This window comes from Arthrobacter sp. 05T410 (genome assembly GCF_056396505.1).
Genome location: NZ_JBFTLP010000004.1, coordinates 56,159 through 113,398 on the forward strand (window position 1 = coordinate 56,159; position 57,240 = coordinate 113,398).

Annotated in this window: 50 protein-coding genes (2 of these 50 only partly in view); 33 read left to right on the forward strand and 17 right to left on the reverse strand. The window is 67.5% G+C overall.

Annotation, left to right across the window (positions count from 1 at the left end; all coding sequences use genetic code 11):
* On the forward strand, window positions 1-2,464 hold the 3' portion of the coding sequence (locus AC1DFR_RS07155) for a pyruvate carboxylase (protein WP_476870563.1). Its footprint begins 932 nt before the window's first position; 2,464 of the gene's 3,396 nt are visible here — the last part of the coding sequence; its start codon lies beyond the left edge, outside the window; it ends in the stop codon at window positions 2,462-2,464.
* Between the two features lie 208 nt (window positions 2,465-2,672).
* Here the strand turns inward: AC1DFR_RS07155 and AC1DFR_RS07160 are convergent, their stop codons facing one another.
* Window positions 2,673-4,493 carry an AMP-dependent synthetase/ligase gene (locus AC1DFR_RS07160; RefSeq protein WP_476873054.1) on the reverse strand — a complete coding sequence of 607 codons (1,821 nt, stop codon included), beginning with the start codon at window positions 4,491-4,493 and terminating at the stop codon, window positions 2,673-2,675.
* Window positions 4,494-4,716: 223 nt separating this feature from the next.
* Here AC1DFR_RS07160 and AC1DFR_RS07165 point away from each other — a divergent pair, with 223 nt between their 5' ends.
* Window positions 4,717-5,811 carry an ROK family glucokinase gene (locus tag AC1DFR_RS07165; RefSeq protein ID WP_476873055.1) on the forward strand — a complete coding sequence of 365 codons (1,095 nt, stop codon included), beginning with the start codon at window positions 4,717-4,719 and terminating at the stop codon, window positions 5,809-5,811.
* 58 nt (window positions 5,812-5,869) lie between these two features.
* On the opposite strand, the gene AC1DFR_RS07170 is transcribed toward AC1DFR_RS07165, so the two are convergent.
* Genes AC1DFR_RS07170 through AC1DFR_RS07180 form a run of 3 tightly spaced genes read right to left on the reverse strand, consistent with a single transcriptional unit; the run spans window position 5,870 to window position 8,170 of the window.
* A complete protein-coding gene (locus tag AC1DFR_RS07170) occupies window positions 5,870-6,577 on the reverse strand; it encodes a hypothetical protein (protein WP_476873056.1) in 708 nt (235 codons plus the stop codon).
* The gene (locus AC1DFR_RS07175; protein WP_476873057.1) at window positions 6,570-7,373 is read right to left on the reverse strand and encodes an alpha/beta hydrolase; all 804 of its coding nucleotides are present in this window, start codon (window positions 7,371-7,373) and stop codon (window positions 6,570-6,572) included. Before AC1DFR_RS07175 ends, AC1DFR_RS07170 begins: the two co-directional genes overlap by 8 nt.
* Window positions 7,370-8,170 carry an alpha/beta hydrolase gene (locus tag AC1DFR_RS07180; protein ID WP_476870566.1) on the reverse strand — a complete coding sequence of 267 codons (801 nt, stop codon included), beginning with the start codon at window positions 8,168-8,170 and terminating at the stop codon, window positions 7,370-7,372. Before AC1DFR_RS07180 ends, AC1DFR_RS07175 begins: the two co-directional genes overlap by 4 nt.
* A 112-nt stretch (window positions 8,171-8,282) precedes the next feature.
* On the opposite strand from AC1DFR_RS07180, the gene AC1DFR_RS07185 reads away from it, so the two are divergent.
* On the forward strand, window positions 8,283-9,125 hold the full coding sequence (locus tag AC1DFR_RS07185; protein ID WP_476850409.1) for a lysophospholipid acyltransferase family protein: 843 nt from the start codon (window positions 8,283-8,285) through the stop codon (window positions 9,123-9,125).
* A gap of 84 nt (window positions 9,126-9,209) precedes the next feature.
* Window positions 9,210-10,604 (forward strand): class II 3-deoxy-7-phosphoheptulonate synthase, encoded by a 1,395-nt coding sequence (locus AC1DFR_RS07190; RefSeq protein WP_243179595.1) that lies wholly within the window; start codon window positions 9,210-9,212, stop codon window positions 10,602-10,604.
* Between the two features lie 145 nt (window positions 10,605-10,749).
* Here AC1DFR_RS07190 and AC1DFR_RS07195 read toward each other — a convergent pair whose 3' ends face one another.
* Both AC1DFR_RS07195 and AC1DFR_RS07200 read right to left on the reverse strand, forming a co-directional pair.
* Window positions 10,750-12,906: a Stk1 family PASTA domain-containing Ser/Thr kinase gene (locus tag AC1DFR_RS07195; protein WP_476873058.1), complete on the reverse strand. Its 2,157-nt coding sequence runs from the start codon at window positions 12,904-12,906 to the stop codon at window positions 10,750-10,752.
* 121 nt (window positions 12,907-13,027) lie between these two features.
* Entirely contained in the window at window positions 13,028-14,422 is a 1,395-nt protein-coding gene (locus tag AC1DFR_RS07200) for a LysM peptidoglycan-binding domain-containing protein (protein ID WP_476873059.1), read from the reverse strand.
* Between the two features lie 308 nt (window positions 14,423-14,730).
* Between AC1DFR_RS07200 and AC1DFR_RS07205 the strand changes: the two genes are divergently transcribed.
* Complete coding sequence (locus AC1DFR_RS07205; RefSeq protein WP_026266238.1) at window positions 14,731-15,084, forward strand: Rv2175c family DNA-binding protein; 354 nt, start codon at window positions 14,731-14,733, stop codon at window positions 15,082-15,084.
* A gap of 135 nt (window positions 15,085-15,219) precedes the next feature.
* On the opposite strand, the gene AC1DFR_RS07210 is transcribed toward AC1DFR_RS07205, so the two are convergent.
* The gene (locus AC1DFR_RS07210) at window positions 15,220-16,314 is read right to left on the reverse strand and encodes a polyprenyl synthetase family protein (protein ID WP_028275891.1); all 1,095 of its coding nucleotides are present in this window, start codon (window positions 16,312-16,314) and stop codon (window positions 15,220-15,222) included.
* A complete protein-coding gene (locus tag AC1DFR_RS07215; RefSeq protein WP_028275890.1) occupies window positions 16,311-16,838 on the reverse strand; it encodes a RodZ family helix-turn-helix domain-containing protein in 528 nt (175 codons plus the stop codon). The genes AC1DFR_RS07210 and AC1DFR_RS07215 overlap by 4 nt, the downstream gene beginning before the upstream one ends.
* 115 nt (window positions 16,839-16,953) lie before the next feature.
* Here AC1DFR_RS07215 and dinB point away from each other — a divergent pair, with 115 nt between their 5' ends.
* The 23 genes from dinB to dnaE all read left to right on the forward strand — a co-directional run bounded on the left by dinB (window position 16,954) and on the right by dnaE (window position 45,139).
* Window positions 16,954-18,210 (forward strand): DNA polymerase IV, encoded by a 1,257-nt coding sequence (gene dinB, locus AC1DFR_RS07220; RefSeq protein WP_476870569.1) that lies wholly within the window; start codon window positions 16,954-16,956, stop codon window positions 18,208-18,210.
* 294 nt (window positions 18,211-18,504) lie between these two features.
* Window positions 18,505-18,876 carry a DUF3040 domain-containing protein gene (locus AC1DFR_RS07225; RefSeq protein WP_028275888.1) on the forward strand — a complete coding sequence of 124 codons (372 nt, stop codon included), beginning with the start codon at window positions 18,505-18,507 and terminating at the stop codon, window positions 18,874-18,876.
* A 435-nt stretch (window positions 18,877-19,311) separates the two neighbouring features.
* Window positions 19,312-19,740 carry a division/cell wall cluster transcriptional repressor MraZ gene (gene mraZ, locus AC1DFR_RS07230; protein ID WP_028275887.1) on the forward strand — a complete coding sequence of 143 codons (429 nt, stop codon included), beginning with the start codon at window positions 19,312-19,314 and terminating at the stop codon, window positions 19,738-19,740.
* A gap of 218 nt (window positions 19,741-19,958) precedes the next feature.
* Window positions 19,959-20,957 carry a 16S rRNA (cytosine(1402)-N(4))-methyltransferase RsmH gene (gene rsmH / locus AC1DFR_RS07235; RefSeq protein ID WP_476857725.1) on the forward strand — a complete coding sequence of 333 codons (999 nt, stop codon included), beginning with the start codon at window positions 19,959-19,961 and terminating at the stop codon, window positions 20,955-20,957.
* The gene (ftsL, locus tag AC1DFR_RS07240) at window positions 20,954-21,640 is read left to right on the forward strand and encodes a cell division protein FtsL (RefSeq protein ID WP_476850414.1); all 687 of its coding nucleotides are present in this window, start codon (window positions 20,954-20,956) and stop codon (window positions 21,638-21,640) included. Before rsmH ends, ftsL begins: the two co-directional genes overlap by 4 nt.
* A 41-nt stretch (window positions 21,641-21,681) precedes the next feature.
* Window positions 21,682-23,484 carry a peptidoglycan D,D-transpeptidase FtsI family protein gene (locus AC1DFR_RS07245; RefSeq protein ID WP_476850415.1) on the forward strand — a complete coding sequence of 601 codons (1,803 nt, stop codon included), beginning with the start codon at window positions 21,682-21,684 and terminating at the stop codon, window positions 23,482-23,484.
* A gap of 164 nt (window positions 23,485-23,648) precedes the next feature.
* Window positions 23,649-25,322 (forward strand): UDP-N-acetylmuramoyl-L-alanyl-D-glutamate--2,6-diaminopimelate ligase, encoded by a 1,674-nt coding sequence (locus AC1DFR_RS07250; protein WP_476873060.1) that lies wholly within the window; start codon window positions 23,649-23,651, stop codon window positions 25,320-25,322.
* Between the two features lie 6 nt (window positions 25,323-25,328).
* A complete protein-coding gene (locus tag AC1DFR_RS07255; protein WP_476873061.1) occupies window positions 25,329-26,906 on the forward strand; it encodes a UDP-N-acetylmuramoyl-tripeptide--D-alanyl-D-alanine ligase in 1,578 nt (525 codons plus the stop codon).
* Window positions 26,903-28,012, forward strand: a complete 1,110-nt coding sequence (gene mraY, locus AC1DFR_RS07260; protein ID WP_028275881.1) for a phospho-N-acetylmuramoyl-pentapeptide-transferase — start codon at window positions 26,903-26,905, stop codon at window positions 28,010-28,012. The genes AC1DFR_RS07255 and mraY overlap by 4 nt, the downstream gene beginning before the upstream one ends.
* Window positions 27,994-29,595, forward strand: coding sequence for a UDP-N-acetylmuramoyl-L-alanine--D-glutamate ligase (murD, locus tag AC1DFR_RS07265; RefSeq protein ID WP_476873062.1), 1,602 nt, complete (start codon window positions 27,994-27,996; stop codon window positions 29,593-29,595). Before mraY ends, murD begins: the two co-directional genes overlap by 19 nt.
* A gap of 2 nt (window positions 29,596-29,597) precedes the next feature.
* Window positions 29,598-31,142 (forward strand): putative lipid II flippase FtsW, encoded by a 1,545-nt coding sequence (ftsW, locus tag AC1DFR_RS07270; protein WP_476873063.1) that lies wholly within the window; start codon window positions 29,598-29,600, stop codon window positions 31,140-31,142.
* 10 nt (window positions 31,143-31,152) lie between these two features.
* Window positions 31,153-32,340 carry a UDP-N-acetylglucosamine--N-acetylmuramyl-(pentapeptide) pyrophosphoryl-undecaprenol N-acetylglucosamine transferase gene (locus tag AC1DFR_RS07275; protein ID WP_476857731.1) on the forward strand — a complete coding sequence of 396 codons (1,188 nt, stop codon included), beginning with the start codon at window positions 31,153-31,155 and terminating at the stop codon, window positions 32,338-32,340.
* A 4-nt stretch (window positions 32,341-32,344) separates the two neighbouring features.
* Window positions 32,345-33,745, forward strand: a complete 1,401-nt coding sequence (gene murC, locus AC1DFR_RS07280; protein WP_476873064.1) for a UDP-N-acetylmuramate--L-alanine ligase — start codon at window positions 32,345-32,347, stop codon at window positions 33,743-33,745.
* Entirely contained in the window at window positions 33,738-34,640 is a 903-nt protein-coding gene (locus tag AC1DFR_RS07285; RefSeq protein WP_476873065.1) for a cell division protein FtsQ/DivIB, read from the forward strand. Before murC ends, AC1DFR_RS07285 begins: the two co-directional genes overlap by 8 nt.
* A 254-nt stretch (window positions 34,641-34,894) precedes the next feature.
* Window positions 34,895-36,112, forward strand: coding sequence for a cell division protein FtsZ (ftsZ, locus tag AC1DFR_RS07290; protein ID WP_476857734.1), 1,218 nt, complete (start codon window positions 34,895-34,897; stop codon window positions 36,110-36,112).
* Between the two features lie 114 nt (window positions 36,113-36,226).
* Complete coding sequence (locus AC1DFR_RS07295; protein ID WP_230008812.1) at window positions 36,227-37,003, forward strand: purine nucleoside phosphorylase YfiH/LACC1 family protein; 777 nt, start codon at window positions 36,227-36,229, stop codon at window positions 37,001-37,003.
* Window positions 36,996-37,814: a YggS family pyridoxal phosphate-dependent enzyme gene (locus tag AC1DFR_RS07300; protein ID WP_476873066.1), complete on the forward strand. Its 819-nt coding sequence runs from the start codon at window positions 36,996-36,998 to the stop codon at window positions 37,812-37,814. Before AC1DFR_RS07295 ends, AC1DFR_RS07300 begins: the two co-directional genes overlap by 8 nt.
* A gap of 87 nt (window positions 37,815-37,901) precedes the next feature.
* Window positions 37,902-38,432, forward strand: coding sequence for a cell division protein SepF (locus tag AC1DFR_RS07305; RefSeq protein WP_230008814.1), 531 nt, complete (start codon window positions 37,902-37,904; stop codon window positions 38,430-38,432).
* 137 nt (window positions 38,433-38,569) lie between these two features.
* Window positions 38,570-38,878 (forward strand): YggT family protein, encoded by a 309-nt coding sequence (locus AC1DFR_RS07310; protein WP_230008815.1) that lies wholly within the window; start codon window positions 38,570-38,572, stop codon window positions 38,876-38,878.
* Between the two features lie 164 nt (window positions 38,879-39,042).
* Entirely contained in the window at window positions 39,043-39,738 is a 696-nt protein-coding gene (locus tag AC1DFR_RS07315; protein ID WP_028275874.1) for a DivIVA domain-containing protein, read from the forward strand.
* Window positions 39,739-39,890: 152 nt separating this feature from the next.
* Window positions 39,891-40,469: a signal peptidase II gene (lspA, locus tag AC1DFR_RS07320; protein ID WP_223916639.1), complete on the forward strand. Its 579-nt coding sequence runs from the start codon at window positions 39,891-39,893 to the stop codon at window positions 40,467-40,469.
* 25 nt (window positions 40,470-40,494) lie between these two features.
* Window positions 40,495-41,463, forward strand: a complete 969-nt coding sequence (locus tag AC1DFR_RS07325; protein WP_476873130.1) for an RluA family pseudouridine synthase — start codon at window positions 40,495-40,497, stop codon at window positions 41,461-41,463.
* A gap of 118 nt (window positions 41,464-41,581) precedes the next feature.
* Window positions 41,582-45,139 carry a DNA polymerase III subunit alpha gene (gene dnaE / locus AC1DFR_RS07330; RefSeq protein ID WP_476850425.1) on the forward strand — a complete coding sequence of 1,186 codons (3,558 nt, stop codon included), beginning with the start codon at window positions 41,582-41,584 and terminating at the stop codon, window positions 45,137-45,139.
* 95 nt (window positions 45,140-45,234) lie between these two features.
* On the opposite strand, the gene AC1DFR_RS07335 is transcribed toward dnaE, so the two are convergent.
* From AC1DFR_RS07335 to AC1DFR_RS07350, 4 genes are all read right to left on the reverse strand, one after another.
* Window positions 45,235-46,092 carry an anti-sigma factor gene (locus AC1DFR_RS07335; protein WP_476873067.1) on the reverse strand — a complete coding sequence of 286 codons (858 nt, stop codon included), beginning with the start codon at window positions 46,090-46,092 and terminating at the stop codon, window positions 45,235-45,237.
* Entirely contained in the window at window positions 46,079-46,651 is a 573-nt protein-coding gene (locus AC1DFR_RS07340; RefSeq protein ID WP_476873068.1) for an RNA polymerase sigma factor, read from the reverse strand. Before AC1DFR_RS07340 ends, AC1DFR_RS07335 begins: the two co-directional genes overlap by 14 nt.
* Before the next feature lie 182 nt (window positions 46,652-46,833).
* Window positions 46,834-47,550 (reverse strand): DUF4397 domain-containing protein, encoded by a 717-nt coding sequence (locus AC1DFR_RS07345; protein WP_230008335.1) that lies wholly within the window; start codon window positions 47,548-47,550, stop codon window positions 46,834-46,836.
* A 140-nt stretch (window positions 47,551-47,690) separates the two neighbouring features.
* Entirely contained in the window at window positions 47,691-48,149 is a 459-nt protein-coding gene (locus AC1DFR_RS07350) for a flavin reductase family protein (protein WP_018772361.1), read from the reverse strand.
* Window positions 48,150-48,344: 195 nt separating this feature from the next.
* On the opposite strand from AC1DFR_RS07350, the gene AC1DFR_RS07355 reads away from it, so the two are divergent.
* The 3 genes from AC1DFR_RS07355 (at window position 48,345) to nrdR (ending at window position 50,912) form a co-directional block, all read left to right on the forward strand.
* A complete protein-coding gene (locus tag AC1DFR_RS07355; RefSeq protein ID WP_230008336.1) occupies window positions 48,345-48,923 on the forward strand; it encodes a hypothetical protein in 579 nt (192 codons plus the stop codon).
* Between the two features lie 29 nt (window positions 48,924-48,952).
* Complete coding sequence (gene hisD, locus AC1DFR_RS07360; RefSeq protein ID WP_374208246.1) at window positions 48,953-50,305, forward strand: histidinol dehydrogenase; 1,353 nt, start codon at window positions 48,953-48,955, stop codon at window positions 50,303-50,305.
* A gap of 103 nt (window positions 50,306-50,408) precedes the next feature.
* Entirely contained in the window at window positions 50,409-50,912 is a 504-nt protein-coding gene (gene nrdR, locus AC1DFR_RS07365) for a transcriptional regulator NrdR (protein ID WP_028275865.1), read from the forward strand.
* Window positions 50,913-51,108: 196 nt separating this feature from the next.
* Here nrdR and ppgK read toward each other — a convergent pair whose 3' ends face one another.
* The gene (gene ppgK, locus AC1DFR_RS07370) at window positions 51,109-51,912 is read right to left on the reverse strand and encodes a polyphosphate--glucose phosphotransferase (protein ID WP_223916650.1); all 804 of its coding nucleotides are present in this window, start codon (window positions 51,910-51,912) and stop codon (window positions 51,109-51,111) included.
* 98 nt (window positions 51,913-52,010) lie between these two features.
* Window positions 52,011-52,889: a type I methionyl aminopeptidase gene (gene map, locus AC1DFR_RS07375; RefSeq protein ID WP_476873069.1), complete on the reverse strand. Its 879-nt coding sequence runs from the start codon at window positions 52,887-52,889 to the stop codon at window positions 52,011-52,013.
* Window positions 52,890-53,005: 116 nt separating this feature from the next.
* On the opposite strand from map, the gene AC1DFR_RS07380 reads away from it, so the two are divergent.
* A complete protein-coding gene (locus AC1DFR_RS07380) occupies window positions 53,006-53,170 on the forward strand; it encodes an SPOR domain-containing protein (RefSeq protein WP_116767494.1) in 165 nt (54 codons plus the stop codon).
* 144 nt (window positions 53,171-53,314) lie between these two features.
* Window positions 53,315-55,360 carry a phage holin family protein gene (locus tag AC1DFR_RS07385; RefSeq protein WP_476873070.1) on the forward strand — a complete coding sequence of 682 codons (2,046 nt, stop codon included), beginning with the start codon at window positions 53,315-53,317 and terminating at the stop codon, window positions 55,358-55,360.
* 51 nt (window positions 55,361-55,411) lie between these two features.
* On the opposite strand, the gene AC1DFR_RS07390 is transcribed toward AC1DFR_RS07385, so the two are convergent.
* From AC1DFR_RS07390 to panB, 3 genes are all read right to left on the reverse strand, one after another.
* A complete protein-coding gene (locus tag AC1DFR_RS07390; protein WP_476873071.1) occupies window positions 55,412-56,170 on the reverse strand; it encodes an MBL fold metallo-hydrolase in 759 nt (252 codons plus the stop codon).
* A 23-nt stretch (window positions 56,171-56,193) separates the two neighbouring features.
* Window positions 56,194-56,583 carry an SHOCT domain-containing protein gene (locus AC1DFR_RS07395; protein WP_028275861.1) on the reverse strand — a complete coding sequence of 130 codons (390 nt, stop codon included), beginning with the start codon at window positions 56,581-56,583 and terminating at the stop codon, window positions 56,194-56,196.
* A 205-nt stretch (window positions 56,584-56,788) separates the two neighbouring features.
* A protein-coding gene (panB, locus tag AC1DFR_RS07400) for a 3-methyl-2-oxobutanoate hydroxymethyltransferase (protein WP_476873072.1) crosses the window boundary here: on the reverse strand, window positions 56,789-57,240 show its end. 514 nt of this gene lie beyond the right edge of the window; the window shows 452 of its 966 coding nt (coding positions 515-966); the start codon falls outside the window, past its right edge — the gene reads right to left on this strand; it ends in the stop codon at window positions 56,789-56,791.

Sequence of the window (57,240 nt, forward strand, 5' to 3'; positions counted from 1 at the left end):
TCTCGTCCAGGCGCAGCTGCGCATCGCCGCCGGTGAGAGCCTCGCGGACCTGGGCCTGTCCCAGGAGAGCGTCCAGCTCAAGGGTGCCGCCCTGCAGTGCCGCATCACCACGGAGGACCCGGCCAACGGCTTCCGGCCCGACGTCGGCAAGATCACCGGCTACCGCTCGGCCGGCGGCGCAGGCGTCCGGCTTGACGGCGGCACCGTCTACTCGGGCGCGGAGATCAGCCCGCACTTCGACTCCATGCTGGTCAAGCTGACCTGCCGCGGCCGCAACTACCCGGCCGCCGTCGCCCGGGCCCGCCGCGCCCTCGCCGAGTTCCGCATCCGCGGCGTGTCCACCAACATCTCCTTCCTGCAGGCGGTCCTGGACGATCCCGACTTCGTCGCCGGGGATGTGGCCACCTCGTTCATTGACGAACGGCCCCAGCTGCTGAAGGCACGGGTCTCGGCCGACCGCGGCACCAAGCTGCTGACCTGGCTTGCCGACGTCACTGTCAACAAGCCCAACGGCGAACTCAAGGTCCACACGGACCCGGCGGACAAGCTTCCGGCCCTGGATGACGCAGCGGCCCGGCCAGGGTCCCGCCAGCGTCTCCAGGAACTCGGCCCGGAAGGGTTTGCCCGTGCCCTGCGCGCGCAGGACGCCGTGGCCGTCACGGACACCACGTTCCGCGACGCGCACCAGTCCCTGCTCGCCACCCGGGTGCGCACCCGGGACCTCGTGGCGGCTGGTCCCGCAGAATCCAAGCTGCTCCCCGAGCTGCTCTCGGTCGAGGCCTGGGGCGGGGCCACCTACGACGTCGCCCTGCGCTTCCTCGGCGAAGACCCCTGGGACCGGCTTGCCGCCCTGCGCAAGGCCATGCCGAACCTGTGCCTGCAGATGCTGCTCCGCGGCCGCAACACCGTCGGCTACACGCCCTACCCGGAAGAGGTCACGGTGGCGTTCGTCAACGAGGCCGCCGCCACGGGCATCGACATTTTCCGGATCTTCGACGCCCTCAACGACGTCAACCAGATGGCCCCGGCCATCCGGGCCGTCCGTGAGACCGGTACCGCCGTCGCCGAGGTTGCCCTCTGCTACACCGCGGACATGCTGGACCCGGAGGAAACGCTCTACACCCTGGATTACTACCTGGAGCTGGCGCAGAAAATCGTCGACGCCGGGGCGCACATCCTGGCGATCAAGGACATGGCTGGACTGCTGCGTCCGGCTGCCGCGGCACGCCTGGTCTCGGCGCTCCGGGAGCGGTTCGACCTCCCCGTCCACCTGCACACCCACGACACCGCCGGCGGCCAGCTGGCCACGCTCCTCGCGGCCGTGGATGCCGGCGTGGACGCTGTGGACGTGGCCTCGGCCTCTCTGGCCGGAACCACCAGCCAGCCCTCGGCATCGGCCCTCGTCGCCGCGCTGGCCCACACGCCGCGCGACACCGGCCTCAGCCTGGCGAACGTCTGCGCCCTCGAGCCTTACTGGGAGGCCGTCCGCCGGGTCTACGCGCCGTTCGAGTCCGGACTGCCGGGGCCCACGGGCCGGGTCTACCAGCACGAAATTCCGGGCGGCCAGCTCTCCAACCTGCGCCAGCAGGCGATGGCGCTTGGCCTGGGCGAGCGTTTCGAGGCGATCGAGGACATGTACACCGCGGCGGACCGGATCCTCGGCCGGCTGGTCAAGGTGACCCCGTCGTCCAAGGTGGTGGGCGACCTCGCCCTGCACCTGGTGGGCCTCAACGCCGACCCGGAAGACTTCAACGAGAACCCGCAAAAGTACGACGTCCCGGATTCTGTGATCGGCTTCCTTTCCGGCGAGCTCGGTGACCCGCCCGGCGGCTGGCCCGAGCCCTTCCGGACGAAGGCGCTGCAGGGCCGCACCGTCAAGGTCCGCGACGTCGAGATCAGCGCCGAGGACAGCGCCGCGCTCAACGGCGATTCCAAGACCCGGCGGGGCACGCTCAACCGCCTGCTCTTCGCCGGTCCCACGAAGGATTACCAGAAGAGCGTGGAGGCCTACGGCAACCTTTCGGTGCTGGACACGCGGGACTACCTCTTCGGGCTGCAGCGCGGCGCGGAGCACGAGATCGAGCTCGAGAAGGGCGTCCGGCTGATCGCCTCGCTCGAGGCCGTCTCCGAGCCGGACGAGAAGGGCATGCGCACGGTCATGTGCACGCTCAACGGCCAGTCCCGGCCCGTGGTGGTCCGCGACCGTTCAGTGGTGAGCAACGTCAAGGCCGCCGAACGCGCCGACACCTCCCAGCCGGGCCAGGTCGCCTCGCCGTTCGCCGGTGCCGTCACGCTGACCGTCAAGGCCGGGGACACCGTCAAGGCCGGCGACACCGTGGCCACGATCGAGGCCATGAAGATGGAGGCGTCCATCACGACGCCGGTGGCCGGCACCGTCGCGCGGCTCGCCGTCGCCGGGATCGAACAGGTCCAGGGCGGGGATCTGCTGCTCGTCGTCGAATAGCGGCAGCGCGGCAACACCGTAGCCCATCAACACAGAAGGGTCCTTCCGGCTTCCGCCGKAAGGACCCTTCTGTTTCTGCCGAACCTTGCCTCCCGAACAAAAGCAACGCGGGGTCAGATACGGCCCATCAGGGGGCGCCGGATGGGCCGTATCTGACCCCGCGTTGCTCTGGTGCGGGGTTTCGGTGCGGGGCGGTCGCGGTTGCAGCCTAGGCGAGGGTGGGACGCTTGGCGCTGTACATTTCCTCGATCACGTTCTCGAAGTCCTTGAGCACCTGGGCCCGCTTGACCTTCATGGAGGGGGTCAGATGTCCGGAGGCCTCGGTGAAGTCGGCCGGCACGATCCGGAAGGACTTGATCGCCTCGGCCTGGGACACGGACTGGTTGGCGTGGTTGATGAGCTCCTGGACCGCGGCCATGACGGCGGGGTTGACGGCAGCCTCGGCGAGCGAGGTCGAGGCCGGGAGCCCGTGGCGGCCCAGCCAGCCGGGCAGCGCTTCTTCGTCCAGGGTCACCAGGGCACCAATGAACGGGCGGTTGTCACCGACCACGAGCACCTGCGAGACGAGCGCGTCCGCGCGGATCTGGTCCTCCAGCAGGGCCGGGACGACGTTCTTGCCGCCGGCCGTGACGATGATTTCCTTCTTGCGCCCGGTGATGGTCAGGAACCCCGCCTCGTCCAGCTGGCCGATGTCGCCGGTACGGAACCAGCCGTCGTCGAAGGTTGCGGCGGACAGGTCATCGCGCTTGTAGTAGCCGCGCATGACGCACACGCCCTTGGCGAGGATCTCGCCGTCGTCCGCGATCCTGACGGAGTTGCCCGGAATCGGGGCGCCGACCGTGCCGATCTTGATCAGATCGGGGGTGTTGACGGTGATCGGCGCCGTGGTTTCAGTCAGCCCGTACCCTTCCAGGATCTGCATGCCGATGCCCTGGAAGAAGTGGCCCAGCCGTTCACCGAGCGGCCCGCCGCCGGAAACGGCATGGGAGACGTTCCCGCCCATGGCGGCCCGTAGCTTGCTGTACACGAGCTTGTCGAACACGGCGTGCTTGAGCTTCAGCACGAGCCCGACCTTGCCGGCCTGCCGGGCCCGGGAGAATTCGATGGCGGTGTCCGCGGCGCGGTGGAAGATGGCGCCCTTGCCGCCGTCCTCGGCCTTGGTCAGGGCCGAGTTGTAGACCTTCTCGAAAACGCGCGGGACGGCGAGGATAAAGGTCGGTTTGTAGCTCTGCAGATCCGGCAGCAGGTTCTTGATATCCGGGGTGTGCGCCACTGTGACGCCGGCCGCGACTGCCAGCACAGAGATGAAGCGTGCGAAGACGTGGGCCATGGGCAGGAACATGATGGTCCGCGCCTGCTCGTGGACGATCGTGCCCAGCGACGTGACCAGCGCGTTCTCGGACAGTTCCACGAAGTTGCCGTGCGTCAGCTCGCAGCCCTTGGGCCGGCCGGTGGTGCCCGAGGTGTAGATGATCGTGGCGACATCGTTCAGGGACGCCTGGCTGCGGCGTGCTTCGAGCTCGGCATCGCTGACGCCGGCTCCGGCCGCACGGACCTCGTCCAGGCTGTCGCCCTCGAGCTGCCAGACATGCCCCAGGGCGGTGAGGCCCTCGGAGGTGGCCGCCTGCCGGATGATGTCCTCGTGGTGCGCCGATTCGCCGAACGCGGCCACGGCGCCGGAGTCGCCAAGGTTCCAGGCCACCTGGGAGGGGGAGGAGGTTTCATAGATCGGGACCGAGACGGCGCCGGCGAACCAGATGGCGAAGTCGATCAGGGCCCATTCATACCGGGTGCGGGACATGATGCCCACCCGGTCGCCGGCGGCCACACCGCTGGCCATGAGGCCCTTGGCGAGGGCCGAGACGTCGGCCAGGAATTCCGTGGCGCGGACGTCCTGCCACTGGCCGGCTGCGTCGAGCCGCGAGAACAGCGCAGGGTTGGAGGCCTTGGCCGCCTGGCGCACCACGAGATCGGTGACATTGGTGTCCGGATCGACATTCACCAGGGGCGGGACAATGATTTCTCGCACGACAGCTCCTTTGGTATCCATAGGCCCGCAAGGGGTACCGCTAAGCCTAGTATGCGGCCCCCCGAAGGTGTGTTCTGCGACACCTACTGGCGAGTAACTTTACGGTCGGGGCCGCCGTTCCGCCAGTCGGGGATGCTGCGGGCACGTGCGCGGCGCTCTGCTGCCGCGTCATTCGGCCGGGCTTTCGCTGCCGTTGCGGCCCCGGCGAATAGAATGGGGCACCATGCAGACACCAACACCCGGCCGGCAGCCCGGCCTGCGCCGCCGGACCGCCGCCTGGCGAAGCAGGACCCTGGCCGGAGCCGCGGTCGCCACGGCCGGGCACGACATCCGCTCACACCTGCGGCTGGGCCGCAAGGGCCTGGCGATCGGCGTCGACATCGGGGGAACCAAGGTTGCTGCCGGCGTGGTGGACGCCGAGGGCAGGATCCTCAGCCAGGCCAAACGCTCCACCCCGGGCAACGACCCGCGCGCCGTGGAACAGGTCATTGTCGAACTCGTCGGAGAGCTGGGCGCCGGACACCGGATCTGGTCGGTCGGAATCGGCGCTGCCGGCTGGATGGACCTCGACGGCGGCACTGTCCTCTTCAGCCCACACCTGGCCTGGCGCAATGAACCGCTGCGCGAGAACCTGCAGCGGCTGCTGCGCCGCCCCGTCCTGCTGACCAACGACGCCGACGCCGCCGCCTGGGCGGAATGGCGCTTCGGCGCCGGACAGGGACAGGACCGTCTGGTCTGCATCACCCTGGGCACCGGAATCGGCGGGGCCATGGTCATGGACGGACGGCTCGAACGCGGCCGCTTCGGTGTGGCGGGGGAGTTCGGCCACCAGATCATCATGCCGGGCGGGCACCGCTGCGAGTGCGGCAACCGCGGCTGCTGGGAACAATACGCCTCGGGCAATGCGCTCGGCCGCGAGGCCAGGGAACTGGCCGCCGCGAATTCCCCGGTTGCCCAGGAACTGCTCAAGGCCGTGGACGGCGACGTGGCACGCATTACGGGCGTGATCGTGACGGAGCTGGCCAAGGCCGGGGACCAGACCTCCCGCGAACTCCTCGAGGACGTCGGGGAGTGGCTGGGCCTTGGCCTGGCGAACCTCGCAGCGGCACTGGACCCAGGCAAGTTCGTGATCGGCGGCGGACTGTGCGACGCCGGCGAGCTGCTCGTCGCGCCGGCCCGAAAGGCCTTCGCGCGGAACCTCACCGGCCGCGGCTTCCGCCCCGCGGCGGAGATCGAACTTGCGGCCCTGGGACCCAACGCCGGGCTGATCGGCGCCGCCGACCTCTCCCGGGTCAGCAGCCGCATGCACACCCAGTAGCGTGCCTTCCTGGGCCCTGAACCAGCCAGCGCGGTGCCTGGCGCCCTGACCGGGTGGACTAGATGCGCGCCCCGTCGTCGTGCTCGTCCTTCTCGCCCGGCAGCTTCATGATCAGGAACACCACGGAGGCCGCGAACGCGGCCACCATGCCCACGATCGCCAGCGTCGGGGCCGACCGCCAGAACATCGCCGAGAACACGAGCGCAATCGGGCCGCCCACCGCTCCAATCCAGGCAAGGACGGTCATCGGATCTGCACCGGCCAGGCTGGGCGGCTCCTCCGGGACGAACACGCCATCGTCGTCGTCGGCCTCGTAGTCCCGGGGGCCGGATGCGGTGTCCGGTGCCTCACTGCTGCCCGCGGCCGGGTTCCCCGGGGAGGAGGCGAGCCGCTCCCTGGCGGAAAGTTCGATCGGCGCGACGCCGGCAAGGCCCAGCGGGTCGAAATCGCTGAACGACCTGTTCGCGCCGGTGCCAGCACCGGAGCCAGCGCCGGTGCCGGCGGCGCTGTCCGCTCCGCCGGCCGGGCCGTCAGTTCCCCCAACTGCCTCGTCCCCGCCTGTCCCGACCCCTTCCAGCCTGGCGACGAGATCCAGCCACACGGCGTCGTCATCGGCAAGCGGTTCGTCCGCGGCGGCCGGGTCCTGCGCCTCAGGGGGCGGGGTGGTGCCCGGACGCTGGAGGCCGGATGCGTCAGCGCCAGGCGACCGGGCGTCGTCGGGGTCAGGGGTCTCGGGGTCAGGGACGTCGGGGTCCGGTTTAGTCATTGGCCGTGTCCTTCCGGCTGGCGCGGGCGGCGCCCGGACCGGCCGTGGCTGCAACGGACCGGACAAATTCGGCCGTGCCACGGAAGATCTCGGGCGCGTCGTTGTCCATGGTAGCGACGTGGTAGCTGTTTTCCAGCCGGACCACCTCGAGCGGGGCGTTGGTCAACCCGCGGCGCAGGGCCTCCATGCTGGATTCGGACACCACGTGGTCCACTGTGGAACGGTAGACCCGGACCGGAGCCGTGACGCGGGGCAGCAGCCGCACGGTGTCCTTGAACATCTTGTTGAGCTCGTGCGCGGCGGCCACCGGGGTGCGCGGGTAGGCGCACTCATCCATGCCCGGTTTGAGGATGTCATTGGCGATCGCCGGGGTGCTCTTGAGGACAAACTTCAAGACGCCCGCCAGCGGGGCGCGGGGATCATCGATGACCAGGCCGGGGTTGACCACCACCACACCCGCTACGGGGCGGGTGGCGGCGATCCGCAACGCGAGGGCGCCGCCCATGGACAGCCCCGCCACGACCACGACGTCGCATTCTTCCGCAAGCTCCAGGTAGGCCGCGTCCAAGGCAGCATGCCAGTCCTGCCACCGGGTCTTGGCCAGCTCCTGCCAGCTCGTTCCGTGCCCCGGCAGCAGGGGCAGCCGGACGGCGAACCCGGCACCGGCCAGGGACAACGCCCAGTCCCGCACACCGTGCGGGCTGCCGGTGAAGCCGTGCGAGACCACGACCCCGGTCCGGGGGATGGTTCCGGTGAACGGGCTGCTGAACGGCGAATGGTCCGGGAGGATGCTCATGGGGACTCCGAGGGGGCGCGGGGCGGCGAAATGGCGTGGGCGTGCTGCAGGAAGAAACGCACTGATTCTTCAAAGAGTAGCGGCGCATCGGCGTCCAGGGTGGCAACGTGCCCGCTCTTCGGGAGGGGAACCACCGTGAGTTCCCGGGACCCGAGCCGCCTGCGCAGCAGCGCCAGGGACGACGGCGGGACCACCGCGTCGGTGTCCGACTTGAACACCAGGGCCGGGGCGGAGACGGACGGCAGGTCCCGGAGGGTCGCGGCGAACAGCCGGCGCAACTGGTGGACGGCGGCCAGCGGCGTCAGGGAGTAGTCACCGTCGTCGGTGGTGGCCGCCGTGGAATTGTCCTCCTGGATGGGCGTGGTGGTGCGCTGGAAGTACTTGAGCAGTCCCACGATCCGGACCCTGCGGTCATAGAAGCTCAGGCCGGGGTTGACGGCGGCCACGCCGGCCACGCTGTGGCGGGCCGCGGTACGCAGGGCGATCGTGCCGCCCATGGACAGTCCCGCGACATAGCAGTCATCAGTCCGGGCGGCCAGGTCCAGGTACGCCGTTTCAAAGCTCCTGTACCAGTCCTGCCAGCCCTGCCGGGCGAGATCCCGCCAGTGGGTGCCGTGCCCGGGCAGTAGCGGTACCGAGACGGCGAAGCCCTGGGCGGCGAGGTGGCGGGCCCACGGCAGGACGCTGAGCGGGCTGCCTGTGAAGCCGTGGCAGATGGCCACACCGGTCCGGGCGTTGGGGCCGTGGCCCGGGTAGCTGAAAGCGGCGGGCGCAGGGGGAGTGCTGCTTTCAGTCATGAGCCCATCGTGTCACCCTTAGCGCCAAAACTCACTAGAGTAAGGTGTCCATTGAAGCCTGGCCGGACCCGGTTCGGGCCGCAGGCCAGACGCCTTCCGGAGAGGTCACCGAGTGTTTTATTGGTTCATGAAGACGTTTGTCCTGGGGCCGGTGCTCAGGCTGCTGTTCCGGCCCTGGGTCAAGGGCCTCGACAACGTCCCTGCCGAGGGCGCCGCGATCCTTGCCTCGAACCACCTCTCCTTCTCGGATTCCATCTTCATGCCGGTCATGGTGCCGCGGCCGGTCGCGTTCCTGGCGAAATCCGAATACTTCACCGGCACCGGGATCAAGGGCAGGCTGACCGCAGCCTTCTTCCGGCTCACCAACCAGCTCCCCATGGACCGGTCCGGAGGCGCCGCGTCCGCGCAGTCGCTGAACGCCGGCATGGACGTGCTCAAGAAGGGTTCCCTCCTGGGCATCTACCCCGAGGGGACCCGTAGCCCCGACGGGCGCCTCTACCGCGGCAAGGTGGGGGTTGCGCGCCTTGCGCTGCAGGCCCGCGTCCCGGTCATCCCGGTGGCAATGATCGGAACGGACAAAGTCCAGCCGATCGGCAAGCGCGTGCCCAACATCCGCCGCATCGGCATGATCTTTGGCGAACCGCTCGACTTCAGCCGCTATTACGGCATGGAGGATGACCGGCTGATCCAGCGTTCAGTGACCGACGAGATCATGTACGAACTCATGCGCCTCTCCGGCCAGGAATACGTGGATGAGTACGCCGCCGTCGTGAAGCTCCGCCTGGCGGGCAAAGCGCAGGACGCGGCCCCGGACAAAACCCCTGCGGGCCCTGACGCGGTGCAGGATGCGGCCGCCGGCAATACCCCAAACGAAGCCCCAAACACGGCCCCAACGGAAACCCCGAATGAAGCCGCTGCCGGGGATGCGGGGCCGGAGGTTCCCGGCCCCGCATGAGCGGGCCACGGGTGCCATATGACGGCAGCCGGGCTGTCAATGACAGGCAGGGCCCCCGAACCTTGATGGGGCAACTATCCTTAGATAGTGACCGAGCTATCTGAGAAACCAGTTTCCCCGCTGACCAGCACCGCCCAGAGCGGAGCCGCCAACTATCCCGGACTGGACAACTGGCGGGAGCTCCCGGCCTCGCAGCAGCCCACCTGGTCGGACCCGGCTGTGTTCGAGGCGTCTGTCAAGGAACTTTCCGTCCTCCCGCCCCTCGTGTTCGCCGGCGAAGTGGACATTCTTCGCGAACGGCTCGCCGCCGCCGCGCAGGGCAAGGCGTTCCTGCTCCAGGGCGGCGACTGCGCCGAGACCTTCGAAGCCGCGACGGCGGACAAGATCAGCGCCCGCGTCCGGACCATCCTGCAGATGGCCGTTGTCCTGACCTACGGCGCGGCCATGCCCGTCATCAAGATGGGCCGCATGGCTGGCCAGTTCGCCAAGCCCCGCTCCTCCAACGATGAAACGCGCGAGGGCGTCACCCTGCCGGCCTACCGGGGCGACATCGTCAACGGCTACGATTTCACGCCCGAGTCCCGCGCCCACGACGCCGGCCGGATGCTCAAGGCCTACCACACCTCCGCTTCGACGCTGAACCTGATCCGCGCCTTCACCCAGGGCGGTTTCGCGGACCTGCGCCTGGTGCACCAGTGGAACAAGGGCTTCACCGAGAACCCGGCCCACGCCCGCTACGAGTCCCTGGCCCGGGACATCGACCGCGCCATCAAGTTCATGGCCTCCTGCGGTGCCGACTTCGAGGCCCTGAAGCGGGTGGAATTCTACGCGAGCCACGAGGCCCTGCTGCTGGACTACGAGCGCGCCCTGACCCGCATCGACTCGCGCACGGGGCTGCCCTACGACACCTCCGCGCACTTCCTTTGGATCGGGGAGCGGACCCGCGAGCTGGACCACGCACACGTTGACTTCCTCTCCCGCGTCCGCAACCCGATCGGCGTCAAGCTCGGCCCGTCGACCAGCGGCGACGACGCCCTGCGCCTGATCGACAAGCTGGATCCGAACCGGGAGCCCGGCCGGCTCACCTTCATCACCCGCATGGGTGCGGGCAACATCCGCGAGAAGCTGCCGGCGATCGTCGAGCGCGTCACCGCCTCCGGAGCCCAGGTCCTTTGGGTCACCGACCCCATGCACGGGAACACGGTCACCTCGCCCAACGGCTACAAGACCCGCAATTTCGACGACGTCATTGACGAAGTGCGCGGATTCTTCGAAGTCCACCACGCGCTCGGCACCGTTCCCGGCGGCCTGCACGTGGAGATGACGGGGGACGACGTCGCCGAGTGCCTCGGCGGAGCTGACCCGATCGACCAGGAAGCCTTCCTGGACCGCTACGAGTCGGTCTGCGATCCGCGCCTGAACCACATGCAGTCGCTCGAGATGGCGTTCCTGGTGGCCGGAGCGCTCTCCAAGCGCTGACGCACTGATGGACAGAATGCATCTGGCAGAAGGCATTCCGACAGAACGTTTCCCACAGAACGCATTCTGAGAAAAAGCTCCGCCCGGCTACAGCAGCCGGGCGGAGCTTTCTTGTGCGATGGCAGGGGCCGGAGCGGGGTGCCTGTCAGACGACGGTAAGCGTAACGGTCGAGCCTTCCGGGGCCTTCGTGTCCACCGGATTCTGGTCCCGGACCGTGCCGAAGAAACCGCCGAGGATGTTATCGACCTGGACTTTGAAGCCTAGTTTCTCAAGGGCTTCCTGGGCCTCCGAGGCCTGCTTGCCGATGAAGCTGGGGACCTCGACGAGCTTCGGGCCCTTCGAGATGGTCAAGGTGACGGTGCCGCCCTTGGTCAGGTTGCCGGAGGCCGGGTCCTGCGACAGCACCGCGCCCTCGGGGACATTCCTGTCGTTGATTGACTCCGGGGCCACCACGGCCTTCAGGCCGGCGGCTTCCAGGGCCTTAACAGCGGCGTCCTGCGCCTGCCCGCGGACATCCGGGACCGGGATGGGTTGCGGGCCCTTCGAAACGGTCAGGCCCACGGGCGTCCCGTGCCTGACCGGGTTGCCGCTGCGCGGAGCCTGGGCAAGGACGGTTCCGGCAGGCGCCTTCTCGTCGAAGGTCTCGGTAATCGGGCCCAAAGCCATCTGGGCGCCGTTGAGCGTGGTCTTGGCCTCGTCCAGGCTCTTGCCGGCCAGTTCCGGCAGCGGGAACAGCTCCGGGCCCTTGGACACGGCCAGCGACACGGGCTGGAACTTGCGGATGACCTCCCCGGCGGTCGGCTCCGAGCCGACCACAAGCCCGGGCGAGACGTCGTCGTCGAAGACATCCTTCACCGTGGATTGGAAGCCGGCGGTGCGGAGCAGGTCCTGGGCCTCGGCAACGGTCTTGTTCGCCACCGGGGGAATCGTTCCCGGCGACCCCGGACCCATGCCGAAAAACCAGCCGGCGACGGCGGCGAGCAGCGCCGCGACGACGAGCAGGACGATCCACAGCAAGCCGCGGCGCCGGGGGTTGCCCTCGTGCAGGGTCCTGGTGGGCGTGGCGGCGGCTCGCTGGCGCGCCTTCTCCTCGTCCCGGTCCAGTTTGCGCTGGGCGCGTTTGCTGGGGGCAACCGCGCCCTCCGCCGGGCCGTCATACCCGGCGCCGTCGTAGGCCGCCTCGTCCGGGGTGGACAACGGTCCGTAGGCCGGACGCCGCGGGGCACCGGACATCACGGTGGTCGGGTTGCCGCTGGTGCGGGAAATCATCTCGGTGGGCCGGGCGAGGCTGCCGTATACCTCAGTCTGCAATTCCGTGGGCATTCCGGTGGGCGGAAGCACGTGGGCCGTTTCCTGCGCGTCCGACGCCGGACCGGTACCGCCTGGCGGCCGGGTTGGCGGTGCTGCCACGGCCGGCAGGGTGCTGCGAGCCGCCGGCGGCTGGAGGTCGAGTTCGGCGTCGCTGAGGTTGGTCCTGATGTGCCGGAGCTCGGACAACAGGGCGCTGCCGTCGACGGGGCGCTTGTCCGGGTCCCGGTCCGTGCACCACTGGACGAGTTCGTCGATCTCCGCGGCCAGCCCGGGCACCTCCAGCGAGGGCGCTCCGACGGTGGAATTGACGTGCTGGTAGGCGACCTGGATGGGCACGTCGCCTTCGAACGGCTGCCGGCCCGTGATCATTTCGTAGAGCATGATCCCGACGGAATAGATGTCGCTGCGGGCATCTGCCTGTTTGCCCAGGACAAGTTCGGGGGAGATGTAGGCGACGGTCCCGATCAGGGCGCCCGTGCTGGTGGACGTCGAGATAGCGCGTGCCAGGCCGAAGTCGCCGAGCTTAATCCGCCCGTCGTCGGCGATCAGGACGTTTTCGGGCTTGATGTCCCGGTGGATCATTCCGGCGGCGTGCGCGGCGCCGAGGCCTTCGACGACCGGATCGATCAGCGCCAGGGCCAGCCGCGGCGACAGGGCGCCCTTGTCATTGAGGACATCCCGCAGCGTGTGGCCCTTGATGAATTCCATGACCAGATAGGCGAGCCGGCCGTCCTCGCCCTGGTCCAGGACGCCCACGACGTGTGGGTGGGAGAGCCGGGCGGCAGCCTTGGCTTCGCGGCCCAGCCGATCGAGGAACTGCGGGTCGTCAGCCAGATGGGGATGGAGCACCTTCAGCGCGACATCACGCTCAAGGCGCTGGTCCGTGGCGAGGTACACGGTGGACATCCCGCCGCGGGCAAGCCTGGATTGAACCTGGTAGCGGTTGTCCACCAGGTTCCCTACGAGAGCATCCGACACGTATTCCTGCACCTTACAATCGTAGTCGCTGGACAGAAACGGGCCCGAATCAACATGCGATCCGGGCCCGTAGCGTCACGCTCCGCCGAAAGGGAGCCTGTGCTGGAGTCTGTAGTTGGCCGAGGGGCCGGGTTTAGCCGAACAGCTGCCGGTTGGCCTTGATGGCGGCGACGTAGCCCTTGGTGTCCTCGAACATGCCGTTCTGGCTCACCGAGTACTGGCCCTGGTAGTAGCCGGCGATTGCGGTGTCCACATCCGGGCTCGTGCGGACCAACTGCCGGATGATCGCGATGCCTGCCGTGGCGTTGTCGTAGGGATCGAGCAGGTTCAGCTGGCGGCCCACCAGATCGGAGGCCCATTCGCCGGAGGACGGGATGACCTGCATGGTGCCGATCGCATTGGCCGGTGACACCGCACGCTGGTCGAAGCCGGATTCCTGGAAGGCAAAAGCCAGTGCAAGGCTGGCGTCCACGCCCATGCGCCGGGCCGTGTCCGCGACGATCGACTTCATCTGCTGGCGGGTGGGCACCGGAGAGGCATTGAGCAGCGCCTTGTTCTGGTTGGCCGAGCTGACCACCGCGGCCGGGTAGCTGAACCCGAGGAACGTGCTGGGCACGAGGGGCGTGGTGGTGGCAGGCGTGCTCGATGCCGGTGCGATGGTCGACGCGCCGGGGATGACGAGCTTCTGGCCGGGGTAGATGATGCTCGACATTGTCAGCCGGTTGGCCGACAGGACGTCCGAGAGCCTGACACCGTTGCGGGCCGCGATGCCGGAGAGGGTGTCGCCGGCCTTGATGGTGTAGGAGCCGGAACTGGCGGGCGCGGGCGCCGACGGCTTGGGTGCGGCGGCCGTCACGGGTGCGGAGGGGGCCGGCGTGCTGGAACCGCCGCCGACCTTGACCTTCTGGCCGGGATAGATCACGGAGCTCATGCCGAGCCCGTTCCACTTGAAGATCTCGGAAAGGCCAACGCCGTGGCGGGTGGCGATGGCGCTCAGGGTGTCGCCGGACTTGACGACGTACACGCTGCCGCCGCCCGAGGCGGGCGTTGTCGGCGTCGATTTCGCCGGTGCGGACGGTTTGGGCGCTGCCGGCGCCGGCGTCGAGCCCGTGAGCTTGATCTTCTGCCCCGGGTAGATGATGGTGTTCGCCTGCAGGTTGTTCAGCTTGAGCACGGCAAACGTGTCCAGGCCGTAGCGGCCGGCAATGGCACTGATGGTGTCGCCGCGGGCGATCGTGTAGACGGCCGGAGCGGCCGTCTGCGCGGGCCGCAAGGCGCTCGGCAGCGTCACCGGGACGGAGGCGGCCGGGATCACTGCCGCCTTCAGGGATGTCGCCGCGTCAGCCTTCGCCTGGGCACGCATGGCGGCCGCGAGCGTTGCCGGGACCGAGCGCACCCGCGATTCGGCTGCGGCAGGCTGGGCGATCGCCAGGGAGGAAAGCACGACGGCGGGAAGCGCCGCCGTCGTCGCCGCGATGAGCGGCAGGCTGCGCCCCGGACGGAGCTGTGGCGAACGTGAGGTTGTCATTGGAAAGATCCTCTTCTCAGCGGCAACGCTGCGGTCAGGCCGGTAGAACTGGTGTTACCAGTGTGACAAAAGTTATTTCTGTTACAAATGTGATCTATGTGAATCTCTCATGAATTGGCAATTAGCACAAGAACCGTTTGACATTCCGCAAACCCGTTTCCGGTGGAGTGTCGCCCGAAAGTCGTTCCAGGGGAGTCCCCCGGTGAAGCCGGGCGGCATTCCGGCGCGGCGGGACCGGCCATGACCGCAGCGTGAATTCTGCGGATGCCGACTAGGCGGCGGGGCACCGGCCGTGGCAATCTTTATGCGTGAGTAATGTAGAAAGCCTCGTGGGCGAATGGCTGCCCCTGCCCGATGTCGCACAGCTTCTGAACGTATCTATCACCAAGGTCCATGCATTGCTGGACGAGCGTGCGCTGGCGGCCGTGAGAATCGGCGACCGGCGCATCCGGTCCGTGCCTGCGGCTTTCATCCAGGACGGGCATGCGGTGGAGAGCCTGAAAGGCACCATTGTTGTTCTCTCAGACGCCGGATACTCGGATGAGGAACTGATCAACTGGCTCTTTACGCCGGACGATTCCCTCCGCGGCCGGCCCATTGACGCCCTGCGGGAAGGGCGCAAGACCGAAATTCGCCGCAGGGCGCAATCACTGGCCTGGTAAAAGCAGACCGGCAGCAACTGCGCCGGCAGCATCCCCCGGACGTGCCATGACGGGCCGTGCACAGCGCAAGCGCCGTGCACGGCCCGCCGCGTTTCCAGGCACCGTTTAAAAGGCGTTACTGCCGTGAGGGCCGGGTTAAGCGGCGCGGCTGACCGTGGCTTCTGCCAGCCTGCGGAGCGCGGTTTTGGGCAGCTCCTGAAGCGGCAGCAGGTCCAGGGCGGCGAAGGCGGCCTTGCCGAACTCCTCGATGAGCACTTCCGTGGCCTGGAGTGCGCCGCAGTCCACGATGATCCGCCGGATCTCCTCGATGTCCGCGTCGCCGAGATCGGGGCTGCCCAGCTTGGCGTCGATGAACTCTGATTCGGCCGCCGAGGCCTGGTCCAGGGCGAAGGCCACCAGGACCGTGCGCTTGCCCTCACGGAGATCGTCCCCGGCAGGTTTGCCGGTGGTGACGGGGTCACCGAAGACGCCAAGGACATCGTCCCGCAGTTGGAACGCCTCGCCGAGCGGCAGCGCGAAGGCGGAATAGCCGCGCAGCAGCTCGTCGCCGGCGCCGGCCAGGGCGCCGCCGAGGGCGAGCGGGTGTTCGGTGGAGTATTTGGCCGACTTGAACCGGATGATGGACTGGGCCCGGCTTACGGCCCCGGCGCGGTCCCGCCGGGGCCCGGCGACCTCTTCCAGGATGTCGAGGTACTGCCCGGCCATGACTTCTGCACGCATGAGGTTGAAGATCAGCCGTGCCGGGCTGCCGGAGGCGGCACGGTGTCCGATCTCCGTGAACGATTCCTCGCTGAAGGACAGGCAGAGATCCCCGGTCAGGATCGCTGCCGCGTGGCCGAACCGCTCGCTGTCCAGCGCCCAGCCCTGGGCCTCGTGCAGTTCGATGAACCTGCGGTGGACGCTGGGTCCGCCCCGGCGGGTGTCCGAGCGGTCAATGATGTCATCGTGGATCAGGGCCGCGGCCTGGAACAGCTCCAGGGCCGAGCCGGCCGTGACCACCTCGGCCGCGCCGGCTTCTCCGCCGGCGCCGCGCCACCCCCAGTAGCACATGAGCGCCCGCAGGCGCTTTCCGCCCGTGACCAGGTTTGAGATCGAGCCCATGAGCGGATCGATGTCCTGGGAGATCGAGGCCATGATGGCCTGGCGGCTGGTCAGGAACTCGGTGAGCTTGCCGGCGACGGCGGCCACGTAATCCGCCTGCTCGAGCCGCAGCTGTTCGGCGAGACTCACTTGACGGACTCGGCAGCGACGTTCGCACCGATCGTGAACGTGGACACCCCTGTTGTCTGCATGACGGAGATGTTCACGGTTTCGTTGTCCCCGCGCAGGAAGTCCTTGGAAGGCAGGGCACCGACGGTTTCCCCGGGTACGGGCTTGAAGCCCTGCGCCTGCAGCCCCTTGGCGTAGAAAGCCAGGACATCGGCGGCCGGGGCGGTGATGCTGCCGACCAGTGCCGCGGTTGCCGGCACCGTGGTTTTGTCGAAGCTGCTGGAGACCACCTGGGCTCCGGGCATCAGCGGCAGGAGTTTCTGCGGGAAGCCGGGTACGAGGGCGCCGACCGTGGCTGACGTGCCGGGCTCCGCGGAAGGGCTGGGGGGAGCCGTGGTGGAGGACTGCGCAGAGGCGTCCGGGGTCGACGCCGGCGACGCCGCCGGACTCCCAGTGCCGGCAGGCGTGCATGCGGCCAAGGCCAATAGCGCGCCAGCCGCCGCGATGGCGGCTGCGGCACGTTTGCGCTGTCCAAATACCTTCACAGGGACTTTCCTCCTGGGGTTGAAGCGGAATCAGCCTCCAGTTTAGTCAGTCCCCGGGCATAGGATTGAAGACGTGGGGCCGGACGCAGAGAATCAGCAGGGAGCGCAGAGGAATATGCACCCCAACGGGCCCTCGAATGCGCAGCCCCAGATCCAGCCTGCCGGCAGCCTGGGCGGGGACTCACTGCTGGAACTGCGGCGCAGCAGCATCATGCACGTGGACATGGACGCCTTCTTTGTCTCCGTGGAGTTGCGCAGCCGGCCCGAGCTGAAGGGAAAGCCCGTGATTGTGGGCTACCCGGCGGACCGCTCCGTGGTGCTCTCCGCGTCCTATGAGGCCCGCGCCTTCGGCGTCAGATCGGCGATGCCCATGGTGGTGGCGGCGCGCATGTGCCCCTCGGCTGTCATCATCGAGCCCCGCCACAAGCTGTACTACGAAGTGTCCGGCCAGATCATGGCAATCTTTGGTTCCATCACCGACCTCGTCGAGCCGCTCAGCGTGGATGAGGCGTTCCTGGACGTCGGGGGAGCCATCCGGAGGCTCGGGCCGCCACGGGAGATTGGCGAACTCATCCGGGCCCGCGTGTTCCGGGAGCTGGGCATTACGGCATCAGTGGGCATCGCCGCCAGCAAGTTTGTGGCCAAGATCGCGTCCACCCGCTGCAAACCGGACGGGCTGCTGCTGATCCGGCCGGAGGAAACCGTCCCCTACCTGCACAGCCTTCCCGTCAGTGCGCTCTGGGGAGTCGGCGGCAAGACCGTGGAGGTGCTGGCCCGCCGGGGCATCAGGACGGTGGCGGACGTCGCCGCGTCGCCGCTGCCCTCGCTGCGCAAGCTGCTGGGGGCATCGGGGGAGCATGTCTACCGGCTCTCCTGGGGCATCGATCCGCGGCCCGTGACGCCGGTCCGCCTGGAAAAGAGCATTGGTGCCGAGGAGACGTTCGCCACTGACACCGCGGATGACGCGCTGCTTCACAGGGAGCTGCTGCGCCTTTCGCACCGGACGGCGGAGCGCCTCCGCAGTGCCGGCATGCACGCCCGCACCGTGGCGCTCAAGCTGCGCTACGCCGACTTTTCCACTATTACCCGCAGCCGCACCGTGAGCACACCGATCGACAGCGCCCAACTCCTGTACGCGGTGGCAGTGCAGCTCCTGGAATCGGTGGGTCAGCGGCCCATGACGGTCCGGCTGGTCGGCATCCGCGCCGAGCAGCTGGAAGAGGCCGCCGATGCCCCGCTTCAGCTCAGTCTTGACCGACGGGACGACAACTGGCGGGCCGCCGAACAAGCCCTCGATGCTGTCACCCGGAAGTTCGGCAATAAGTCCGTCCTTCCGGCCCGGCTCCTGGATTCCGGGGGCGCCCTTGAGTGAACCCGGCCTGAACCCCGTCGGGCCGCCCGTTCCCAAGGGTTCCGGCGGCGAAAGGGCCTTAAGACTGTCTTTCAGAACAGGCCGCAACAATCTATCCTTATTAATACCTAGGTTTAGGACTACTGGATCGACCGTTAGGGCGACCTGGCCAGCTAAGACCGGCGCGGGAGAGCTGAATTGGCCCCCTTTTCACCAATGGCGGTGACGGGGGAACCACTTCGGAATCCCGGGCGTTAGGGAATTAGGGCAATGGCCACGTCATGCCCGGACGTTGGCAGACTTGAGGAGGTCGTGATGCCGCTCTCGGAACACGAACAGAAGTTGCTGGAGCAACTTGAGAAGCAGCTGCATGAGGACGACCCAAAGTTTGCAAGCTCAATGGGATCGGTCCCCGGACGCTCATGGTCCACCCGCCACCTTGTCATCGGCGTGCTCGCGACTCTCGCGGGCGTGCTGCTGTTATTGGTCGGGGTGTCGATGCAGAACATCTTTGTCGGGGTCCTCGGATTTGTTGTGATGGGCGCCGGCGTCTATTTCGCCACGATGCGCAGTTCTGCGGTCGGCAAGGCCAGGGCAGCCGGCGGACGCAAGCAGGGCAAGCCCAGGAGCTCGTTCATGAGCAACCTCGAGCAGCGCTGGGACGAACGGCACGGGGGCGAGTCCTAAACCGCTCAGTGACGGCCCCGTAAAGTCCTCCACTTCCCGCCACCGGTCCGCCGGGGAGCGGCGCGAGACCCGCTTCGGCGGGTCTTTCGCCATTTAACGCGGTAATTTCCGGCGCCTTTGCTGCAGCCTTGCTGGAATTTGGCTTCGATTGCGCCGAAAAAGGGACAACCGCACCGAATTATTCGCTCCCGCGCCCGTACGCCCCGTCAATCGGTGCGGGGTGGGAGGCAAGCAGGCAAAAATCGCTCCACTTTCCCCCACCAGCCCCGATTCCCTGCAAATGCTGGGAAGGAGGGGGATAAACATCCACAGAATTGTCTAAACATCCCGGGCGTGTCGTTGACTGTGGAGCGATGTGGAGTAATGTGGAGGACGTAAGAGGGTAGTGGCAGCACAGGGGACGTTGGACTTCCTAAAACAGACAGGCGGTGGGCCGTGTTTCTCGGCACACATTCGCCGCGTCTGGATGAAAAAGGTCGAATTATCCTCCCCGCGAAGTTCCGAGAGGAACTTGCCAGCGGGCTGGTTCTCACAAGGGGCCAGGAGCGTTGCATCTACGTCTTCAGTGAGGCGGAATTCGGCCGGGTTCACGAGCAGATGCGGGAGGCTCCAATTTCCTCCAAGCAGGCACGTGACTACATCCGTGTTTTCCTCTCTGGAGCCTCGGACGAGGTACCTGACAAGCAGGGGCGCGTGACGATTCCGCCGGCGCTCCGGGAGTATGCAGGTCTTGGCCGGGAACTCGCCGTCATTGGCGCAGGATCCCGGGCAGAGATCTGGGACGCCCAAGCCTGGAATGAGTACCTGGCCGAAAAGGAAACCGCCTTCTCGGAAACAGACGACGCCATCCCGGGGATTCTCTGAACCCCCACTGATCCACCAGCAAACAACGTTCCTTGATCGAGATCTCCAGCCGCCCATCCGGTTGTTGTCCTGGCTCACTTCCCCGGAGCCAGGCCGGCGCAGGATAGGCGCGGATGGGGATCTGGACCAAGGAACGTTGCGTAAGAGCAGTACCAAGCAACTAGCAAAGCGCAACTAGCAAAGCTCAAAACAAACAAGGCCAACGAAAGGACGAAGGCATGACGGATCCCGACCAGGCGAAGCCGACGTCCGAACGCCATGTACCGGTCCTCAAGGACCGGTGCATCAATTTGTTGGCCCCCGGCATCGAGGCCGCACGGAGCCGCGGCGAGACCCCCGTGGTGATCGACGCCACGCTCGGCATGGGCGGACACTCGGAGGCCCTCCTGCAGCGCTTCCCGGACCTTCACCTGATCGGCATCGACCGCGACGAGGAAGCCCTGGCACTGGCGGGGTCCAGGCTGGCGCCCTTCGAGAACCGGACCGACCTCGTTCACGCCGTCTACGACGAAATCCCGGACGTCCTCGAAGACCTGGGCTTCACCGAAGTCCACGGAGTGCTCATGGACCTCGGCGTATCGTCCCTCCAGCTGGACGAGCGGGAACGCGGCTTCGCCTACTCCTTCGATGCGCCCCTGGACATGCGGATGGACACCAGCCGGGGCCAGACGGCCGCCGACGTCGTCAATAACTACAGCGAAGAAGAACTCGTCCGGATCATCCGGAAGTGGGGCGAAGAGAAGTTCGCCGGCCGCATCGCGAACAGGATCGTGGCCGCGCGCGCCGAAAAGCCCTTCACCACCACCGGCGAACTGGTCGACCAGATCCGGGCCGTGGTGCCCGCCGGTGCCGCCAAATCCGGCGGCCACCCCGCGAAGCGCACTTTCCAGGCGCTCCGGATCGAGGTCAACGAGGAACTGGACGTCCTCGAGCGCGCCATCCCGGCAGCGATCGAGGCCATCGCCCTCGGCGGCCGTGTGGTGGTCATGTCCTACCACTCCCTGGAAGACAAGATCGTCAAGGGCTTCTTCCAGGCCGGATCGAAGTCCTCGGCGCCGCTCGGCTTCCCGGTCGAGCTCGAAGAGCACAAAGCCGAACTCAAAACCCTGACAAAGGGCACCGAGGTACCCACCGCCGCTGAAATCGCCGAAAACCCCCGCGCAGCTTCCGCCCGGCTGCGCGCCGTCGAACGCATCAAAGCCAGGAGAGCCGCATGAGCACCGCCGCCGTCAACAGCTACCCCGTTGCCCAGGGCGCCACTGCCCGTGCCCTGCCCGGCCTCCGCCCCGGCCTTGACCAGCCCCGCAAGGCACGCACCCCGCTGTCGGTGGTCCGCTCCGTGCCGCGCAAGCGCCGCGCACCGTTCGTGGTGCTCTGCTTCGGGCTCCTGGCGATTGCCCTCATGGCCGTGCTGGTCCTGAACATCTCCGTCTCCTCCGCCCAGTACCAGCTGGTCCAGCTCCGCAGTGAACAGACCACACTGACCAAGCAGAACCAGGACCTCACCCAGCAGGTGCAGAACTTCGACGCCCCGCAGAACCTGGCGGCCAAGGCCACGGAGCTGGGCATGGTGGCTTCGGTCGCCAAGGGTCAGATCGACCTCTCCACCCTCAATGTCACCGGCAAGGCCAAGCCGGCCGTCAAGGGTGATGCCCCGGGCGCCGTCATCGCCGCACCGGCCGTCGCCGGGCAGCTCACGGTTGTCCCGCCGGCCACGGAGAACGAGCCTCTCGCCCAGCGCAAGGCGGCGGACACCAGGCCGGCAGACACCAAACCGGCGGACACAGACAAGGCGCCGGCAGCTGTGAAGCCCGCACCCGCACCGAAACCCGCCGCCCCCGCCGTGGAACTCCACGGCGGCTCGGTTCCCGCCCCCGCACAGAAGACGCCGGGGCAGTAACGTTCACTGACCACCAGCAAGGCAAGCAGCAAGGACTCACCGTGGCGAAGAACTCCGGCAGGGCAAGCAAGGCGAAAGCCCCAAACCCCACCCGGCGGCTCCGCGTGGGGCTTGGCATCATGCTGGCGCTCCTGCTGGTGGTCGGCGGCAAGCTGTTCATGGTCCAGGGCCTGGACATCGGGGGACTGGCTGAGGCCGCCCTCAACAACAGGCTCACGCCCACCGTGCTGCCCGCGGAGCGCGGCAGCATCCTCGATTCCTCCGGCGCGGTCCTGGCCAGCAGCGTCATCCGCTACAACGTCGTTGTGGACCAGACAGTCAACACCAAGACCGAAACCTTCCGCCGGTTCGAGACCATCAACGGCAAGGACGAGCTCGTCAAGGTCACCCGGGACCAGGGCATCTCCGAACTCGCCGCCGTGCTCGGCATGGACCGCGGCACCCTCCGCGATGCCCTGACCGGAACCCAGCGCTACTACATCGTGGCCAAGGACCTGAAACCGGACGTCGAGGACAAGGTCTCCAAGCTGCAGATTCCCGGCATCGTCACCGAAGGCACCAGCAAGCGGGTCTACCCCAACGGCTCCGTGGCCGGCGGAATTGTGGGTTTCCTCAAGGACGGCAGCACCGGACAGGCGGGCCTTGAGCAGACCCAGGACGAGGTACTCAAAGGCACACCGGGCAAGCGGCTCTTTGAAATCGGCGCCGACGGACTGCGCATCCCGGTCGGCGTGGACCAATTGACGCCGGCGGTGAACGGCAAGGACATCAAACTCACGCTGAATTCGGACCTGCAGTACTTCTCCCAACAGGCGATCCAAAGCCAGAAGGACAAGCTCAGCGCCGAGTGGGGCGTGATTGTTGTCCAGGACGTCAAGACGGGCAACATCGTGGCCATGGCCGATACCGACTCCCCGGATCCGAACGACCCCGGCAAGGTTGCCGCCGAGGACCGCGGGGTCCGGGCCGTCACCGCCGCCTACGAGCCCGGCTCGGTGGAGAAGATGATCACGGCCGCAGCTGCGATTCAGGAAGGGAAGTCCAGCCCGCTGGACAGGTTCACCATTCCACCGACCTACACAGTGGACGGCCAGACCTTCAGTGACGCGTTCGAACACGGCACCGAGCAGCGGACGCTGGCGGGCATTGTCGGCTATTCCATGAACACCGGCACAGTCATGGTGGGCCAGCGGCTGAGCAAGGAACAGCGCTATGACTGGCTGCGGAAGTTCGGCATCGGCGATGCCCCCGACATTGGTCTGCCGGCCGAATCCAAGGGCATCCTGACCCCGGCCGACCAGTGGGACGGGCGCCAGCAATACACAGTGCTCTTCGGCCAGGGCGTCGCCCAAACCACCCTCCAGACTGTCCGGGCCTACCAGAGCATCGCCAACGACGGCGTGATGCTCCAGCCCCGGCTGATCGACAGCTACATCAACCCGGACGGTGCCGAGGAAAAAGTCCCGGCCAAAGCCCCGCAGCAGGTCGTCTCCAAGGAAACCGCCAAACAGGTCCGCGACATCCTTGAGAGCGCCGTAACCGAGGGCGAGATCAAAGAGGCTGCGATCGACGGGTACCGGGTGGGCGCCAAGACCGGCACATCCGAATCGCCCTGCGACGACGGCAAATCAGGGTTCTGCGGCTATACAGCCTCCATCATCGGAATGGCGCCCATGGACGATCCGCGGTTTATTGTTGAGGTGGTCCTGCAACGGCCCAAGGGAAGCATCTTCGGAATCACCAACGGACCGGTGTTCCGTTCGGTGATGAGCCAGACGCTGCGCACATTCAACGTCCAGCCCTCCACCGGCGAACCCGCGCGGCTGCCGCAGTACGCCAAGTAGCGCCTGTTCCACCTGGCACCCGGAAGTCACCAGCCGACGCCACACCCATTGCCTGCGCGCCGGAGCATTTCCGCGTGCACAGGTCCCGATTCATTCAGTGCCCGATTCATTCAGTGCCCGATTAGTTCAGTGCCCGATCCACTAGCACCACAACGGAGATCCACTTGTCAGAGCTCACCGACCCCGATGCTTCCGCGCCGTCCGGCCATGACTCCACCCAGGGCTTTCGGCCCACTGCGGTTGCCGCAGTGCCGCTGGCAGACATTGGCGCGGCGATCGGCATCGCCGTTCCCGGTGCATCCGGCTCCGTCCAGGTCACCGGGATCTCCTTGAACTCCCGGTCGGTCCGCCCGGGAGACCTGTACGTGGCCCTGCCGGGCGCCACACGGCACGGGGCCGACTTCGTGTCCCAGGCCGTCGACGCCGGCGCCGTGGCGGTCCTGACAGACGACGCCGGGGCGCGCCTGCTGGCCCTGGGCCATGACATCGCCGTCCCTGTCCTGCTGGCCCACGAGCCGCGCAGCGTGGTCGGCCAGCTGTCCGCGCTCATCTACCAGAGCAGGCCCGACGGCGCCGGGGCACCGGCCCTCTTCGGGGTGACAGGCACCAACGGCAAGACCACCACCACCTATTTCATCAATGCCCTGCTGCGGGCGCTGGGTAAGCGGACCGGGCTGATCGGGACGATTGAGATCCTGGCCGGCGGGGAGCCGATCCCGAGCCTGCTGACCACGCCCGAATCCACGGATGTGCACGCACTCCTGGCGCTCATGCGCGAACGCGGGCTCGATGCCGCCTCCATGGAGGTTTCCTCGCACGCCGTGTCCTTCCACCGTGTCGACGCCGTGGTGTTCGACGTCGCCGGCTTCACGAACCTCACCCAGGACCACCTGGACCTGCACGGGACCATGGAGGAATACTTCCAGACCAAAGCCCGGCTGTTTTCGCCGGAACGCGCCCGCGCCGCCGTCGTGACCATCGATGATGACTGGGGCCGCAAGCTTGCGGCCACCGCCGAAATCCCGGTCACGACCCTGGCCACGGCCGGGACCGACGGCGCCGGGCCGGCTGACGCCGACGGGGCCGCGGACTGGACCGCGGACTGGACTGTGGTCCGGACTGCTCCGCGGGGCCTCGGCTCCGACTTCGTCCTCCGGCACCGCGACGGCGCCGAGCTGCGCGTCCACACGGGCCTGCCGGGCGGCTTCAACGTCGCCAATGCCGCGCTGGCCACGGTGATGGTCCTCGCCGGCGGCCACGAGCCGGCCGCTGTGCAGGCCGCCCTCGACGCCGCGGATCCCTTCACCGTTGCCGTGCCGGGCCGGATGCAGCTCGTGTCCACGGCCCCGGCCGCCGTGGTGGACTTTGCGCACAACCCCGACGCACTGGCCCGTGCCCTCGAAGCCGTCCGGTCCCCGGAACCCGGATCCAGAGTGATCATCGTTTTCGGCGCCACCGGACAGCGGGACCAGGGCAAACGCCCCGCGATGGGTGCCATCGCGGCGCGGCTGGCGGACACCGTGATTGTCAGCGACGACGATCCCCACGACGAGGACGCGGCGGCCATCCGCGCGGACGTCCTTGCCGGGGCCCTGGCGGCCAAGGACGACGAAGGCCTGGACTGCACAGTCCTGGAGGTCTTCCCGCGCGACGCCGCCATCCTGAAGGCCGTAGAGCTCGCCGGAGCCGGGGACACCATCCTCGTGGCCGGGCGCGGTCACGAGGTCTGGCAGGAAGTCAAGGGAGTCAACCTGGCACTGGATGACCGGGTGGAGCTTCGGAACGCCTTGACAGCACGGGGATTCACCGTTCTCGAAGACCACCGGATAGAGTCCTAAACCGAGATGATTGCATTTACAGCGGCGGAAATCGCCGACATAACCGACGGCCGGCTCGCCGCGGAACCGGGAATTACCCCCGCCTCCGTGGTGACCGACTCCCGCGAGGCCACGGCGGGTTCCCTCTATGTGGCCAAACCGGGGGAGAACGCCGACGGACACGACTTCGTCGGCGCAGCCTTTGACCGGGGCGCCGTATTGGCGCTCGTTGAGCGCGAAGTGGCCGACGCCGCCGGAACGGACTATCCCGCCGTCGTCGTTGAGGACACTGTCCTCGCCATGGGCGCGCTGGCCGCCGAAGCCGTACGCCGGATCCGCGCCAGCCGCGCCGCGGCCGGCGCCGCTTTCACCGTGGTCGGCATCACCGGCTCCGCCGGCAAAACCACCACGAAGGACCTGCTCGCCGGGATCTTCGCGGCCGCCGGCGCCGAAGGTGCCACAGTTGCGCCGCAAGGGTCCTACAACGGCGAGATCGGCGTACCGCTCACAGTCTTCAAGGCCGACTTCGACACCCGCTACCTCGTCATCGAGATGGGTGCCACGGGCATCGGCCACATCCAATACCTCGCGGACATGGTCCGGCCGGAGATCGGCGTCGTCCTCGGCGTCGGCTCCGCCCACGCCGGGGAGTTCGGCGGCGTCGAGAACATCGCGGTGGCCAAGGGCGAACTCGTGGAGGCGCTCCCGGCCGGGGGCACCGCCGTGCTGAACCTGGACGACTCCCGCGTCGCCGCGATGGCCACCCGGACCCGGGCCCGCGTGCTCGGCTACACCTCACGCGCGGCCGGCACAGGCCAGGACAACACCATCCAGGCCGACGTGGCCCAGGCCGATGTGGTGCGGGCCGCGGATGTGGACCTGAACGCCGACGGCCACCCGGAATTTGAGCTCTACCTGCCCGCCGACGTGACGGACGGGAAAGCAGAACAAGGACCAACCCGGCACCACGTCGCGGCCAAGCTGATCGGCGCCCATCACATGGCCAACCTCCTCGCGGCCGCGGCCGCGGCCCACGCGGCCGGCATCCCCGGCGCGCAGATCGCGGCCTCGCTCAGCGCGCAGACCGCCGCCAGCCGCTGGCGGATGGAACGCACGGAGCGTCCCGACGGCGTGACCGTCATCAACGATGCCTACAACGCCAACCCGGAGTCCATGCGGGCAGCACTGCGGACGCTGGCCGAGCTGGGCCGCGGCCGCCGCACCTGGGCGGTCCTGGGCGCCATGCTGGAACTGGGCCCGGATTCCATCCGCGAGCACATGGCAGTCGGCACCCAGGTGGTGCGGCTGAACATCTCGCGGCTCGTCGTGGTGGGCCGGGAGGCGCGGTCGCTGTATGTCTCCGCCGTCAACGAAGGCTCCTGGGGCGACGAATGCGTTTTCGCCGAGACGGCGGACGAGGCCTACGAGCTTCTCCAAGCCGAGCTCCAGCCCGGCGACCTGGTCCTGTTCAAGTCTTCGAACGGCATCGGGCTGCGCCACTTGGGGGATCGGATAGCATTACCCCCACATGCCACCCAAGACTCTCCCGAGCGACCTGCTGAGGGAACTGCCGCAACCGCCACAGAAGGGAGTGCACAGCTGTGATTGCACTGCTGATGGGCGCCGGAATGGCGCTGCTCCTCGCGTTTGTGGGCACCCCGCTGTTCATCCGGTTCCTGGTCCGCAAGGGCTACGGACAATTCATCCGGGACGACGGACCCACTTCCCACCACACCAAGCGGGGCACGCCCACAATGGGCGGCACCGTGGTGGTCGTGGCGGTCCTGGTCAGCTACGGGCTCACGCACCTGATCATGTGGATGATGAACCCGCACTCACCGGGGCCAAGCGCCTCCGGGCTTCTCCTGCTCTTCCTCATGGTGGGCATGGGGCTGGTCGGATTCCTGGATGACTTCATCAAGATCTCCAAGCAGCGCAGCCTGGGCCTGGACGCCAAGGCCAAGCTGATCCTCCAGGGCGCTGTTGGCATCATCTTTGCCGTGCTGGCACTGAACTTCCCGAATGCGGCGGGCCTGACCCCGGCGTCCACCCAGATCTCGCTGGTGCGCGATATTCCGTGGCTTAACCTCGCGTTCGCCGGAACCGTACTCGGCGCCATCTTGTTTGTGCTGTGGTCCAACCTGATCGTCACGGCCGCGACCAACGGCGTGAACCTCACCGACGGCCTCGACGGTCTGGCCGCGGGCGCTTCCGTCATGGTGTTCGGGGCCTACACGCTCATGGGCATCTGGCAAAGCAACCAGGCCTGCGGATCCCCGCGGCAGGCCGGCAGCGGCTGCTACTCGGTCCGCGACCCCCTGGACCTGGCCCTGCTGGCCGCCATCCTGAGCGCGGCGATGGTCGGGTTCCTGTGGTGGAACACCTCGCCCGCAAAGATCTTCATGGGCGACACCGGCTCCCTTGCCATCGGCGGCGCCGTCGCAGCTTTTGCGATCCTGTCCCGCACCGAACTGCTGCTGGCCTTCATCGGCGGGCTCTTCGTCCTCATCACGCTCTCGGTCATCATCCAGGTGGGCTACTTCAAAATCACCAAGGGCAAACGGTTCTTCAAGATGGCACCGCTCCAGCACCACTTCGAACTCAAGGGCTGGGCCGAAGTCACGGTGGTGGTCCGGTTCTGGATCCTGTCCGGTTTGTTTGTCGCCGCCGGCCTGGGCATCTTCTACGCCGAATGGGTGGTGCTGCTGTGACCGGTCCCATCCCCGCACCGCTCACCACCTCGCCCCGGCTGCAGGGACTCACCACCTGGGATTCCGAGTGGGCCGGACTGCGCGTCGTGGTCACCGGCATCGGAGTCTCCGGCTTCGCCGCCGCCGACACCCTCATTGAACTCGGCGCCCGGGTGGTGGTGGTGGACGCCGCCACCAGCGCCAAGGCGCTGGCCCAGGCCGACACACTCCGGATCGTCGGCGCCGTGGACGTCCTGCTGGGCGAGGCAGCAGTGGAGTCCGTTCCGAAGATCGACGGGCAGAAGCCGGACCTGGTGGTCACGTCCCCGGGCTGGCGCCCGGACCAGGCCCTGCTCGCCGCAGCGGCGCGGGCGCACATTCCGGTGTGGGGCGACGTCGAGCTCGCCTGGCGGCTCCGCGAACGCGAGGGCCGCAAGACCGCCGACTGGCTGGCCATCACCGGCACCAACGGCAAGACCACCACGGTCGGCCTGACCGAATCCATGCTCCAGGCCGCCGGCCTGAAAGCGATCGCCGTAGGCAACGTCGGAACCCCGATCCTGGACGCCCTGCGGGATCCCGTGGACTACGACGCCTTCGCGGTGGAACTGTCCAGTTTCCAGCTGCACTGGAGCCACTCGGTGTCGCCGGTGGCCAGCGTGTGCCTCAACGTCGCTGAAGACCACGTGGACTGGCACGGCTCCTACGCCTCCTACCTGGCCGACAAGGCCAAGGTCTACGCCAACACGCAGAAGGCCTGCATCTACAACGCCGAGCAGATCGAGACCGAGCGCATGGTCGAGGACGCGGACGTGGTTGAAGGCTGCCGGGCCGTGGGATTCACCACACTGACCCCGGCCATCAGCATGCTCGGCGTCGTGGAAGGGCTGCTGGTTGACCGGGCGTTCATCGCCGAACGCAAGGACAGCGCGGCCGAACTCGCCTCGATCGCCGATCTGGGACCGGTGGCTCCGCGCCACATGGTGGCCAACGCACTGGCAGCCGCTGCCCTGGTACGGGCCTACGGGGTGGAGCCATCGGCTGTGCGCCAGGGCCTGCTGAACTACCTTCCGGGAGACCACCGGATCCAGCTGGTGGCCCGGCATGAGGGTGTGCTGTGGATCAACGATTCCAAAGCCACCAACCCGCACGCCGCCGCCGCCTCGTTGTCCGCGTTCCAGAATGTGGTGTGGATCGCGGGAGGTTTGTCCAAGGGCGTGAATTACGACTCCCTGATCCAGGAACAGGGCAGCCGGCTCAAGGCCGTGGTCCTGATCGGCGCGGACTCCAGCGATCTGCAGGCCGCCCTGAAGCGACACGCGCCGGATGTCCCCGTGATCGGGCAGGGCAAGGGCGAGACTGAAGACGTGCAGACTGCCGGTACGGCCAAAGCCGACGCAGGCCCTTCGCCGATCTTTGGCGAGACTGTGATGGCCCAGGCCGTTGCCTCGGCGGCGCAGCTGGCCGCCTCCGGGGACACTGTGCTGCTGGCCCCGGCGGCTGCTTCCATGGACCAGTTCTCTTCCTATGCTCACCGTGGCGATGCCTTCATCGAAGCTGTCCGCGAGCTCGTGGAAGGGCAGGCTCAGACCAGCGAGGAGTAACAATGGTCAGCACGCCCACACGTACGACGGCGGCACGACCCGCCGCCGGCGGGGCCAGTAGAGGCGGGGCCACCAGCGGCACGCCCGCCGGCCGTCCGGCCCCTTCGGCGGCACGGCCAACGGCCGGCGGCCCCGCCGTCACCCCCGCGGCCCGGGTGCGTGCCTGGAGCCGCGGATTCTGGTCCGCGCTGGAAGGCACCGGCAAGTCGCGCAACGGATCCACGTACTACCTAATCCTTGGCTCCACCCTGGCGCTGACGGCGATCGGGATCATGATGGTCCTCTCGGCCTCCAGCGTGGAAGCCATCGCCGCGGGGGAGTCGCCGTACTCCGCCGCCCTCAAACAGGGCGGATTCGCCGCGATTGGCGTCTTCGCGATGCTTGTCCTCTCCCGAGTGAACGTCGTCTGGCTCAGGCGCTTCGCCTGGCCGCTCATGTTCCTGGCCATTGCGCTGCTGGGCCTGGTCCTCCTCGTGGGACGCAGCGCGCTGGGCAACCAGAACTGGATCGACGTCGGTCCGTTCACGTTCCAGCCCTCCGAAGCCGCCAAGCTTGCCCTCGCGCTCTGGATGGCCACCGTGCTCGACCGCAAGGCCAAGCTCCTCCACGAATGGCGCCACGCGCTCATTCCGGTCGTGCTCCCGGGCGCCATTGCGGTCCTGGGCCTCATCCTGGCCGGAAACGACCTCGGGACGGCCATGATCGTGATGATCATCGTGGCCGCCGCGCTGTTCTTCGCCGGCGTGCGGCTGTACCTTTTCGGCTTCGCCGGGGCGGTCCTGGCCCTTGGCGCGACGATCCTCGCCGTCACGAGCCCGAACCGGATGTGCCGCATCCTGTCATGGACGGGCCAGACCTGCGCCGACGGCTCGGACCTGAACTACCAGTCCACCAACGGCCTGTACGGGCTCGCGTCCGGCGGCTGGTTCGGCGTCGGACTGGGCCAGAGCCGGCAGAAGTACAGCTGGATCCCGGAAGCGCACAACGACTTCATTTTCGCGATCATCGGCGAGGAACTCGGACTGGTCGGCACGATCGTCGTCCTGGTCCTGTTCGCCATCCTCGGCACCGCCATCTACCGGGTGGTCGTCGCCCAGCACGATGTCTTCCACCGCGTCCTGGCCGGCACGATCATGGTCTGGCTGCTGGGCCAGGCCAGCGTCAACATGGCCGTGGTCACCGGGCTGGCACCGGTGATCGGTGTCCCACTGCCCTTCATTTCCTATGGCGGCTCGGCCCTGCTGATGTCGCTGTGCGCAATCGGCGTCGTCCTGTCCCTGGCCCGGGCCCAGATGGACCCCGGCATGCAGCCGAAAAAGATGCTCAGGTTCGGCCCGGCCGCCTTCGCCAATTCCGTCCGGAGGGCCCGCGCTGCCCGGGCTGCAAGGACTGCCGCCAGCCGGTCCGCCGCCAGCACGGCCTCCAGCCGGTCCGCCGCCCGCACGGCCGCCCGGCCCAAGGCCCCCGCGGGCAAGAGCCCCGCCACCAAGAACCCCACCAAGAACCCTGCCAAGAGCCCCGCCACCAAGAACCGTACGAAAGCGTAAACAGCCCTCCATGAACACCGAGTCGCCCTTGTCCGTGGTCCTTGCCGGCGGCGGAACCGCCGGCCATATCAGCCCGCTGCTGGCAATTGCCGGCGCCCTCCGGCAGTCCCGCCCCGGCGTGCAGCTCCTGGCTGTCGGGACCCCCGGGGGAATGGAAGCGCGGCTCGTCCCGGCGGCCGGCCTGGACCTTGCCACCATCAGCCGTGTCCCGCTCCCGCGCAGGCCTTCCGCGGATCTGCTCCGGCTGCCGGGCCGGATGGCCGGTGCGGTGAAGCAGGCGGGTTCCATCCTGGACGAGGCAGGCGCCGACGTCCTGGTGGGGGTCGGCGGGTACGTGTGCACACCGATGTACCTCGCTGCCCGGCGCCGGAAGATCCCGATCGTGGTCCACGAGGCCAACACCCGTCCCGGCCTGGCTAACCGCGTTGGCGCAGGCCTCGGCGCCCACGTGGCAGTGGCCTTCGCCGCGACCAAACTGGGCCGCGCCGCCCGGCACGTAGGCATGCCCATGCGCCCCGAAATTTCCGGCCTCGACCGCGCGGCCGCCCGGGCTGGTGCACGGCAGGCGCTCGGCCTGGACGCGGACCGGCCGACGCTCATCGTCACGGGCGGGTCCTCGGGCGCCCAGAGCATCAACCGGTCCCTCGCCGCGGCCGTCGGGGCCCTCGCCGACGCCGGCGTGCAGACCCTGCACATCACCGGTCGCGGCAAGTCCGTCCACGACGCCGACGGCAAACCGCTCGCCGCGCCAGGCTACCGGCAGGTGGAGTACGTCGACGGGATGGAAACCGTCTACGCCGCGGCGGACCTGCTGCTGGCCCGTGCCGGAGCCGCCACGGTCTGCGAGGTGGCCGCCGTGGGCGTGCCTGCCGTTTTCGTGCCCCTGCCCATCGGCAACGGCGAGCAGGCGTTGAACGCCGCGGGCCTGGTCGCCGCGGGCGGCGCATTGATAATCGATGACAAGGCCTTCTCCGCCGACTGGATCAGCGGGAACATCATTCCCCTGCTGCTGGACACGGACAGGCTGGCCCGGATGGCAGCCAGCTCCGAACAGCTCGGCATCCGCGACGCCGACCGGCGCATGGCCGATCTCATCCTCGGCGTCGCGTCTTCGAACGAGCGCAGCGGGAACCGGCAGCGTCCGAAACAGCAGCGTCCGAAACAGCAGGGCACGAACCAGCACGGCAGGAAGCAGTAGAGCAATGACCCAGCCCCAACACGGCACGCATGCCCTGGAATCCCTCGGCCGCGTCCACTTCATCGGCATCGGCGGCGTCGGCATGTCCGCCGTTGCCCGCATCATGGTGGCCCGCGGCATCCCGGTGAGCGGCTCCGACGCCAAGTCGCTGCCCGTCATGGCGGACCTCGCGGCCGCCGGGGCGCGGATCGCCGTCGGCTATGCTCCCGGCAACCTGGGAGACGCCCAGACGGTGGTCGCCGGCTCCGCGATCCGGCCCGACAACCCCGAGCTCGCAGCGGCCCGTGCCGCCGGACTCCCGGTGCTGCACCGCTCCGAGGCGCTGGCCGCCACGATGGCGGATGACACTGTGGTGGCAGTCGCCGGAACGCACGGCAAGTCCACCACGACCTCCATGATCACGGTGCTGCTGCAGGGCGCCGGACTGGACCCGTCCTTCGCGATCGGCGCCAACGTCCCGGCGCTCGGAGTCAATGCGGCACACGGCACGGCGGGCATCTTCGTCGCCGAGGCCGACGAATCGGACGGCTCCTTCCTGAACTACCGCCCCACGATCGCCGTGGTGACCAACGTCGAGCCGGACCACCTGGACTTCTACGGCACCGCCGAGGCCGTCTATGCCTCCTTCGACCGCTTCACGGCCCTGCTCCCGGCGGACGGCGTCCTGGTGGCGTGCGCTGACGACCCCGGGGCCAGGGCACTGGCCGAGCGCACCCTGGCCCGCGGCAACACCCGCGTGGTGCTTTACGGAACCGCCGACGACGCCGCCATCCGGCTGCACGACGCGGGACCCGGCCGGATGGGGATCTCGACGACGGCGGGCACGTTCGGCGTCGAACTCCAGGTTCCGGGCCGGCACAACGCACTCAACGCTGCCGCCGCCTTCGCCGTGGCGATCGAACTCGGCGTCGCGCCCGGCACCGCCGCGGCGGCACTGGCCCACTTCTCCGGCGCCTCGCGCCGTTTCGAGTTCAAGGGGGAGGGCCGCGGCGTCCGCGTCTACGACGACTATGCCCACCATCCCACGGAAGTCCGCGCCGCCCTGTCCGCGGCGCGTGCCGTTGCCGGGGAGCACAAGGTGCACGTGCTCTTCCAGCCGCACCTGTTTTCCCGGACCCGGGAATTTGCCCGCGAGTTCGCCGACGCGCTCAACACCGCGGACACGGCCCTGGTCCTGGACATCTATCCTGCCCGCGAGGATCCCATTCCAGGGGTCACCAGCGGGCTGATCGCCGAACACCTGGGCTCAGGCGGCGGCCTTGTCGGACCCGACGGGGAGGCTGTGCAGGCACTGCTGGCGGCCGCCGGGCCCGGGGACATCGTGCTGACCGCCGGCGCCGGTGACGTCACGGCCTACGGGCCGCTGATTGTCGAGGCCCTGACGGCCGAGGCCGCCGGTGCCTAGCACCAGGCGCCCCACCTACCGTGGCGGATCCGGCACCGGCTCCCGGCCGCCGTCCGCCGGGACGGGCACGGATGTCATTTCTGCGTCCAAGACCGCCGCCGACACCGCCGTCGGTCGGTCCCGCAATCCGCAGAACCTGCAGAACCAGCAGAGCACCCCGGACAACGGGCCCGGCAAGGTGCTGTCCTTCCCCGAGCCCAAGGGCAAGCGCCGCCGGCGGATCCTGCTGAGCACCATCGGGATCGTGGCCGTGCTGATGGCGGGCATCGTCGCGGCCGCCGTCTACTCGCCGGTGCTGGCCCTGCGCACGGTCACGGTGGAGGGTACAAAGATGCTGCACCCGGATCAGGTCCAGGCCGCCCTCGCGCCCCTTCAGGGCAAGCCGCTGCCGCAGATCAGCGAGGAGGAGGTCACAGCCCTGCTCAAGCCGCTGGTCCAGGTCAAGGACGTCACCGCGAAGGCGCTGCCGCCCGCCACCTTGCAGGTGCACGTAACCGAGCGCATCCCCGTGGCCCTGGTCAAGCAGGGCAAGACATTCCAGCTGGTGGACGTCGACGGTGTCCAGCTCAGCACCACCGCCGATGCAGCCTCGGTATCGCTGCCGGTGATCGACGGCGGCAGCGGAACGCTGCCGAAGGACCTGTTCCAGGCCATCACGGCGGTGCTGGGGGCCCTGCCGGCGGATGTGCTGGCGCGGCTCTCCAACGCCTCTGCCGCGTCTGCCGACGCCGTCGAACTCAAACTCGTCGACGGGCAGACAATCGTCTGGGGCAACGCGGGGGAGAAGGAGCTGAAGGCACGGGTCCTTTCTGCCCTCCTGAAGGTCCCGGCCGACCCCAAAAACCCGGTGAAGGTCTACGATGTCAGCGTGCCCCGGCACCCAGTCACGCGGTAGCCGGCAATCGGATCCGCCGCGTCACGGATGTCCAGCGGACGTCCAGCTGCCCGCGGGACTACTTACAGGGGCTATTTGCCCGGTAATCGCGCGACACGCGGCGCCGGTTATTGAATGTCCCCTGCATAGGAAATACCGTCACAGACATGAGTTACTTGACATAACTATAACCTTCAAGTCGAAGGTTAAGGTTCAAAGCTTCAAGCAGGACTCGATCAGTTTTCGCATTAGTACACGAACAAGGGACACGTAACGTGGCAGCTCCGCAGAATTACTTGGCCGTCATCAAGGTCGTCGGCATCGGCGGCGGTGGCGTGAACGCAGTCAACCGCATGATCGAGGTCGGTCTTCGCGGCGTCGAATTCATCGCCATCAACACCGATGCCCAGGCATTGTTGATGAGCGATGCCGACGTCAAGCTCGACGTCGGGCGTGAGCTGACCCGTGGACTCGGTGCTGGCGCGAACCCTGAAGTTGGCCGGCAGGCCGCGGAGGACCACGCCGATGAAATCGAAGAGGTCATCCGGGGCGCAGACATGGTCTTCGTCACCGCCGGCGAAGGCGGCGGAACCGGAACCGGCGGCGCCCCCGTCGTCGCCCGGATCGCACGGTCCCTTGGCGCCCTGACCATCGGCGTCGTGACGCGCCCCTTCACGTTTGAAGGCCGCCGCCGTGCCGGCTCCGCCGAGGCCGGCATCGACGCCCTGCGCGATGAAGTCGACACCCTGATCGTGATCCCGAACGACCGCCTGCTCTCCATCAGCGACCGCAACGTCTCCGTCCTGGACGCGTTCCGTTCCGCCGACCAGGTCCTGCTCTCCGGTGTCCAGGGCATCACGGACCTCATCACCACCCCCGGCCTGATCAACCTCGACTTCGCCGACGTCAAGTCCGTCATGCAGGGTGCCGGTTCCGCGCTGATGGGCATCGGTTCTGCCCGCGGCGAAGACCGCGCCGTGAAGGCCGCGGAGCTGGCCATCGCCTCCCCGCTGCTGGAAGCATCGATCGACGGCGCGCACGGCGTGCTGCTGTCCATCCAGGGCGGCTCGGACCTTGGCCTCTTCGAAATCAACGAGGCAGCCCGCCTGGTCCAGGAAGTCGCCCACCCGGAGGCCAACATCATCTTCGGCGCCGTGATCGACGACGCCCTCGGCGACGAGGCACGCGTCACCGTCATCGCCGCCGGCTTCGACGACGTCAAGGCCACCTCGCCGTCCATGGACCAGTCCCTGCCGGCCGCGCCGCAGCGTCCCGCGTCCCCCGCCCCCGCCCCGGCGCAGGCACCCGCCTCCGCCCCGGTTCAGCCGCTGCACGCCACCGTCGGCGCCTCCGGCTACGGCGGCTGGGGCCAGCAGCGTCCCTCTGCCGTACCGGCCGATTCGGGCTTCGACGTCGACCTTCCGGCCGTCGTGGAGCCGGACCTGTCCGGCCGGCACTCCGATGACCTGGATGTCCCGGACTTCCTGAAGTAAATAGTTCCGCTCCAGCATGGCACCGCCGTCCGGCGGTGCCATGCTGCTTTGCGGCGGGTTACGGTGGATTGTATGAACGCAGGTATTCCGGACATGTTGATGGCGGTGTTGTGATTGTTTTGCTGGCGGGCTGAAGTCCGGCCGGGCGTATGGGTGGCTTTCACCGACGCCGGAGCCGGGAACCTGGCACTGCATGTCGGTGATGACCCCGTGGCGGTGCGCCGCCGGCGCGCGGAGCTCGAAGCGGCCGCCGGGCTCGGCGGGCGCTCCTTCCGGTACATGAACCAGGTCCACGGCAGTGACGTCGCCACCATCGTTGGGTCCCCGGCCGCGGACTCCGCGGGTGAAGGTCCGGCCGCGCCCACGGCCGATGCCATGGTCTCCCTGACTGAGCCGCTGGCCGTCCTGGTGGCCGACTGCGTGCCGGTGGTGCTGGTCGGCGAGGATCCGGCCGGGGCGCCGGTGCTGGGCGTCGTCCACGCCGGACGGCCAGGCGTCGCCGCCGAGGTGGTGCCAGCCGCTGTGGCCCGCCTCCGGGAGCTCGGTGCGGACCGCATCAGCGCCTGGGTGGGCCCCTCGGTCTGCGGGCGCTGCTATGAAGTCCCCGGCAGCCTGCGCGCGGACGTTTCCGCGGCCGTGCCTGCCACCTGGTGCACCACCTCGACCGGCACCCCTGGTCTGGACCTGCCAGCCGGAGTGCGGAGCCAGCTGGAAGCTGCGGGCGTCGCGATCGAATACTCCGGGGGATGCACCCTCGAGGACGACACCCTCTTCTCCTACCGCCGCAACAGCCACACCGGCCGCTTCGCCGGGCTGGCGTGGACGGACGGCACCCACGGGACTGACGGCACTGACGGGACTGACGGGAAAAGGGAGTATGGCCATGACTGAACCGGCGCAGCGCCCGGACGCACACGCCGTCGAGCCCGTCACGGCGCCGGGGGAGAACCATGAGAACCGAACGGACGCGCTGGAAGGCCCCCGTCTGGCCCAGCTGGAGGCGAACCTCGCGGCCGTCCGCCGCCGGATCGACGCCGCCGTGGCCGCCGCGGGCCGGCAGGCGGCGCCGCCGCGCCTGATCGTCGTCACCAAGTTCCATCCTGCGCTGGACGTCCGGCGGCTGGCGTCGCTGGGGGTCACCGACGTCGGGGAGAACCGGGACCAGGAGGCCGCGGAAAAGGCGGCGCAGCTTCAGGACCTTGGCCTGAGCTGGCACTTCATCGGTCAACTCCAAAGCAAGAAGGCCAAATCCGTGGTGAAGTACGCCGCGTCCGTGCACTCCGTGGACCGGGAAGCCGTCGCCTCGGCCCTGGCCAAGGCGATGGCCGTCGAAGCCGACCGCACCGGCCGCCCGCCCCTGGACTGTTTCATCCAGGTCAGCCTGGCCGAGCAGGCCGGCGACGCAACAGCGGCCCACCGCGGCGGCGCGGCGCCCGGCGAAGTCACCGCGCTGGCCGAACAGGTCGCCGGTGCCGGCGGACTGAGGCTCGCCGGCGTCATGGCCGTTGCCCCGCTCGGGGCGGACCCGGCGGCTGCCTTCGAAAAGCTGGCGGGCATTTCCGGGCGCCTGGCCGAACAATTTCCCTACGCCACGGGAATATCCGCCGGCATGAGCCAGGACCTCGAAGAGGCCGTCCGCTTCGGGGCGACACACCTGCGCATTGGCTCCGATATTCTCGGTCCGCGTCCGGCCCTGCGGTAAGTTCGACATATTGGAAGGTAATGGCGGGGATTCCAAGGCTGTCTAGTCACTAAGCGGCCCGCTTACGGACAAGATTAGGAGTCGACCATGGCTGGCGCTCTGCGCAAGACAATGATCTATCTTGGGCTCGCCGACGGCGACGAACACTACGAGTCTGAGCACCCCACACCGCACAAGGATGAGGACGAATCCATGGAGCAGGACCGCGAGGAACGACGTGCTCCGGCGCCCGTCCGCGAGGTCCCCCGGGAAGAGCCCCACGCCGCTGAAGAGGAATATCGCGCACCTGTGACACCCATCAAGCGTGCGGCATCGAGCCGCGAAGAGACCACCGGACTCCGGCAAATCACGACCATCCATCCGCGGTCGTACAACGACGCCAAGCTCATCGGCGAAAGCTTCCGCGACGGCATCCCCGTCATCATGAACGTCACCGACATGGGCGAGGCTGACGCCAAGCGCCTCGTGGACTTCTCCGCCGGTCTTGTTTTCGGCCTGCGCGGCAGCATCGAACGGGTGACGAACAAGGTCTTCCTGCTCTCGCCGTCGTACGTCGAAGTCATTGGCGACGACAAGAAGGTCAGCGAGACGCAGGCAAGTTTCTTCAACCAGAGCTAGGCCCGAATATTCGGTACTGATGCCAGGCGGGGACACCTGCCTGGCATCCGTGCGGAATTATCCGTGTTGAAATAGAAGTGACACTTTCCTTAGGACACTTCGGTATCCGGAATGAACATGGAGATATGAGTTAGCTCATGGGAATTGTTTTGGGGCTCGTCTATATCGTTCTGTTGCTTTTTTTCGTGGCATTGATCATCCGTCTGGTCTACGACTGGGTGCAGATGTTTGCCCGAAGCTGGCGGCCGCGCGGTTTGGCACTAGTGACCGCCCATGCTGTGTATTCGGTCACGGACAAGCCCCTCAAACTGCTCCGCCGGCTCATCCCGCCGCTGCGGTTGGGCGGAATGTCGCTGGACATAGGCTTCCTGCTGCTGTTCGTGGCCGTGAGCGTGGCGATGTGGATCGTCAAGGGCCTGGTGTACGCCCAGCCGATCGCAGCATAGGCCGCAGCCGCAGCCGGGCAGCGACCTGCCCGGCCCAGGCCCAAACCGAAAGTAAACTCCGGTTTGACACTGCGGTGTTGAATTAGAGGAACCAGACCATATTTAGGTACCGTAGTTTGACGGCCGGAAGGCCTACTGACTAACTAGACCAACGAGGTGACCAGATGGCTTTGACGCCAGAAGACGTTGTCAACAAGCGCTTTCAGCCGACCAAGTTCCGCGAAGGCTACGACCAGGACGAGGTTGACGACTTCCTGGACGAGATCGTCGTCGAACTTCGGCGCCTGAACCAGGAGAACGACGAGCTGCGCAAGAAGCTCGCCGAATCCGGCGCCGGCACGCCTGCCAGCTCCGCAGCCGCCGCACCCGTGGTGGAAAAGGTCCCGGCACCCGTCAAGGCCGAGAAGGAAGACACCGCCAAGGCCGAGGCCGAGGCCAAGGCAAAGGCGGCCGCAGAAGCCGCTAAGAAGAAGGAAGCCGAGCAGGCCGCCAAGGCCGCCCAGGTTGTCGAGCCGGCGCGCAGCGCCGCCACCCCGGCGTCGGAGTCCGCCGCCGGCCTGCTCGCCATGGCGCAGCAGATGCACGACAAGCACGTCGCCGACGGCGAGCAGCAGCGGGACAAAATCATCGCTGAAGCTCAGATCGAGGCCAGCAGCCTCGTCAACGATGCGCAGGAAAAGTCCCGCAAGATCCTCGGTGCCCTCGAGCAGCAGCGCTCCGTCCTGGAACGCAAGGTCGAGCAGCTTCGCGGCTTCGAGCGCGACTACCGCTCACGCCTGAAGGCCTACATCGAAGGCCAGCTCCGCGACCTGGACGCCCGCGGCTCCGTCGCGGCCCCCGAGGTTGGCGAAGCCAGCTAGGGCAAAAAGCAAGTATTCTGAAAGCCGGTGGCTGAGGATTCCTCGGCCGCCGGCTTTTCCCTTTTCCCGCAACGTGCCGGCACCGGCCCAGGTGCCCGGCACTTGCCGGTACCTGAACCCGGTCCCCGCACTGGCTCCCGATCGAAAGCCCTATGACTGACGCACCATCACCAGACGCCATGCAGCCTGTCGAGGCGGCACAGCCCGTGCGCGCCCGGCCGCGGCGGGCAAAGCTGTTTGTCCTTTTCGCTGCCTTCGCGGTCTTCGCCTACGTGTTCGACCAGCTCACCAAGCTCTGGGTCACGACCACCATGACCGAGGGTGAGCGGATCCCCGTGCTTCCCCCGCTGCTGCACTGGTTCTACATCCGCAACTCGGGGGCAGCGTTCTCGATCGGCGAGAACGTCACCTGGGTGTTCACAATCATCATGGCGGCCGTGTCTGTCGCGATCCTGCTGCAGCTGCGCAAGCTCGGTTCGCTCTGGTGGGCCCTGGCGCTGGGACTGCTGCTCGGCGGCGCACTCGGGAACCTGACGGACCGGCTGTTCCGCGAGCCGTCCTTCGCGATGGGCCATGTGGTGGACTTCATCCAGCTGCCAAACTTCGCGATCTTCAACATCGCCGACTCCGCCGTCGTCTCCGCCGTCGTGATCATCTGCCTGCTCACGCTCCGCGGAATCTCCCTGGACGGCTCGCGCCATACGAAGGATACGGTGGCCAACGATGTCTGACACTGCCTCAGGAAACGCCGCTGATATGGCGGCCCATATGGCCGCCGAAGCCGGCACCGCACCCGCCGGGCACCACCGCTTCACCGTCACGGAGGACCTCGCCGGTTCCCGTGTGGACGCCGGACTGGCCCGGCTGATGGACATCTCCCGCTCGCAGGCCGCAGTCCTGATCGCCGAAGGCAACGTCACCAGCAACGCAGGGAAGGTCGGAAAGTCCCTCAAACTCACCCTGGGCACCGTGCTTGAGGTCGTGGTGCCGGACCGCAGGGACCCCCTGGAAATCGTGGAGGAAGTAGTGGACGATCTGTTGATCCTGCTGGACGATGACGAATTTGTGGTCATCGACAAACCGGTCGGTGTCGCCGCCCACCCTTCGCCCGGCTGGGTGGGACCCACGGTGGTGGGTGGCCTCGCCGGGCTCGGCTACCGGATTTCGACGTCGGGCGCCCCGGAGCGCGCCGGCATCGTCCATCGGCTCGATGTCGGCACTTCCGGTGTCATGGTGGTGGCCAAGACCGAAAATGCCTACACCGTGCTCAAGCGCGCATTCAAGGAGCGCACCGTGGACAAGGTCTACCACGCCGTCGTCCAGGGCCTTCCCGATCCGCTGGCGGGCACCATCGACGCGCCCATCGGCCGGCACCCGGGCCATGACTGGCGGTTTGCCGTGACCGAGGACGGCCGTGATTCGGTGACGCACTATGAGGTCCTGGAAGCTTTCGGGAAGGCCTCACTCGTGGAGGTGCACCTCGAAACGGGCCGCACCCACCAGATCCGCGTGCATTTCTCGGCCCTGCGCCACCCCTGCGCCGGTGACCTCACCTACGGCGCGGACCCGAGGCTGGCCGCCACCCTCGGCCTCACCCGGCAGTGGCTGCACGCCCGGGAACTGTCCTTCGACCACCCGCGGACAGGGGAGCGGGTTACCGTCGCCAGCGGGTACCCGCAGGACCTGCAGTACGCGCTGACGGTCCTGGAGTCCGGAAACGCCTGAGCCGCACGGCACGGGCGGTCTGAATCCACGGGGTTCTGCCGGGCCGCCCGTTGCCGCCGTTCGGTGCCCACCGCCGTGGCTGCACGCCGCCGTCGTGGCACGGCACTAGAATGGTGCGGTGACTTCCAGCAACGACTCGTTTGTCCATCTCCACAACCACACCGAGTACTCGATGCTGGACGGTGCCGCCCGGCTCGGTGAGCTGTTCGACGAAACCGAACGGCTCGGCATGCCGGCCCTCGCCACGACGGACCACGGCTACCTGTTCGGCGCCTTCGACTTCTGGAAGCGCGCAACAGACCAGGGCATCAGACCCATCATCGGCGTCGAAGCCTATGTGACTCCCGGGACCGCCCGCACGGACAAGACCCGTGTGCGCTGGGGCGAGGAGCACCAGCGCAAGGACGACATTTCCGGCGGCGGCTCGTACACGCACATGACCCTGCTCAGCTACAACAACGTGGGCATGCGGAACCTTTTCCGGGCCTCCTCGATCGCCTCGCTGGACTCGGTCTTCGGCAAATGGCCCCGGCTGGACCGTGAGCTGCTGAACACCTACTCGGAAGGGCTCATCGCCACCACCGGCTGCCCGTCCGGCGAGGTCCAGACCCGGCTGCGGCTCGGCCAGTACCGCGAAGCCCTGGAGGCCGCGGCGGAGTTCCGCGACATCTTCGGGGCGGAGAACTACTTCTGTGAGCTCATGGACCACGGCCTGGACATCGAGCGGCGCGTCACAGGTGACCTCCTGCGCCTGGCCAAGGACCTGAACCTGCCGCTGGTGGCCACCAACGACCTGCACTACACGCACGAGCATGACGCCAAGGCGCATGAGGCCCTGCTGGCCATCCAGTCCGGTTCCACCCTCCTGGAGCCGACCTACGACAACGGCGGCTCGCGCTTCGCCTTCTCCGGCAGTGGCTACTACCTGAAGTCACCGCAGGAAATGCGCGAACTGTTCCGCGACCACCCCGAGGCGTGCGACAACACGCTCCTGATCGCCGAACGCTGCGAAGTTTCCTTCAACACCGGCGCCAACTACATGCCCCGGTTCCCCTGCCCGGAGGGGGAGGACGAAACGTCGTGGCTGGTCAAGGAGGTCGACAAGGGACTCCGCTACCGCTATCCCCAGGGCATCCCGGACAAGGTCCGCAAGCAGGCCGACTATGAGCTCGAAGTCATCACCTCGATGGGCTTCCCGGGCTACTTCCTCGTCGTCGCCGACTTCATCAACTGGGCCAAGAACAACGGCATCCGGGTCGGTCCCGGGCGCGGCTCCGGCGCTGGCTCCATGGTGGCCTACGCGATGCGCATCACCGACCTGGACCCGCTGCACCACGGCCTGATCTTCGAGCGCTTCCTCAACCCGGACCGCGTCTCCATGCCTGACTTCGACGTCGACTTCGATGACCGGCGACGTTCCGAAGTGATCGACTACGTCACGCGCAAATACGGCGACGAGCGCGTGGCGATGATCGTCACCTACGGCACCATCAAGACCAAGCAGGCCCTCAAAGACTCCTCGCGCGTGCTGGGCTACCCGTTCAGCATGGGCGAGACGCTGACCAAGGCGCTCCCGCCGGCCGTGATGGCCAAGGACATCCCGCTGGCCGACATCCAGAACAAGGACTCCAAGCGCTACAGCGAGGCCGGCGACTTCCGCCAGCTCATCAGCACCGACCCGGAGGCCGCCAAGGTCTTCGAGACGGCGCTGGGCATCGAGGGCCTGAAGCGGCAATGGGGCGTGCACGCCGCCGGCGTCATCATGTCCTCGGACCCCATCATCGACGTGATCCCGATCATGCGCCGTTTCCAGGACGGCCAGGTCATCACCCAGTTCGACTACCCGACGTCCGAAGGCCTCGGCCTGATCAAGATGGACTTCCTCGGGCTGCGAAACCTGACGATCATTTCCGATGCCCTGGAAAACATCAAAATGAACCGCGGCATCGAGCTCGACCTCGAAACGCTCGAGTTGGATGACACGGCGTCCTACGAACTGCTTGCCCGCGGAGACACACTGGGCGTCTTCCAGCTCGACGGCGGTCCCATGCGGTCCTTGCTCAAGCTGATGAAGCCTGACAACTTCGAGGACATCTCCGCCGTGCTGGCCCTCTACCGGCCCGGACCCATGGGCGCCAACGCGCACACCGACTACGCGCTGCGCAAGAACAAGATCCAGGAAGTCATACCGATCCACCCGGAGCTCGAGGAACCGCTGTCCGAGATCCTCGGCGGGACCTACGGGCTGATCGTGTACCAGGAGCAGGTCATGGCCGTGGCGCAGAAGCTCGCCGGCTATACCCTGGGCCAGGCCGATATCCTGCGCCGCGCCATGGGCAAGAAGAAGAAATCCGAGCTGGACAAGCAGTTCGCCGGCTTCTCCCAGGGCATGCAGGACAACGGCTATTCCATGGCCGCGGTCAAGACCCTCTGGGACATCCTGCTGCCGTTCTCCGACTACGCCTTCAACAAGGCGCACTCGGCCGCCTACGGCGTGATCTCCTACTGGACCGCGTACCTGAAGGCGCACTACGCGCCGGAGTACATGGCGGCCCTGCTGACCTCAGTGGGCGACGACAAGGACAAGTCGGCGATCTACCTCAACGAATGCCGGCGCATGGGCATCACTGTCCTGCCGCCCGACGTCAACGAGTCAGCCCTCAACTTCACCCCGGTGGGCACCGACATCCGCTTCGGCATGGGCGCCATCCGCAACGTCGGCGTGAACGCCGTCGAAGCCATGGTGGCGGCGCGCGAAAAAGAAGGCGCCTACACCTCCTTCAAGGACTACCTCCTGAAGGTCCCGGCAGTGGTCTGCAACAAGCGCACCATCGAATCCCTGATCAAGGCCGGCGCCTTCGACTCGCTCGGCCACCCCCGGCGGGCCCTGGCCATGATCCATGAAGAAGCGATCGACTCCGTCATCACCCTCAAGCGCAACGAGGCGATCGGCCAGTTCGACCTCTTCGCCGGCTTTGAGGACCAGGAGCCCGAGGCGTCGCTCAGCACCGAGATCCCGGACCTGCCGGAATGGGAGAAGAAGGACAAACTGGCGTTCGAGCGCGACATGCTCGGCCTCTACGTCTCCGACCACCCGCTGCAAGGACTTGAAGGGCTCCTGAGCCAGCACGCCGACCGGTCGATCACCTCGATCATCGCCGAAGACGGCCCGCCGGACGGCTCGATCGTGACCATCGCCGGTATGATCACCTCGCTCAGCCGGCGGATCGCCAAGGCCAGCGGCAACGCCTACGCCCGGGCCGAAATCGAGGACCTCGCCGGTTCCATGGAGGTCATGTTCTTCGGCCAGGTCTACGGCCCCATCGCCTCGGTGCTCGCGGAGGACCTGATCGTGGTGGTCAAGGGCCGGCTGCAGCGGCGCGACGACGGCGCCGTCACCTTGAACTGCATGGAACTCTCCGTGCCGGACCTCAGCGACAGCCAGAACGGGCCCGTGGTGATCACCATGGCCACGCACAAGGCCACCGAGGCCGTGGTCACCGAGCTGGGCGACGTGCTGCGCACCCACCGCGGAAATTCGGAGGTCCGCCTGCACCTGCAGGGCGACACCCGGGTGGAGGTCATGGGCCTGCCGGTGCACCTGCGCGTCAACCCGAGCCCGTCACTGTTCGGCGATCTGAAGGTGCTGCTCGGCCCGACCTGTTTGGATAACTGACATGCAGGGGGTTGCTGGCGGCCAGGCAAGGCTGAGCGATCCAGGGCACCCTGAGTATCGCCGCCCCGCGAGGGTTCACGCACAGCATCCGAGGATCATGTTTTCGGGTTGAGCGTTCCCCGGGCGATGCTGTCGGCGGAGTGGGCCGGGTTCCCGTTGTATGGCTGGTTGGAGACGTCCACGATGGGGTACTGGGCCAGATCAATGCCGTCCGGGATGGTGAAGATGCCGGATTCATTGTCGAGGACACCCAGGCTGACCATTCTGGACAGGTCGGCAGAGCCGACCCACACTCCCCGGAATCCGGTGATGTGGTCGTTGGAGAGCCGGATGATCAGGTGCCGGGTTCCATCGGGGAGTTGCTCCACCCGGGCGTCTCCGCTCCCGGTATGTGCGGGCAGCGGAGTCAGGGACGTTTGGGCGACGACTGTCGAAGCGGGACCCGACTGGGTGGAGGTGGGTGTGGGAGTGCCGGTGTGTCCGAGAACTCCGGCAGCGGTCCATCCGGCGGCCGTGCCAAGAACGATTCCGGCCGCAGCCGCGATAACCCACAGACCGGGACGGCCATGCCTGTCTTTGGCGCGGGGCCGCAGTGGTATCGGTGCCGGCTTTGTGCCGCCGCCGTGGTTCGGGCGCGCCTCCGCCGCGGCAGGTTTCTCCGGTGCGGCTGGTTTCTCCGGGGCAGGGTGCCCGGAGCTGGGCTGGCTCAAGGGATCCGATGCGAGGGCCGGCGAGAGGCCGAGGGCCTGATGGATGGCGGCCCAGTTCTGGCTGCCGGGTTGCTCGAGTTCGATGCCTGCGGTGTCGAGGGTGGCAACGTGCACGGCATGTTGCAGGCCTCGGAGGGTTTCGCTGCACGTGGGGCAGCTGGCGAGGTGGTCGGCGTCGGCGTCCGTGCCCAGGGGCTCGCCAAGGGCCAGCAGACTAAGAAGTTCGGCGTCAAGGTGTTCCATGTTCCACCTCCAGGCGGGTGCGTAAGCGGGTGAGGCTGCGCCGGATGTGGCTTTTGACAGTACCGAGCGGCAAGTTGAGGCGCGACGAGATCTGGTCGTGAGTCAGGTCTTCATAGAACGCCAGCCGCATTATTGCTTGCTGTGGATCCCCTAAATGCTCCAGTTCTTCGTCCAACGTCAGGCGGTCGGCGACCTCTTCTACGTCCCCGGCGTCCGGGCGGGAAGCGGGGTCAACGACCAAGAGAGTGGCTGCTTGTTCGAGATGGCGCTGGCGGGAGCGAGCGGACAAGGCGTCGGAGATTGCATTGCGGGCGATCCCGATCAGCCATGCCGGCAGCCGCCCCGCCTCCGGGCGAAATGTGGTCCGTGATTTCCAGGCCCGAATGAAGACCTCCTGGGTGACGTCGTCGGCAGCGGCACGCTCTCCCAAGGATCTTAGCGCCAGCGTGTAGACGAGCGGACTGAACCGTCGGTACGCCTCCGCGAGGACGCGTTCGTCGCCGCCGGCAAATGCGTGGTCGAGACGGGAGTCCCAATCGTGCGATGCGGCAGCCTCCATCAGGTGCTCCTTTGAGCGGCAGTGGCCCCTGTTGCACCACATTATGCCGCTCGCGCGGGGACTCCGCCATGGTCCAACTGGGTCAGCCTTCCGGGCTGTCACTGTGTGCGTGCCGGTGGGGCCGCGGTTGATGCGACCCCACCGGGCGAGAAAACAGGATGCCTGCTGGAGCTCCGGTTGGCTTACTCGTGGTGGCCTTTGTGTCCGCGCGATGAGGAGTCCACTACCTGTACGGCGGCCCCAAGGTTGTTGTCGGCGAGGCTTCCCCAGGCATAGACGATGGTGTTTTTCCCCGCAGTGACCTTGATGTCGGCCGGGCCGATCAGCGGGGCAGTGGTTCCCTCGGCTGCGACCGAGGCCGGGACGGTTCCGGCCTTGAGAGTGAGGGTCTTTTGATGCCGGTTGGTGAGTCCCTCAATGACCGCGTTGCCACCGGCCAGGACATCGACGGCGGGGGCCGCAGCGACGTGCCGGACGGTCAGCTTGCCCTTTCCATCCGGGCTGGCGGAGGTGTCATTGGTGAAAAGGGTGGCCGTGGGCGTCCCGTCAGCGGCCAGATGTGCGACCGCTGTGTAGTCCCGACCTTCTTCGAGGTCCACTGTGACCGGGCCTATCACGGGGTGGTCGGCGCTGGTGGCGTCGGCGCCGGTGATGGCGACCTTGTGGTCTCCGTCGGGGACGTTCAACGGCCCGGCCAATGTGCCCGGTTTGAAGTTGTCCAGGGCGAGTTTGCCGTCGACCCAGACATCGACGGTAAGGCCCGGAACGCCGTGGAGGACGGACAGTTTTGCCGTCCCCTCGTCGCGGTGATGCCAGGTCCCGGCCTGGGCCGGGGCGGCCAGGGCCAGTGCTGCCAGCAGCGTCATTGCTCCGGTGGCTGCAGAGAGTGTCTTGCGCATTTCCAACTCCTCATCGGGGCCCACATGGGGGCGGTGGTTGTGCTTACACCCTTATTACCGGCCGAAGGCCGTCGCCGGATGCACCACCGGGGAAGTTTTAATGTGCCGTGTTAATTTTCCGTGGCCCGTAGAGGCGTCTGTCAGATCTCGTAGTCGAGCGGAACGGGCTGGCTGTAGGCCCCGGAGTGGTAGAGCAGGGGAACACCGTCGTCGCCGACCTGGCCCTCCACCACCTCGACCACCACGACCGCGTTGTTCTCGAAGGAGAGCCGCATCTGGACCTTGCCGATCAGCCAGCCGCTGACTCCCTTGAGCACGGGCACCTCGTGGGGTCCGAGCTCCCAGTGGTCGCCGTCGAACCGGTTGCCGGCCCGGGCGAAACGGTCGGCGAGCTCCTGGTTTTCCAGCCCGAGCATGTGCACGCCAATGTAGGTCGTGTTCGCCACGGCCGGCCACGAGCTGGAGGTCCTGGCCATGTTGAACGTAAAGCGCGGCGGCTTGGCGGACAGAGAGGCCACGGAGGTCGCCGTGAATCCGAACGGGACGCCGTTGTGGTTGGCCGTGATGATGGCCACGCCCGCCGCGTGCCGGCGGAACATTTCCCTGAATGTTCCCTCGAAAATACCTTCATCTGTGGCCACTGCGATCCAACTCCCTGCTGCACGTGCGTGTCGTACTTCTACTCTGCCAGCGTATTGCGCAGGGGAATCGAGTGCGGCATTTTCTTTACGTCTCCCGTCATGTGCTGCCGGCCGGCGTCATGCGCCGCGGGAATCCTTGTTACGGTTTGTTGCATGACACAGTCCGCAGTCGACGGCCCCGTCCACCACGCCGGGGAGCCCGCACAGCCCGAGCGGCGTCCCGAGGGGCAGCCCGGTTCCGGGGGGACATGGCGGAAGGCCGCGGTCATCGCGGCCGCCGGCATCCCGGTGGGGCTGCTTTGGTGGCTTCTGGCGCCGTCGGGCCTGAATCTCCTGACCGGAAACCCTGACCTCGCCGCCGGCACCAACACCGCCACCTGGCTGCCCCGGGACCTTGTGCTGGCGGGGCTGTGCCTGCTCGCAGGGTGCATTGCCGGGTCGTTCGTCGCCGGCAACAAGCACCAGCAGCCCGGCCCCGGCACTGTTGTCCTCGTGGTCCTCGCCGGCGCTGCCGGTGCGCTCATCGCGTGGGGAACCGGTGTGCTCAGCGCCCAATGGTGGGGAGCGCCGGCAGATACTTCGGCCAGCGCCAGCGTCGCTTTCTCCCTGCGCTCCTATGCGGTCCTCGCCATCTGGCCGGCAGCGATCGCCCTGGCCATCTTCCTGAACAGCCTCTTCCCGGGCAACGGCGGCAAACCCCGCCGCGGCGGGGCACGTAAAATGATCGGGTGAGCCTAACTCCTGACAGCCCCGTGACCCCGATGACCGCCGCCCTTAACTTCCGCACGGTGGACGTGCGCGGTGCGCACCTGTCTCTCGCCGGACTCCGCGCAGCCGTGCCCCGGGCACAGTCCGGGACGATGGCCGACGCCGAGGGCAAGGTCCTGGATATCATCTCCGCCGTCCGCGCGCGGGGTTTCGGCGCACTGCGGGAGCTGGCACTGGCTTTCGACGGCGTCGAGCAGACGCATCCCCGCGTCCCGGCCGAGGCGCTGCGTGCAGCCCTCGAGAACCTGGATCCCGCCGTCCGCGCGGCCCTGGAGGAGTCCATCAAGCGGGCCCGCGCCTTCGCCGACGCCCAGCGCCCGGCGAACATCGACGTCGAACTCGGCGAGGGTGCCGTCGTCAGCCAGAACTGGGTGCCGGTGGCGCGCGTGGGGCTCTATGTCCCCGGCGGCCTGGCGGTCTACCCGTCCTCGGTGATCATGAACGTGGTCCCGGCCCTGGCCGCCGGCGTCGAATCGATTGCCCTGGCCTCGCCGCCGCAAAAGAACTTCGGCGGCCTCCCGCACCCCACGATCCTGGCTGCGGCCTGCCTGCTGGGCATCGAGGAGGTCTACGCGATCGGCGGGGCGCAGGCCATTGCGGCCTTCGCCTACGGCATCCCGGCCGACGCGTCCGACGGCGGCCACCTCCCCGGGATCGACCCCGTGGATGTCGTCACCGGTCCGGGCAATATCTTCGTGGCCACCGCCAAGCGCCTGGTTAAAGGGGTTGTCGGGATCGATTCCGAGGCCGGCACCACGGAGATCGCGATCCTCGCGGACGCCACCGCCAGTCCTGCCCTCGTGGCCGCGGACCTCATCAGCCAGGCCGAGCACGACCCCAAGGCTGCATCGGTGCTGTTCACCGACTCCGAAGCCCTCGCCGCAGAGGTCCGCGTGGAGCTTGAGCGGCAGGCCGCTGCCACCAAGCACTCCAGCCGCGTCCGCGAGGCGCTCTCGGGCCCGCAGTCCGGGGTGGTGCTGGTCGAGGACCTGGAGCAGGGCATTGCCGCCTGCGACGCGTACGCCGCGGAACACCTTGAGATCATGACCGCCGACGCCGCCCGGGTGGCCGGCCGGATCCGCAGCGCCGGTGCGATCTTCGTGGGGGACTACAGCCCCGTGAGCCTGGGGGACTATTGCGCCGGCTCCAACCACGTGCTGCCCACCAGCGGCACCGCGGCCTTCTCCTCCGGACTGAATGTGACCACGTTCCTGCGCGCCATCCAGGTCATCAACTACAGCCGGGCCGCGTTGGAGCAGGTCAGCGGCCATATCGTCAGCCTCTCCGGCGCGGAGGACCTGCCGGCGCATGGCGAGGCCGTCACGGTGCGGTTCGCCGCCCGGTAGTTCAGGACCCAGACCACTACATGTAGTAATTACAGGCTTGTTATTCAGCTACATCTAGTCGTAAACTGAGGTCACAGCGGATTGCGACAGGGGAGGAACCGACATGTATTGCCCGTTCTGCCGGAACCCTGATTCGCGCGTCGTGGACAGTCGGATCGCCGACGACGGCTCCGCCATCCGGCGCCGCCGGCAGTGCCCCGAATGCGGCCGCCGGTTCACCACCGTGGAAACCACGAGCCTGACCGTCATCAAGCGCTCCGGGGTCGGCGAGCCGTTCAGCCGCAGCAAGGTCATCAACGGCGTGCGCAAGGCCTGCCAGGGCCGCCCGGTCACCGAAGACGATCTCGCCTTGCTGGCGCAGGAAGTCGAGGAGGCGATCCGGGGCTCCGGCGCCGCCGAAATCGAGGCCCACGAAGTCGGGCTGGCGATCCTGGAGCCGCTGCAGCGTCTCGACGAGGTCGCCTACCTGCGGTTCGCCAGCGTCTACCAGGCCTTCGAATCGCTCGAGGACTTCGAATCGGCGATTTCCCTGCTTCGCCATGAGGCAGAGACCAAGGGCCGGGACGGCAAGAGCCCGGACAAGCGGCCGCTGCAGGCGCCGTCGTAAATGTCCTGATTGTCCTGGCGACGGCGTCCCAGGATCCACCACAGACTCCGGTGGTGGCAGCGGAGGGGAAGCCGCAGCCACCACCGGCTCCACCTCACCGCTCCACAAAGAAATTGAGCTATCACTCCGGGTCGTTCCCAGCGGTCAGAACGACCCGGAGTGATAGCTCAATTGGTTTTAATCCCGCGATGGGCCGTTATTTTGCCAGCTTGTGCTTGAGGGCAATCTCGATGGCCGCGCCCACGATCCCGGCGTCGTTCTTCAGCTCGGCCGGGACGATCGGCGTGCGCAGCTTCATGTGCGGCAGGTACTCGTCCGCACGCTTGGAGATGCCGCCGCCCACAATGAAGAGCTCGGGGGAAAACAGGAATTCCACGTGGGAGAAGTAGCGCTGCAGCAGGACGCTGTACTGTTCCCAGCTGAGGCCCTCGCGCTCACGGGCCACGGCCGAGGCCTTGGTCTCGGCGTCGAAGCCGTCAATCTCCAGGTGACCGAGTTCGGCGTTGGGAACCAGCTTGCCGTCGAAGATGAACGCCGAGCCGATGCCGGTGCCAAGGGTGATCACCAGCACCGTGCCGGCGACTCCCTCGCCGGCACCGAAGCGGGCCTCGGCGAGTCCCGCGGCGTCGGCGTCGTTGATGACCTCCACCGGGCGGCCGAGACGCGCCGTGAGCATGGCGTCGATGTCGGCTTCCAGCCACGACTTGTCCACATTCGCGGCCGAATGGACCACGCCGTGCTGGATGATGCCGGGGAAGGTCACGCCCACGGGGCTGCTGGCGTCGGGGGCATCGGAGCGGGCCGAGAGCTCCGCGACAACCTGCGCGACGACTTCGGCCACCGACTCAGGAGTGGAGGGCTGCGGCGTCGGGAAGCGCACGCGGTCACCGATCAGCTTCCCCTTCTTCAGGTCCACGATCCCGCCCTTGATTCCGGTCCCACCGATGTCAATGCCGATCAGGGGGGCGTTTTTCTTCGACTTTTCGTCCTTCTTGGCCAATGTCGTTCCGTTCGTGGCAGGGGCGGGCTGTAGTGACCGGGCAGGGCCGGTGGTGAGAGAGCGGGGTGGTTACGGGAACTAGCGTGTGGAGCAGGCGGTCAGGGCAGCGTGAGGACCTCGGCACCGGACTCCGTCACGAGCAGGGTGTGCTCGAACTGGGCGGTGCGCTTGCGGTCGCGGGTCACGACGGTCCAGTCATCGGCCCACATGTCCCAGTCAACGGTGCCCAGGGTCAGCATCGGCTCGATCGTGAACACCATACCGGTTTCCATGGTGGTGTTGTATGCCGGGGCCGCGTCATAGTGCGGAATGATCAGCCCGGTGTGGAAGGCTTCGCCAACTCCGTGCCCGGTAAAGTCGCGGACCACGCCGTAGCCGAAGCGCTTTGCGTAGGACTCGATGGTCCGGCCGATCACGTTGATTTCGCGTCCGGGAGCCACGGCCCGGACGGCGCGGGTCAGCGATTCCCGGGTGCGCTCGACGAGGAGGCGGGATTCCTCGTCGACGTCGCCGACCAGGAAGGTGTAGTTGGTGTCGCCATGGACGCCGCCGATGAAGGCCGTGATGTCGATGTTGAGGATGTCGCCGTCCCGGACCACCGTGCTGTCCGGGATCCCGTGGCAGATGACCTCGTTGAGGGACGAACACAGGGACTTCGGAAAGCCCCGGTATCCGAGGGTGGAGGGGTACGCGTTGTGGTCCAGCAGGAACTCATGGCCCACCCGGTCCAGCTGGTCGGTGGTGACGCCGGGTTCGATGTGCCTGCCGACCTCCACGATGGCCTGGGCGGCGATCTTGGAGGCGATCCGGATCTTCTCGATGGTCTCCGCCGACTTGACCTCGGACCCTGTGAACTTCGCAGGAGCCGGCTTGCCCACATATTCCGGACGCGGGATGGACGGCGGCACGGGAAGCTGCGGGCTCACTGTCCCCGGGACCAGCGTGCCGATGGGTGCAGTTGAGGCTAGAGAAGGCATAGATTGATCATATAAGTAGCCGGGCTCGCCCCGGAAAATACAGCCCGGAAAATACACCCGGAAAAGACACCCCGGAAAAGACACCCGGACACGCTCCGGGCCATGAAGGAGCCCCGATGCCCGAATACTGGTACAACGTCAACACCCACGAGATCGAGGAAGACGCGATGTCCGACTGGAGCCAGCTGATCGGACCGTACAAGACCCGTGAGGAAGCCGAACACGCCCTGGAAAAGGTCAAGGCGCGCAATGAGGCTTGGGACAAGGGCGAGGACGACTAGCCCGTACGGACCTGCTGCGCCCGCGGGAACGTCCCCCGGCGATCGCGGACCGGACACCGCGCAGGCTGACTGATTTTTCCCGGACCGTGATTCTCACCCTGTGAGGGTGGGTGCGAGCCGGTTGCCGACAGCCATACTGGGAAAATGCCGACGCGCGTTGCCCGCACCCGCGGCGCCCGAATATCAGACCTCGCCAGGCTGGCCCTTGCCTGGGCTGCCTCGACTGTAGCCCTCATTATCACCGGCGCCCTGCTTCCGGGGTTCTCTGCGGCCAGCTGGTGGTCATACGCCGCCGTGGCGGCGGCAGCCGGCCTCGTCGGCCTGGTCCTGCGCCCCGTGCTGGTGGAGATCTCGGCCAGGGTGGGCTGGGTGGCAGTACTTCTTACCGCCCTGGTGGGGCAGGCCCTGATCATGTACGTCGCCATCCGTCTGGTGCCCGGCATCGAGTCGACGCCGTTGACAGCCCTCGCCGCTACCTGGGTCAGTGCCGTGGTGGGCACGCTCATTTCGTGGGCCACCACAGCCGGAACCGATGACGGCCTCATCACGTCGCTGGCAGGACGGGCGCGCCGGCAGGAAACGGTGACCGATCCGGAGGTGGACGGTGTCCTGTTCGTCCAGCTCGACGGGGTCCCCTTCCCGGTGCTGCAGTGGGCTATCCAGTCCGGGGGAGTGCCCCATCTCCGCCGCTGGCTGGCCTCGGGGGATTATCAGTTCCGTGAATGGACTCCCCAGCTGCCTTGCACGACGCCGGCGAGCCAGATGGGCATTCTGCACGGCACGGTCGCCGGGATCCCGGCCTTCCGGTGGTATGACCGTGAGCTCCAACGCGTCCTGGTGGCCAACCGTCCGGCAGACGCCCGGGTGATCGAGGACAGGCACAGTACCGGCCAGGGACTGCTCTGCGACGACGGCGTCTCCATCTCGAACCTGTTCACCGGTGACGCGCCCCGCTCGTTTTTGACGATGAGCCGGGTAGAGGTCCGGCGCGGCTCGACCCAAACCCGCCGGGCGTTCGCCTGGTTTTTTGCCACCCCGAACGGCTTCATGCGCAGCTTCACGCGGACCGTCGCCGAGATCTTCAAGGAGCGTTGGCAGGCCCGGAGACAGGTCAAACGTGACCTCAATCCGCGGGTGCGGCGGGACTGGACCTTCGCCCTGCTGCGGGCAGTCACCAACGGTCTGCTGCGGGACCTGAACACGGCGCTGGTGGCAGAGGAGCTGCGTCGCGGCACGAAGTGCATCTATGTCGATTACGTTGACTACGACGAGATCGCCCACCACGCAGGCATGTTCCGCCCCGAGTCGCTTGCAGCCCTGGATGGCTTGGACCGCACGCTCGGTGCCTTGGCCGAACTCGCCGGGTCCGCTCCCCGCCGCTACCGGCTGGTGGTGCTCTCGGACCACGGCCAGTCCCAGGGCACGCCGTTCGCGGACCGGTATGGCCAGGCGCTTGGTGATCTGTGCGCGGAACTGATGCAGGAACACGTTCAGAACGTGGACGCGTCCGTCGAGGGGCTCGGGCGCGCGGACTCCCTCGCCGGCGACGTTGCCTCTGGCGGATTGTCCGGAAAGCTCGCCGGCCGTGCCGACGAGGTGCTGACCAAGGCACAAGAGACGCCGGCACAGCAGACTTCCGGCCCAGGCGGCGCGGAGGATCCGGTGGTCGTGTTGGGCTCGGGCAACCTGGGCCTGGTGTACCTGCGCGGTGACCGGCGCCTGAGTCTCCAAGCCCTCGAGCATCGGTGGCCTGCCCTGGTCCCTGGCCTGGCGGGCCATCCCGGCGTCGGGTTCGTGGCCGGCATCGATGAGGAGGGCGGGGCGTGGGCGATCGGAAGCGGCGGGCGCGTCAATATCACCAGCGGGGCAGTGGAGGGCACCGACCCGCTGGCCGGTTTCGGGCCGCATGCGGCGCGGGTGCTGAATCTCGCGCTGATGCACCCCGAGGCGCCGGATCTCTATGTCAACAGCGCGGTGGATCCCGTGACCGGCGACGTTGCAGCATTCGAAGGCCTCGTGGGATCCCACGGGGGTCTGGGGGGTTGGCAGGACCGCGCCGTGCTGATGGGCCCGGCCGATCTCATGGCGGGGCTGCCCGAGCGGATCGAGGGTGCCGGGGAACTCCACCGGGTGCTGGTGGCGATGCTTGAGTCCTGTGGCCAGCGCGCCACGACGGCGTCCCGCGGCTGAGCGACCAACCGGGGGATTTCCCCGGGGCGGGTCCAATCGGAGGTCCTGGGCTTACGAGGGCGCGACCCAGGTCTGGCCGGGAGCGAGGACGACTGCCGTGCAGCCGGGAGCCTGTTCCGCCACGGCAGTGGCGAACCGGTGGCCGGGCCGCTCGAGCCAGCTCCGGGCAAAGTAGGTGACGAACGGAGGGTGCAGCGTCCCCCAGTGCACCGGCAGGGCGAACCGTGCGCCGCTCATCGCGACAGCCCGTGCGGCGGTCTCCGGAGTCAGGTGCCCCGCCGAGAGCCTCGGTCCCCACCCCCAGACCGGCACCAGGGCGACATCGATCGGCCCTCCGGCCATGGTGGGGAGCGCGGTCATCTCCGGGAACAAGCCCGTGTCACCCGCGATCCACACGATGCCCGACGGGCCGCGGACGAGCTGGCCATTGGCGTCGTTGGGCCGGTGCGGCATTGGCCGGCTGCGATGTTCGGCCGGCACCTGGCGAATCTGGACGCCGCTGCCTACCGGGGTCCAGCCGTCGCCCAAGGAAACTGTGTGCGCCAGCTTTCGGCGACGCAGCCAGGCCACGTTCGCCGGCGCGCTCATCAGCGGTGCCCCGGGCAGCATGCGCAGGGAGCGCAACTCGGCGTGGTCGTGGTGCAGGTGAGAGAGGAGCACCGCGTCCGGTCGATCCCACGAGACCGGGTCCGGACGCGGTGCCAGGCGTCGGAGCAACCCGGCATGGGAACGGAGCAGCGGATCGGTGAGGATCCGAACCCCGTCGAGATCCAGAACCACCGTGGAGTGACCAAGCCAGGTGATTCTCATGTCGGGCGTAGCCCGTTTTCGTGTCAGGCCAAGGCCTTTGCCTTGAGGGAATCAAACTCGGTCTGGTTGATGGCTCCGGAATCAAGCAGCGCCCTGGCATCGGCGATCTGGCCAGCCGGGCTGGCCGTCGAGCCTGCGGCCTGCTTGATGTACTCCTGCTGGGCAGCCTGCTGCTGGGCCAGCATCTTCATCTGACGATCGGTCATGCTCCGGCCCCGTGCGATCAGGTAGATGAGGGCGCCGAGCCAGGGAACGAAGATCAGCAGGATAACCCAGCCGGCCTTGGCCCAGCCGCTGAGCTCGTGGTCGCTGAACAAGTCCATCAGGCAGCGGAACCACACCATCAGCGCAGCGATCCAGATGAAGAACCAGAAACTCCAGAGCAGAACGTCCCAGAAGCTATTCGTGTCCATCGATACTCCTCGAATCGTGTCCGCCGGAGCCTGACCTTACGCTTAGCGCATGAAACCGTCGGGGCCGGCGGAACATCTTGAGGTCCTAATGCGGACCTTATTGGTCAGCCTGCCCGCACCTGAGGCGCAACGCATCGCCCGTGAAGGATGAGGTCTTGCAAAAGAGGCCCCGGATCCGGGAGGTCAGGGGCCCGCTGGAGCGGAACTAGAAGGAGTGTTCCGGGCCGGGGAACTGGCCTGAGCGCACGTCGTCGCCGTAGGCTTTAGCGGCGTCACTGAGGGACGTGCGGAGGTCGGCGTACTGTTTGACGAATTTCGCCATCTTTCCGCCGCGCAAACCGGCCATGTCCTGCCACACCAGGACCTGTCCGGTGGTGGCGCTGCCGGCGCCGATGCCGACCGTAGGGACGTCGACGGCGGCATCCACGGCGGCTGCCGTGGCGGCCGGGACCATTTCCATGAGCACGCTGAACGCGCCGGCGTCGGCCAGCGCGACGGCGTCGTCGATCAACCGCTGGGCGTCATCGCCGCGGCCCTGGACGCGGTAGCCGCCGAGGGAGTGTTCGCTCTGCGGGGTGAAACCGATGTGCGCCATGACGGGGATGCCGGCCTGGACCATGGCGCGGACGGTCTCGGCGTAGAACTTTCCGCCTTCAA

What these genes read in the sequence shown, in the direction of transcription:
- AC1DFR_RS07345 (WP_230008335.1), bottom strand. Translation starts at nt 47,550, where the DNA reads ATGCGCAAGACACTCTCTGCAGCCACCGGAGCAATGACGCTGCTGGCA.
- AC1DFR_RS07200 (WP_476873059.1), bottom strand. Translation starts at nt 14,422, where the DNA reads ATGACAACCTCACGTTCGCCACAGCTCCGTCCGGGGCGCAGCCTGCCG.
- AC1DFR_RS07335 (WP_476873067.1), bottom strand. Translation starts at nt 46,092, where the DNA reads ATGGAACACCTTGACGCCGAACTTCTTAGTCTGCTGGCCCTTGGCGAG.
- AC1DFR_RS07165 (WP_476873055.1), top strand. Translation starts at nt 4,717, where the DNA reads ATGCAGACACCAACACCCGGCCGGCAGCCCGGCCTGCGCCGCCGGACC.
- AC1DFR_RS07380 (WP_116767494.1), top strand. Translation starts at nt 53,006, where the DNA reads ATGCCCGAATACTGGTACAACGTCAACACCCACGAGATCGAGGAAGAC.
- AC1DFR_RS07225 (WP_028275888.1), top strand. Translation starts at nt 18,505, where the DNA reads ATGCCGCTCTCGGAACACGAACAGAAGTTGCTGGAGCAACTTGAGAAG.
- AC1DFR_RS07395 (WP_028275861.1), bottom strand. Translation starts at nt 56,583, where the DNA reads ATGGACACGAATAGCTTCTGGGACGTTCTGCTCTGGAGTTTCTGGTTC.
- AC1DFR_RS07390 (WP_476873071.1), bottom strand. Translation starts at nt 56,170, where the DNA reads ATGAGAATCACCTGGCTTGGTCACTCCACGGTGGTTCTGGATCTCGAC.
- hisD (WP_374208246.1), top strand. Translation starts at nt 48,953, where the DNA reads ATGACCGCCGCCCTTAACTTCCGCACGGTGGACGTGCGCGGTGCGCAC.
- AC1DFR_RS07175 (WP_476873057.1), bottom strand. Translation starts at nt 7,373, where the DNA reads ATGAGCATCCTCCCGGACCATTCGCCGTTCAGCAGCCCGTTCACCGGA.
- AC1DFR_RS07275 (WP_476857731.1), top strand. Translation starts at nt 31,153, where the DNA reads ATGAACACCGAGTCGCCCTTGTCCGTGGTCCTTGCCGGCGGCGGAACC.
- AC1DFR_RS07385 (WP_476873070.1), top strand. Translation starts at nt 53,315, where the DNA reads ATGCCGACGCGCGTTGCCCGCACCCGCGGCGCCCGAATATCAGACCTC.
- ftsW (WP_476873063.1), top strand. Translation starts at nt 29,598, where the DNA reads ATGGTCAGCACGCCCACACGTACGACGGCGGCACGACCCGCCGCCGGC.
- lspA (WP_223916639.1), top strand. Translation starts at nt 39,891, where the DNA reads ATGACTGACGCACCATCACCAGACGCCATGCAGCCTGTCGAGGCGGCA.
- AC1DFR_RS07255 (WP_476873061.1), top strand. Translation starts at nt 25,329, where the DNA reads ATGATTGCATTTACAGCGGCGGAAATCGCCGACATAACCGACGGCCGG.
- AC1DFR_RS07355 (WP_230008336.1), top strand. Translation starts at nt 48,345, where the DNA reads ATGACACAGTCCGCAGTCGACGGCCCCGTCCACCACGCCGGGGAGCCC.
- murC (WP_476873064.1), top strand. Translation starts at nt 32,345, where the DNA reads ATGACCCAGCCCCAACACGGCACGCATGCCCTGGAATCCCTCGGCCGC.
- AC1DFR_RS07325 (WP_476873130.1), top strand. Translation starts at nt 40,495, where the DNA reads ATGGCGGCCCATATGGCCGCCGAAGCCGGCACCGCACCCGCCGGGCAC.
- AC1DFR_RS07315 (WP_028275874.1), top strand. Translation starts at nt 39,043, where the DNA reads ATGGCTTTGACGCCAGAAGACGTTGTCAACAAGCGCTTTCAGCCGACC.
- AC1DFR_RS07340 (WP_476873068.1), bottom strand. Translation starts at nt 46,651, where the DNA reads ATGGAGGCTGCCGCATCGCACGATTGGGACTCCCGTCTCGACCACGCA.
- AC1DFR_RS07180 (WP_476870566.1), bottom strand. Translation starts at nt 8,170, where the DNA reads ATGACTGAAAGCAGCACTCCCCCTGCGCCCGCCGCTTTCAGCTACCCG.
- murD (WP_476873062.1), top strand. Translation starts at nt 27,994, where the DNA reads ATGGGTGGTGCTGCTGTGACCGGTCCCATCCCCGCACCGCTCACCACC.
- rsmH (WP_476857725.1), top strand. Translation starts at nt 19,959, where the DNA reads ATGACGGATCCCGACCAGGCGAAGCCGACGTCCGAACGCCATGTACCG.
- dinB (WP_476870569.1), top strand. Translation starts at nt 16,954, where the DNA reads ATGCACCCCAACGGGCCCTCGAATGCGCAGCCCCAGATCCAGCCTGCC.
- map (WP_476873069.1), bottom strand. Translation starts at nt 52,889, where the DNA reads ATGCCTTCTCTAGCCTCAACTGCACCCATCGGCACGCTGGTCCCGGGG.
- AC1DFR_RS07305 (WP_230008814.1), top strand. Translation starts at nt 37,902, where the DNA reads ATGGCTGGCGCTCTGCGCAAGACAATGATCTATCTTGGGCTCGCCGAC.
- AC1DFR_RS07300 (WP_476873066.1), top strand. Translation starts at nt 36,996, where the DNA reads ATGACTGAACCGGCGCAGCGCCCGGACGCACACGCCGTCGAGCCCGTC.
- ftsL (WP_476850414.1), top strand. Translation starts at nt 20,954, where the DNA reads ATGAGCACCGCCGCCGTCAACAGCTACCCCGTTGCCCAGGGCGCCACT.
- nrdR (WP_028275865.1), top strand. Translation starts at nt 50,409, where the DNA reads ATGTATTGCCCGTTCTGCCGGAACCCTGATTCGCGCGTCGTGGACAGT.
- AC1DFR_RS07170 (WP_476873056.1), bottom strand. Translation starts at nt 6,577, where the DNA reads ATGACTAAACCGGACCCCGACGTCCCTGACCCCGAGACCCCTGACCCC.
- AC1DFR_RS07310 (WP_230008815.1), top strand. Translation starts at nt 38,570, where the DNA reads ATGGGAATTGTTTTGGGGCTCGTCTATATCGTTCTGTTGCTTTTTTTC.
- AC1DFR_RS07350 (WP_018772361.1), bottom strand. Translation starts at nt 48,149, where the DNA reads ATGTTCCGCCGGCACGCGGCGGGCGTGGCCATCATCACGGCCAACCAC.